This window comes from Paracoccus luteus, from assembly GCF_004522155.1.
GTDB lineage: Bacteria > Pseudomonadota > Alphaproteobacteria > Rhodobacterales > Rhodobacteraceae > Paracoccus > Paracoccus luteus.
Genome location: NZ_SDEA01000019.1, coordinates 1 through 44,216, shown reverse-complemented (window position 1 = coordinate 44,216; position 44,216 = coordinate 1). Strand labels below are relative to the sequence as shown.

48 protein-coding genes are annotated in these 44,216 nt (G+C 67.0%); 11 read left to right on the top strand and 37 right to left on the bottom strand.

Translation table 11 applies throughout. From position 1 onward, the window contains the following. From EPA64_RS15665 to EPA64_RS15640, 6 genes are all read right to left on the bottom strand, one after another. The coding region (locus EPA64_RS15665; protein ID WP_134727229.1) for a DUF2460 domain-containing protein at nucleotides 1–335 on the bottom strand (335 nt) is incomplete at its 3' end. Between the two features lie 49 nt (nucleotides 336–384). Next, on the bottom strand, nucleotides 385–2,808 hold the full coding sequence (locus tag EPA64_RS15660; RefSeq protein WP_134727228.1) for a tape measure protein: 2,424 nt from the start codon (nucleotides 2,806–2,808) through the stop codon (nucleotides 385–387). Nucleotides 2,809–2,852: 44 nt separating this feature from the next. Then, complete coding sequence (locus EPA64_RS15655) at nucleotides 2,853–3,032, bottom strand: DUF7697 family protein (protein WP_052172117.1); 180 nt, start codon at nucleotides 3,030–3,032, stop codon at nucleotides 2,853–2,855. 80 nt (nucleotides 3,033–3,112) lie between these two features. After that, complete coding sequence (locus EPA64_RS15650; protein WP_036705417.1) at nucleotides 3,113–3,568, bottom strand: hypothetical protein; 456 nt, start codon at nucleotides 3,566–3,568, stop codon at nucleotides 3,113–3,115. Between the two features lie 2 nt (nucleotides 3,569–3,570). Continuing rightward, nucleotides 3,571–4,515, bottom strand: coding sequence for a phage tail tube protein (locus EPA64_RS15645; protein WP_043130250.1), 945 nt, complete (start codon nucleotides 4,513–4,515; stop codon nucleotides 3,571–3,573). A 24-nt stretch (nucleotides 4,516–4,539) separates the two neighbouring features. Further along, nucleotides 4,540–4,959, bottom strand: coding sequence for a hypothetical protein (locus EPA64_RS15640; RefSeq protein WP_043130248.1), 420 nt, complete (start codon nucleotides 4,957–4,959; stop codon nucleotides 4,540–4,542). A gap of 149 nt (nucleotides 4,960–5,108) precedes the next feature. On the opposite strand from EPA64_RS15640, the gene EPA64_RS15635 reads away from it, so the two are divergent. Both EPA64_RS15635 and EPA64_RS16850 read left to right on the top strand, forming a co-directional pair. Then, nucleotides 5,109–6,065 carry an arsenic resistance protein gene (locus EPA64_RS15635; RefSeq protein WP_043130246.1) on the top strand — a complete coding sequence of 319 codons (957 nt, stop codon included), beginning with the start codon at nucleotides 5,109–5,111 and terminating at the stop codon, nucleotides 6,063–6,065. A 7-nt stretch (nucleotides 6,066–6,072) separates the two neighbouring features. After that, the gene (locus EPA64_RS16850) at nucleotides 6,073–6,333 is read left to right on the top strand and encodes a GDCCVxC domain-containing (seleno)protein (RefSeq protein ID WP_476704019.1); all 261 of its coding nucleotides are present in this window, start codon (nucleotides 6,073–6,075) and stop codon (nucleotides 6,331–6,333) included. A 21-nt stretch (nucleotides 6,334–6,354) separates the two neighbouring features. On the opposite strand, the gene EPA64_RS15625 is transcribed toward EPA64_RS16850, so the two are convergent. The 9 genes from EPA64_RS15625 to EPA64_RS15585 form a co-directional block, all read right to left on the bottom strand. Next, nucleotides 6,355–6,984: a DUF6441 family protein gene (locus EPA64_RS15625; protein WP_043130244.1), complete on the bottom strand. Its 630-nt coding sequence runs from the start codon at nucleotides 6,982–6,984 to the stop codon at nucleotides 6,355–6,357. Next, nucleotides 6,981–7,292, bottom strand: coding sequence for a head-tail joining protein (locus tag EPA64_RS15620; protein WP_043130242.1), 312 nt, complete (start codon nucleotides 7,290–7,292; stop codon nucleotides 6,981–6,983). Before EPA64_RS15620 ends, EPA64_RS15625 begins: the two co-directional genes overlap by 4 nt. Next, nucleotides 7,292–8,305 carry a major capsid protein gene (locus EPA64_RS15615; RefSeq protein WP_043130239.1) on the bottom strand — a complete coding sequence of 338 codons (1,014 nt, stop codon included), beginning with the start codon at nucleotides 8,303–8,305 and terminating at the stop codon, nucleotides 7,292–7,294. The genes EPA64_RS15620 and EPA64_RS15615 overlap by 1 nt, the downstream gene beginning before the upstream one ends. A gap of 26 nt (nucleotides 8,306–8,331) precedes the next feature. Continuing rightward, nucleotides 8,332–8,697 carry a head decoration protein gene (locus tag EPA64_RS15610; RefSeq protein WP_043130236.1) on the bottom strand — a complete coding sequence of 122 codons (366 nt, stop codon included), beginning with the start codon at nucleotides 8,695–8,697 and terminating at the stop codon, nucleotides 8,332–8,334. Nucleotides 8,698–8,700: 3 nt separating this feature from the next. Next, nucleotides 8,701–9,738, bottom strand: coding sequence for a head maturation protease, ClpP-related (locus EPA64_RS15605; RefSeq protein ID WP_134727227.1), 1,038 nt, complete (start codon nucleotides 9,736–9,738; stop codon nucleotides 8,701–8,703). A 4-nt stretch (nucleotides 9,739–9,742) separates the two neighbouring features. Beyond that, a complete protein-coding gene (locus tag EPA64_RS15600; protein ID WP_134727226.1) occupies nucleotides 9,743–11,272 on the bottom strand; it encodes a phage portal protein in 1,530 nt (509 codons plus the stop codon). A 4-nt stretch (nucleotides 11,273–11,276) separates the two neighbouring features. Continuing rightward, complete coding sequence (locus tag EPA64_RS15595) at nucleotides 11,277–11,492, bottom strand: phage head-tail joining protein (RefSeq protein WP_134727225.1); 216 nt, start codon at nucleotides 11,490–11,492, stop codon at nucleotides 11,277–11,279. 3 nt (nucleotides 11,493–11,495) lie between these two features. Further along, complete coding sequence (locus EPA64_RS15590) at nucleotides 11,496–13,556, bottom strand: phage terminase large subunit family protein (protein WP_134727224.1); 2,061 nt, start codon at nucleotides 13,554–13,556, stop codon at nucleotides 11,496–11,498. Beyond that, nucleotides 13,504–14,100 carry a hypothetical protein gene (locus EPA64_RS15585; protein WP_036706582.1) on the bottom strand — a complete coding sequence of 199 codons (597 nt, stop codon included), beginning with the start codon at nucleotides 14,098–14,100 and terminating at the stop codon, nucleotides 13,504–13,506. Before EPA64_RS15585 ends, EPA64_RS15590 begins: the two co-directional genes overlap by 53 nt. Nucleotides 14,101–14,213: 113 nt before the next feature. On the opposite strand from EPA64_RS15585, the gene EPA64_RS15580 reads away from it, so the two are divergent. Together EPA64_RS15580 and EPA64_RS15575 are read left to right on the top strand one after the other, a co-directional pair. Then, the gene (locus EPA64_RS15580) at nucleotides 14,214–14,474 is read left to right on the top strand and encodes a hypothetical protein (RefSeq protein ID WP_036706585.1); all 261 of its coding nucleotides are present in this window, start codon (nucleotides 14,214–14,216) and stop codon (nucleotides 14,472–14,474) included. 90 nt (nucleotides 14,475–14,564) lie between these two features. Further along, nucleotides 14,565–15,149, top strand: coding sequence for a DUF3489 domain-containing protein (locus EPA64_RS15575; RefSeq protein WP_036706587.1), 585 nt, complete (start codon nucleotides 14,565–14,567; stop codon nucleotides 15,147–15,149). 54 nt (nucleotides 15,150–15,203) lie between these two features. On the opposite strand, the gene EPA64_RS15570 is transcribed toward EPA64_RS15575, so the two are convergent. The 8 genes from EPA64_RS15570 to EPA64_RS15535 all read right to left on the bottom strand — a co-directional run bounded on the left by EPA64_RS15570 (nucleotide 15,204) and on the right by EPA64_RS15535 (nucleotide 21,714). Then, nucleotides 15,204–15,428, bottom strand: a complete 225-nt coding sequence (locus EPA64_RS15570) for a DUF7220 family protein (RefSeq protein ID WP_036706590.1) — start codon at nucleotides 15,426–15,428, stop codon at nucleotides 15,204–15,206. Beyond that, nucleotides 15,425–16,420, bottom strand: a complete 996-nt coding sequence (locus EPA64_RS15565) for a DNA cytosine methyltransferase (RefSeq protein WP_036706592.1) — start codon at nucleotides 16,418–16,420, stop codon at nucleotides 15,425–15,427. The genes EPA64_RS15570 and EPA64_RS15565 overlap by 4 nt, the downstream gene beginning before the upstream one ends. Beyond that, nucleotides 16,420–17,748: a site-specific DNA-methyltransferase gene (locus EPA64_RS15560; RefSeq protein ID WP_036706594.1), complete on the bottom strand. Its 1,329-nt coding sequence runs from the start codon at nucleotides 17,746–17,748 to the stop codon at nucleotides 16,420–16,422. The genes EPA64_RS15565 and EPA64_RS15560 overlap by 1 nt, the downstream gene beginning before the upstream one ends. Nucleotides 17,749–18,213: 465 nt before the next feature. Next, nucleotides 18,214–18,987 (bottom strand): hypothetical protein, encoded by a 774-nt coding sequence (locus EPA64_RS15555; RefSeq protein ID WP_134727223.1) that lies wholly within the window; start codon nucleotides 18,985–18,987, stop codon nucleotides 18,214–18,216. After that, nucleotides 18,971–20,491 (bottom strand): dGTP triphosphohydrolase, encoded by a 1,521-nt coding sequence (dgt, locus tag EPA64_RS15550; protein WP_134727222.1) that lies wholly within the window; start codon nucleotides 20,489–20,491, stop codon nucleotides 18,971–18,973. Before dgt ends, EPA64_RS15555 begins: the two co-directional genes overlap by 17 nt. An 83-nt stretch (nucleotides 20,492–20,574) precedes the next feature. Further along, nucleotides 20,575–21,003 carry a DUF6362 family protein gene (locus EPA64_RS15545; RefSeq protein WP_134727221.1) on the bottom strand — a complete coding sequence of 143 codons (429 nt, stop codon included), beginning with the start codon at nucleotides 21,001–21,003 and terminating at the stop codon, nucleotides 20,575–20,577. Continuing rightward, the gene (locus tag EPA64_RS15540; protein WP_134727220.1) at nucleotides 20,996–21,196 is read right to left on the bottom strand and encodes a hypothetical protein; all 201 of its coding nucleotides are present in this window, start codon (nucleotides 21,194–21,196) and stop codon (nucleotides 20,996–20,998) included. The genes EPA64_RS15545 and EPA64_RS15540 overlap by 8 nt, the downstream gene beginning before the upstream one ends. After that, the gene (locus EPA64_RS15535; protein ID WP_134727219.1) at nucleotides 21,193–21,714 is read right to left on the bottom strand and encodes a crossover junction endodeoxyribonuclease RuvC; all 522 of its coding nucleotides are present in this window, start codon (nucleotides 21,712–21,714) and stop codon (nucleotides 21,193–21,195) included. The genes EPA64_RS15540 and EPA64_RS15535 overlap by 4 nt, the downstream gene beginning before the upstream one ends. A gap of 507 nt (nucleotides 21,715–22,221) precedes the next feature. On the opposite strand from EPA64_RS15535, the gene EPA64_RS15530 reads away from it, so the two are divergent. After that, nucleotides 22,222–22,842 (top strand): hypothetical protein, encoded by a 621-nt coding sequence (locus EPA64_RS15530; RefSeq protein ID WP_134727218.1) that lies wholly within the window; start codon nucleotides 22,222–22,224, stop codon nucleotides 22,840–22,842. 7 nt (nucleotides 22,843–22,849) lie between these two features. Next, nucleotides 22,850–23,920, top strand: coding sequence for a helix-turn-helix domain-containing protein (locus EPA64_RS15525; protein WP_134727217.1), 1,071 nt, complete (start codon nucleotides 22,850–22,852; stop codon nucleotides 23,918–23,920). 34 nt (nucleotides 23,921–23,954) lie between these two features. Here the strand turns inward: EPA64_RS15525 and EPA64_RS15520 are convergent, their stop codons facing one another. The 13 genes from EPA64_RS15520 to EPA64_RS15460 form a co-directional block, all read right to left on the bottom strand. Beyond that, nucleotides 23,955–26,546: a VapE domain-containing protein gene (locus EPA64_RS15520; RefSeq protein ID WP_134727216.1), complete on the bottom strand. Its 2,592-nt coding sequence runs from the start codon at nucleotides 26,544–26,546 to the stop codon at nucleotides 23,955–23,957. Nucleotides 26,547–26,554: 8 nt separating this feature from the next. Next, nucleotides 26,555–27,874, bottom strand: a complete 1,320-nt coding sequence (locus tag EPA64_RS15515; protein WP_134727215.1) for an ATP-dependent DNA helicase — start codon at nucleotides 27,872–27,874, stop codon at nucleotides 26,555–26,557. Further along, a complete protein-coding gene (locus EPA64_RS15510) occupies nucleotides 27,871–28,620 on the bottom strand; it encodes a hypothetical protein (RefSeq protein WP_134727214.1) in 750 nt (249 codons plus the stop codon). The genes EPA64_RS15515 and EPA64_RS15510 overlap by 4 nt, the downstream gene beginning before the upstream one ends. After that, nucleotides 28,617–29,414, bottom strand: a complete 798-nt coding sequence (locus EPA64_RS15505) for a hypothetical protein (RefSeq protein WP_134727213.1) — start codon at nucleotides 29,412–29,414, stop codon at nucleotides 28,617–28,619. The genes EPA64_RS15510 and EPA64_RS15505 overlap by 4 nt, the downstream gene beginning before the upstream one ends. Continuing rightward, a complete protein-coding gene (locus EPA64_RS15500; RefSeq protein WP_134727212.1) occupies nucleotides 29,411–29,626 on the bottom strand; it encodes a hypothetical protein in 216 nt (71 codons plus the stop codon). The genes EPA64_RS15505 and EPA64_RS15500 overlap by 4 nt, the downstream gene beginning before the upstream one ends. Nucleotides 29,627–29,637: 11 nt before the next feature. After that, a complete protein-coding gene (locus EPA64_RS16420; RefSeq protein WP_134727211.1) occupies nucleotides 29,638–29,865 on the bottom strand; it encodes a DUF6511 domain-containing protein in 228 nt (75 codons plus the stop codon). A gap of 140 nt (nucleotides 29,866–30,005) precedes the next feature. Beyond that, nucleotides 30,006–30,236: a hypothetical protein gene (locus EPA64_RS15490; RefSeq protein ID WP_115756407.1), complete on the bottom strand. Its 231-nt coding sequence runs from the start codon at nucleotides 30,234–30,236 to the stop codon at nucleotides 30,006–30,008. 79 nt (nucleotides 30,237–30,315) lie between these two features. Then, complete coding sequence (locus tag EPA64_RS15485) at nucleotides 30,316–31,092, bottom strand: hypothetical protein (protein WP_134727210.1); 777 nt, start codon at nucleotides 31,090–31,092, stop codon at nucleotides 30,316–30,318. Nucleotides 31,093–31,114: 22 nt separating this feature from the next. Then, nucleotides 31,115–31,972: an ATP-binding protein gene (locus tag EPA64_RS15480; RefSeq protein ID WP_134727209.1), complete on the bottom strand. Its 858-nt coding sequence runs from the start codon at nucleotides 31,970–31,972 to the stop codon at nucleotides 31,115–31,117. A gap of 104 nt (nucleotides 31,973–32,076) precedes the next feature. Further along, on the bottom strand, nucleotides 32,077–32,559 hold the full coding sequence (locus tag EPA64_RS15475) for a hypothetical protein (protein ID WP_134727208.1): 483 nt from the start codon (nucleotides 32,557–32,559) through the stop codon (nucleotides 32,077–32,079). A gap of 35 nt (nucleotides 32,560–32,594) precedes the next feature. Continuing rightward, a complete protein-coding gene (locus EPA64_RS15470) occupies nucleotides 32,595–32,948 on the bottom strand; it encodes a hypothetical protein (protein WP_134727207.1) in 354 nt (117 codons plus the stop codon). Beyond that, entirely contained in the window at nucleotides 32,942–33,208 is a 267-nt protein-coding gene (locus EPA64_RS15465) for a helix-turn-helix transcriptional regulator (protein ID WP_134727206.1), read from the bottom strand. Before EPA64_RS15465 ends, EPA64_RS15470 begins: the two co-directional genes overlap by 7 nt. Before the next feature lie 197 nt (nucleotides 33,209–33,405). Continuing rightward, a complete protein-coding gene (locus tag EPA64_RS15460) occupies nucleotides 33,406–34,089 on the bottom strand; it encodes a hypothetical protein (protein WP_167626686.1) in 684 nt (227 codons plus the stop codon). 116 nt (nucleotides 34,090–34,205) lie between these two features. Between EPA64_RS15460 and EPA64_RS15455 the strand changes: the two genes are divergently transcribed. The 5 genes from EPA64_RS15455 (at nucleotide 34,206) to EPA64_RS15430 (ending at nucleotide 38,091) form a co-directional block, all read left to right on the top strand. Next, the gene (locus tag EPA64_RS15455) at nucleotides 34,206–34,883 is read left to right on the top strand and encodes a LexA family transcriptional regulator (protein ID WP_134727204.1); all 678 of its coding nucleotides are present in this window, start codon (nucleotides 34,206–34,208) and stop codon (nucleotides 34,881–34,883) included. Between the two features lies 1 nt (nucleotide 34,884). Next, nucleotides 34,885–35,616: a hypothetical protein gene (locus EPA64_RS15450; protein WP_134727203.1), complete on the top strand. Its 732-nt coding sequence runs from the start codon at nucleotides 34,885–34,887 to the stop codon at nucleotides 35,614–35,616. A 323-nt stretch (nucleotides 35,617–35,939) separates the two neighbouring features. Continuing rightward, the gene (locus tag EPA64_RS15440; protein WP_134727201.1) at nucleotides 35,940–36,395 is read left to right on the top strand and encodes a DUF2924 domain-containing protein; all 456 of its coding nucleotides are present in this window, start codon (nucleotides 35,940–35,942) and stop codon (nucleotides 36,393–36,395) included. Further along, on the top strand, nucleotides 36,392–37,702 hold the full coding sequence (locus EPA64_RS15435) for a recombinase family protein (RefSeq protein ID WP_134727200.1): 1,311 nt from the start codon (nucleotides 36,392–36,394) through the stop codon (nucleotides 37,700–37,702). The genes EPA64_RS15440 and EPA64_RS15435 overlap by 4 nt, the downstream gene beginning before the upstream one ends. 83 nt (nucleotides 37,703–37,785) lie before the next feature. Beyond that, nucleotides 37,786–38,091: a hypothetical protein gene (locus EPA64_RS15430; RefSeq protein ID WP_425467053.1), complete on the top strand. Its 306-nt coding sequence runs from the start codon at nucleotides 37,786–37,788 to the stop codon at nucleotides 38,089–38,091. Nucleotides 38,092–38,225: 134 nt separating this feature from the next. Here the strand turns inward: EPA64_RS15430 and EPA64_RS15425 are convergent, their stop codons facing one another. Further along, nucleotides 38,226–43,751: a DUF4011 domain-containing protein gene (locus tag EPA64_RS15425; RefSeq protein ID WP_134727198.1), complete on the bottom strand. Its 5,526-nt coding sequence runs from the start codon at nucleotides 43,749–43,751 to the stop codon at nucleotides 38,226–38,228. Between the last annotated feature and the right edge of the window lie 465 nt (nucleotides 43,752–44,216).

Below are 44,216 nucleotides of genomic sequence, written 5' to 3'. Positions count from 1 at the left end.
CCCCGATCAGATACACAGACTTTCAGACACTCCCCGATCGCCTGGTCCGTCGGCCCCGGCGTGGCGGACGGCAGGCAGGATTTGTGATCTGCCCAGTCCTTGAAGCGGAAGCCATGAAGCCGCCCGTTGCGGGCTTCGAAGAAGGCGACGACCGCCGCCAGATCGTCAGCACGGCGGATGCCGTAGGCGACATCGTAGCGTCGGCGGGAGTTCGCCCAGCTGGCGTTGCGCTCCTCGTCGCCCGAGGCCAGCTCGACGATTTGGGTGCGCCGCTCCGGTCCGCCGCGCGCACCGCGGCTGATGTCATCCGGAAACCGGACCTCGTGAAACGCCATCAATCCTCTCCGAGATACGTGCCGCGCAGTCCTGTCTGCGGCGTCGGGCTCACATGCCCCTTCGCCCGAGCGAAACTGCGCGGGCGATATCGGCCGCGATCTGTGTGCGGGATTGGCGGAAGCTCTCGGCATCCCGCGCGTTGATCGTGACATTGACCGTAGGCGCGCTTGCGCCGCCGTAACCGGCGGCCTCACGACGGGAGAGCACGCGCTCGCCGCGCTGCAGGATTGCCGGAACCTCGTCGGGCCTGAGGCCTGCCCAACCGCCATTGTGCATGCGCGGCGCCCCGGCGAAGGCCAGCGTCGGGACCATGCGGCCGGGGCCCGGTGCGCCGACCACCCCGCCGGCATGCAGGACGTCGGCAAAAATGCCCTCAGCGCCGCCGAGCGCGCCGGAGAGCGCATTGGCGATCGGTCCGAGGATGAAGCGCCGCGCCGCGAGCTTCGCCAGATCGGCGATCAGCGAGGTGACAAGGTCGCGGAAGCTCAGCTTGCCGGTCTTCACGAACTCGCCGATGGCGTTCTCGGCGCCCTGAAATGCTCCGACCAGCGCAGTGCCGATATCGCCGCCGATGTCGCGCGCCTTGGCGGCGTAATCGGCAAGCGTGGCGCTGACGGCGGCCCAGCCGGTGACGGCCGTTTCCGCCCCCGCAGCCGCTTCCGCCCCGGCCTGGCGCCCGGCGGCGCCGGCGCGACCCGCGGCACCGGTGGCGCCGTCCAACGCATGGCCCAACTCGAGGGCGCCGCCCGCCGCATCATCGAGCGCACCCCCGGCATCATCGTCAACGCCGGTCACCGCATCCTTCAGCGCCTGCCAGCTGGCCATCGGCCGCGACGCGGCATCGGCCAGCATGCCGGCCGCTTCGCGGTAGCCCTCGGCACGTCCGCGCGCGGCCTCGGCCATGGCCCCCAGGCCGGTGTCGGGAGCGGTGACATAGGTCTTGCCCATGGCGGCGTTGAAGGCATCGGCCGCAGCGGTGCCGGCCGCCGTCGCAGCCCCCTCGAAGGGATTCGCGACCCGCCCCAGCGCCACCGGGTCGAGCGTGCCGATCCGCACCCCGCCGTCGCCGACCGCCCAGTCGGGCAGCAGCTCCAACGCGGCATTGAGCCCGCCGATGAAACTGTTGATCCGGGTGACGACGCCGTTCAGCATCGCCTCGACCCCGGAGATCAACCCGTTCGCGGCCTGGAAGGCGAAGTCGCCGATGGCGCCGGGCAGGCTCCCCCAGATCGCCACCGCGCCGTCATAGGCGCCCTGAAACACTGCGATGCTGCGGTCGCCGAAGCTCACCACGCCGCTGACGGTTTCGTCGAGCAGGGTGAAGATGGTCGCCTTCAGCCCCTCCCAGGCGGCGCCGATGCGGGCCATCACCGCGTCGAGGCGCAGTCCCATGCGGTTCCATGCCTCGGCCGCGAACTCGGCAACGAGGCGGAAGGCCTCGGCCAAACCGCCCACCTTCTGCACGACATTCATCAGCTGGTAGATCAGTTCGCCCGCCAGCACGATCAGGGCGCCGATGCCGGTGCGCACGATGGCGCCCCGCAGCACGGTCAATGCGCCGGAAAGCGTCAGCGTGGCGACACGGGCGGCGAGGAACGCCGCGACCCAGCGCCCGGCCATGAAGCCGGCGAAGGCGATGCCGATGGCGGCGAGGCGTTCCATGTTGTCGGCCACCGCGATCAGCGCCGTGGCCACCAGCGACGAGGCCCCGAACACCTGATCCCACGTCCCGACAAGCTGCATCGCGGCATTGCCGATCAGCGTGAAGGCGTCGCCGATGGTGGCGGGCATGCCGTCGGCTTCCTCGCGCAGCCGCTCGAGATTGCCGATCAGGGCGGTCTGGATCACCGCGCCGGTGATGCGGCCCTCGGCGCCCGCCTGGCGCAACCCGGTGACGGTGGTGCCGAGGTCCGCCGCGAGCAGCTGCGCGACGCGGCCACCCTGCGCGATCACGGTGTTGAGGTTGTCGCCCGAAAGCTGCCCCAAAGCCATGGCGCGGGCCAGCGCGGTCTGCACCGAGACGGCACGCTCGCCCTTGGCGCCCGAGACCACCATGGCGTTGTTCAGCGCCTCGGTGAAATCGAGGCTCTCGCGGGTGGAAAGGCCGAGTTCGCGCAGTGCGGTGGCGTTGGCCAGCCAGGACTCGGTCGTCTGCTCGATCCCGGAATAGGTCCGCCGCGCCATGGCGGCGAGGCGCTCCATCACCGCCGCCCCGCGCTCCTGCGAGCCGGTGGCGAGATCGACACGCGAGCGCAGATCGGTCCAGCTGTCGGCATAGGCCACGATCTGCCGAACCGACAGTGCCCCGGCGACGATCCCTGCCAGGCGGCGCAGCACCGCGCCGGTGACGTCGGCCTGCCGCTCGATGCGCCTGAAGCTCGCCTCGCCGGCATCGCCCACGCCCTGGAACTCGGCCTTCACCTGCCTTCCGCCCTCGGCGACGAGGCGGACGGAGACCTTCTTCTGAGCCATGGATCAGTGTTCCTGACGAAGGGAACGAGGCTTGTGGGCCCGGTTCATCGCTCCGGCCCCGGCGAGGACCGGTCGCCTGACGCCCTCTGTTCGTTGAGCTTGCGGACCATCACGGCCTCGATCTCGGGCAGGCATTCGGCAGCGATCAGCGGATCGACCCCGAGCGCCCGCGCCACGGCGAGCGCCGCCGTCATGTCCCAGCCGAGCACCGTGGCGCCGCCCACCCCGGTCGCGATGCGAAGCTGTCCGGTCAGGCGCTGCGCCAGATCCCAGACCTGCCAGCCTTCGAGGGTTTGCGGCCGGTTCAGGCGCGCCGGGCAGTCCGGGCACGAGGCCCCGCCGCCCTCGCAGGGCTCGCAGGCTTTGCAATAGGCGTCGCCCCCGCCGAAGTGCCAGTCTGCGAGGGCGCGGAGGCGTTTTTTTCCTGCTCCAGCATCAGATGCGGTGCGAGGCAGCGGGTTTGGAAGGCCTCGAAGATGGGCCAGATGTCGAGAAGCGCGTCGATGCCTTCGGGGCTGACGGGGACGGGACTGCCGCTTGCATCACCGACGCCCTCCCAGCCGGTGACCACGCGGCGAGCGACGGCCTTCGCCATCACCAGTGCCTGTTCCTCCCTGCTTGCCTCTTCGGGGAGTGCTTCCACTGCCGGATCGTTGCGGGCGGCGACCATGATCGCGGTGGTGATGGGCAGGACGTGCAGACGCAGGCCATGGCCGAGGTCGAGCCATTTCGGCTCGCTGGAAAGATCGAGACGGATCATGGTCAGTATTCCTCGATGTCGTTGATGAGAGTGACGGTGCACATCCGTCCCAGCGTGGCGTCGCGTGCGGCCTGCCAGTCGAAGCTGGCCTGAATGCCCTGCGGCCCGCCGATCTCGATGCGCGGGCGCGGCAGATAGACGGCGTGGACGGTGAGGGTGAGGCTCTCGCCGGAAATGAGCGTCCAGGAGAACTCCAGCTCGCAGGGCGTGCCGCTGATCGCCTGGCTGACGAGCGTGCTGTCGGCGAAGCGCACCTCGGTGCGACCGGTGAGCGCGGCGATCGAGGGATCGGCGCCGTCGATCATGCCGTCCGCGCGGATGGTCTCGATCCGGTCGAGATTGTTGGCATAGGTGATCTCGGTCGAGATCACGTTGCCGAGCGCGCTGCCGTCGCGTTTGATCGAGCCGTTGAAGTGACCGAAACGGGTCAGATCGATCTCGGCCGGCGTTCCCGCGCCGCTGGTCGTGGCGACCGTCTCGCCTTGCGCTACCAGCCGCGCGGTGGCGGTGAGCAATCCCGAGCGCTGCATCTGCCAGCTGAGCTGGTCCAGCACCACGCCGGAATACATCGCATAGCGCGGCACCTCGGGCATGGCGGTCTCGATCGCCAGGCTGGGCAGCGCCCAGCTGCCGGACTGGAAGGTATGGGTATATGGACCGGGCGAGCTTCCGGTGGTGGTCGGCGCACCGAAGGCCGCCTTCAGCCAGAAGCCGAAGGCCTCGGCGTCGATCGGCACCACGACGTCGCCGTCGGCCGTGACCGCGTCTTTGATCGGCGCCAGCGGATCGCGACCGTAGCCGAGCAATTCCGAGTTCAGCAGCGGCTGCTCCGCCCCGAGCGTCGTGCTGGCGAAGGGCATCCGGGTGAAACCGCTGGCCGGCGGCGTGCCGTAGGTCGTCTCGAACGCGAGCGCCATCCGCGCCCGCGCCCCTTGCGCGCGTGCCATGTTCGTCTCCTGTTGTCGGTTGGGTCAGGCCAGTTGGTCGGCCGTCGAATAGTGCAGCACCACCGGGATGACGGCCGCCTTCAGGCTGGCCGCGCCATCGACCGGCAGATCGACCGCCTGCGGGGCTTCGGCCTCGACCCAGTCGCAGAGGCCGCCGAGTGTGCGGTCGGCTGCGAGCGCCGTGCCGATGCTGGCGCAGAGGGCGTCGAAGGTGGCGTCACGATCGGCGCCTTGTACGACCGCCTCGATCTCGGCCCGGTGCTGGTAGTGGTAGCGCAGGGGCGACAGCGTCACCTCGGGCTCGCCGGGATCACCGTCGCGCAGGATCAGCAGCCCTTCGGCCGGGACGCGCTCGGGCAGCACCTCGCCGCGCAGGGCGGTGGGGGGCAACGCCGAGAGCCGCACATGCAGTGCGGCGAGGATGGTCTCGCGGGCGGTAGGCATTCCAATCCCTCTTACGTTCTGACCCCGCCGAGCCAGCCAAGCTGTTGTACTGTCTCGCAGGATCGCCGATCATCACGACAACACCTTCATCTCTCCGTATTCGCGACCCGCCCGACGGTTCAACCGATGCGAACCGACAGGATTTCTGAATGACGCGCCTCGATCTTGAGCGGCAACAGGTCTGGATCTATCTTGCCGCCATCCTGGCAGGGCTGGGCTTGGGTCTGGTGCTGCCGGGGGCCGCCGCACATCTCGAGGCGGCGCTCTGGCCGCTTCTCGGCATCCTGATTTTCGTGACCTTCACGCAGGTGCCGCTGATCCATCTGCCGGAGGCGTTCCGCGACCGGCGCTTCATGGGGGCGATGCTCGCGGGCAACTTCGTGATCGTTCCGCTGATTGTGGCGGGGCTGCTGTTGTTCCTGCCCCAGGATCCGGCGGTCCGGCTGGGTGTTCTCCTCGTGCTGCTCGTCCCCTGCACGGACTGGTACATCACCTTCACTCATCTGGCGGGGGGCGATGCCGGCCGTGCGATCGCCGCCACGCCGGTGAACCTGATCGTGCAGATGGCATTGCTGCCCGTCTACCTGTGGTTGTTCATGGGCACGGCCTTCCTGGAGATCTTCGCGGTCGGACCCATCGTGACCGTTTTCCTGACGCTGATCGTGGCGCCGCTGGTGGCGGCATGGGCCCTCGAGCGATGGGCCGAGGCCCGATCCGGCCGGGACGCGCTGATCGAGCGTCTTGCCTGGTTCCCGGTACCGCTGCTTGCGCTGGTCGTCTTTCTGATCGCAGCAAGCCAGGTGCAATCGGTGACCGCCTCCCTTCCGGTCTTGCCGCAGGTGACGGGCGTGTTCGTCGGCTTCCTCGTGCTCGCCCTGTTCGCAGGACTTGCGATAACACGGGCGCTAGATCTCCCGGCGCGATCAGGACGCGCGCTGGTGTTCAGCCTTGGCACACGCAATTCCTTCGTCGTGCTGCCGCTGGCGCTGGCCCTGCCGCCGGAGTGGCGGCTGGCCATCGTGGTCATCGTGTTTCAGTCACTCGTCGAACTGTTGGGCGTGCTGGTGTACCTCAAGGCGGTGCCGCGTCTTCTGCCCGAAAGATAAGCAAGCTATGTTGGGAAATCGAGCGGAACCCCTCGCCAGAAGCAATGCAATGACCGATCAACAACCGATTCTCATCAGTACCATCGCGTGTCCGGACTGCGGTTACTCGAAAAGCGAGACCATGCCGACAGAGGCATGCCAGTGGTTCTATGAGTGCGCGGGTTGCGGTAAGCTGCTGAAGCCGAAGCCCGGCGATTGCTGTGTCTATTGCTCTTGGGGCACCGTCCCCTGTCCTCCGATCCAGGCAGGCAAGGGATGCTGCGGCTGATGGACTGACTGATCAACTCTCTCAAACGCGCCCCTCCACCCAGTTCGCCACGATCAGTCCCGGCACCGCATCGCGCGCCTGCTCCGCGTCCCGCGCGAGGTCCAGCCGCTTCTTCAGCCTGACCTGCGGGACAAGCAGGAAGACCGGCACGGTGGTGAGCCCCCGGCCGGTCTTCGAGCGCGACGCCACCGCGCGACCCTTGGTGTTCAGCCGCCCCTCGGCAACCAGCAGGCTCGGGCCCCTGCGCCGATAGACGAAGCGCAGGCGCAATCCGGTGCGGCGCTCCCATTCGCCGGGGGTGATCCGGCCGCCGCGGAGGGACTTGCCGGCCGCGGCCGCGGGGATCGCCAGCCAGAAACCGTCCTTCGAGCGGATCAGCGGCCCCGTGTCGTGAGCGCCGACGATGACCGGGGCCTTCGACCAGACCAGCGCGGCGGCGTTCAGGCTGGCCCGGCCTTTCGGGAACTGCTCGGACCGGATGGTGCGGGCGAGCCGCGCCCCCAGCCCCGCGCCGGTGATCTGGGCGCGCCAGGCGGTCTTCAGCCCTGTGCTGGCCTCGCGCATTGCGGCGGTCACCGCCTTCTCCCCGGCCAGCGTTTCCGCCTCCATGATCCGGGCGATATCGCCGACGATGTCGACGCCGAGTTTCATGCAGGCCTCAGTTCGACCGTCCAGACGAGCCGCTCACGGTCGCGGAGGGGCTCGCCCTGGACGAGGAAAGCCTCGCCGTCGATCTCGATGCGGTCGCCGGGGCGCGGGTTCGCCACTTCGGAAACGCGCAGATCGATCCGCGTGGTTTCCGACCAGAGCCGCGCGTCACCGAACTCGGTGACCGCATCGGCACGCCGGGCGACGGCGCGCACCAGAACGGGCGCGCCGCCGTCGGCGATATAGACAGCATCCCGGCCGATGTTCGGATCCGCGAAGAGCGTGTCGACGGCGGCGGCAAAGGCGGACATCAGGTCCGCCGCGCCGAGCGCAGCACCTGCGGCCGCGTGCAGATCGGCAGCGGATTGCTCTCGATCTCGAGCCTGACCCATTCGTCGCGGTCCCGGTCCGGGATGGTGCGGGCGTAGAGCGGCAGACCCAGCGTGTTCACCGTCTCGAAGGTGTCGGCGGGAGCGTGATAGATCTCGAAGAGCCCCTCGACGCCTTCGGGATAGAAGAAGGCTCTGTCGGTCGGCACGCCGAAGCCCGCGCCACCCCGGTAGCGCCGGAAGGTGATGCCGCCGAAGCTGACCTCGTCGGCCACCCGGCCGCGCAGATCGGCCGCCGCGGCGGTGTTGAGGTAGGTCTCGCGCACCTCCTTGTGCGCCACCAGATCGGCGAAGAAGGCCGAGCCGCATTCCGCCCGCACCTGGATCGCGCCTGCAGCCAGGCCGCCCATCGACGCCTCGACGTCTTCGATCAGCGCCTGGCAGCGCTTCCGGAGCGCACCCGAGGCGGGCGAGGCATTGTCGAGGTCGAAGTCGATCTCGGCGGCGGGCGTGATGCCGAACTCGGTGAAGTAGCTGACCACGGTCGCGCCGTCCTTCGGGTCCTTCACGATGCCCTGAATGCCGTTCAGCAGGTGGTACTCGAAGGTGGCCTCGGCATCCTGGCGCAGGCGGCCGAGCTTGCGCGCGACCTCGCTCTGCACCTGCTGGGCCGCAGTTTCCGAGCCGAAGTCGCGGATGCCCTGGATTTCCGAGGCCCAGAGCACGTCCTGCTTCTTGAACTGGCGGCACACGAAGGCGCGCATCTCGCGCCGCTCGGGCACCTGGCTCTCGTAGGCCGAGCCGCGTTCGGAGAACGGGATCAGCGACAGCGTGCCGTCGCGGCTCTCGATCACGACGGTGCGGGACCGCACCCCCCGCGGCGAGAACAGGCCGGCGCCGGACAGGATCGCGGGCCTGAAGGGGATGTTTTCCAGCGCACGGGTCAGTTCGATGATGGTGAAGGCATCGCCTTCGAAGATGTCCATGGTGGCCATGGGAATGCCTCCTGCGGGGGTCGGGCTCAGCGGACGAGGATGCCTGCGCCCAGAAGGGCAGCGTGGGCGGCGGCGATCTCGGCCTCGCTGGGCGTGCCGGCGAAGACGAGATCGTGGCGGTTGACGATCGCGGGTCCGCGGACCACGGCGACGGCGAGCGTATCGCCGCCCGACGCGTCGGCCTTGCCCCAGAGCACCGCGCCGGCGGTCTCGGTGCCGTCGACGGCCGCGGGATCGTGGGCGGCGTATTTGCCGGAGGCGGTGATCCTGCCCAGCACGGTGCCGGGCTCGAGCGTGCCGGTTGCAACCGTGATGGTCTCGCGGGTGTAGTCGCGGAACGCCTCCCAGACGAGGAAGCCGCCCGCGTGCGTGGTCTCGGTGAGCGTGGTCATGGGTCATCCTTTCAGCCTGAAGGTGCGGGCGACGATCTCGCCCCAGGGGCGGGTTCCCGTTGGGCGCCCCGGTTGCGCGTGATGGCCGGCAATCTCGGGCTCAGCCTCGGCTTTCGCTGCGAGCAGTGCGGCGCGGACGTGATCGAGGTCCGCATCGCTTTCCAGAAAACGCCCGGCCATCTGCGGCTGTCCGGCCAGCCGGCAGAGATCGACGACGGCGCGGGCGTGCGTGATGGCCTCGGCGCGGATCGCCGCGGGATCGGGCGGTGCGCCGCCGGACGGTGGCGTCTCGGCCGGCGGGTGTTGGGCGTTCGTCCCGGCGATCTCGTCTTCGCCGGCGCCAGAAGCCTCATCGCTCTCCGCGGCCGCGCCTGTGGCCTCGTCGGCATCGGCGCCGGCGCCGTCGTTGTCGTCACCGTCGTCGCCGCCGCTGTCGGTTGCAGCCGCGACCGCTTCCGCCAGCGCCGGCGGCGCGTTGCGGAAGCGCGCGAAATCGAAGCGCGCAGCGATCCGCACCGGTTCGGCAAGCCGGTCGGCAAAGCCGAGCGCCAGCGCCTCGCGCGCATCCAGCCAGGTCTCGGCGGCCATCAGCGCCGCAATCTCGTCGATCGAGCGGCCGGATTTGGCGGCATAGCCGGCAGCGAGGCTGCCACCCACCTTGTCCAGCGCCTCGGCCATGGCCCGCATGTCGGCGGCCGTGCCCATCACGAGCCCCGCGGGGTCGTGGATCATCAGGAAGGCATTTTCCGGCATGACGATCTCGTCGCCGGCCATCGCGACGTAGGAGGCCGCCGAGGCGGCGATGCCGTCGATCCAGACCGTGACCGTGCCGGCGTGCCGCTTCAGCGCGTTGAAGATCGCCACCGCGTCGAAGACCGAGCCGCCGGGGCTGTTCAGCCGCAGATCAATAGGCGTGCCCTCGGGAAGTGCGCCAAGCTCGGCCAGGAACCCCTTGGCCGACACCCCGTAGGCCCCGATCTCGTCATAGATCGCCACTTCCGCGCCGGTTCCCCGGGCGCGGATCGCATACCAGCTGGCCATGCTCTCACTCCTGTTCAGATGTGCCGCGAGTGCCGGGGCCAGCGCCGGTGCCCCCGTCGCTGCCCGCGTCACCGCCGGCGTCCGGCAACTGCGCCGGGGTCGCCCGCGCTCCCTGCGTCTCGCCCGGGCTCGTGCGGTAGCTGAGGCCGAGACGCTTCGTGCGCTCGGCGTCGGCCGCGTTCTCGCGGTCCACGTCCTCGACGTCGTAGCCGGTGGCCTCGACCACCTTGCGCCGCGAGGTGATGCCGGCTTCCATCGCCAGCACCTGCGCCTGGATGTCCTTCAGCGGATCGACCCAGTCCCAGCGCGGCGGGATCCACTGCACCGGCCGCGCGGCGACCGGATCGGCATCGAGCGCGCCCGACAGCACCGCGGTGTCGAGCCAGCGCGGCCAGACCGCCCGGCAGAGCTGGTGCACCAGGACGCCATGCTGCAGCTGGCCGATGCGCCGTCGGAACTCCACCAGCTCCGCGCGAAGGCTCGAATAGTTCGCCTGCCGGACGTCGCCGGTCACCAGATGATAGGGCAGCCCCAGCGAGGCGGAGACGGCGAGCAGCGTGCGGTACTGGAACGCTTCGTAGCCGCCACCCACGTCGGCGGGCGAGGAGAACTTCACGTCCTCGCCGGGCAGCAGCACCTGCATGGTGCCGGGCTCGAGGCTGGCGATGGCCGTGCCGTCCAGCTCTGCCTCGACCTCGCCCATCATCGGCTCTTCCGGCGCGGTCTTGGTGATAAAGCCCGTGAACATCGCCGCCGTCTTCTTCCGGTCGAGCTCGGCGTCGTCATACTGGTCGAGCAGGAACAGCCGCACCATCGCCGGCGCGATGTGGGGCAACCCCCGGATCTGGCCCGCCTCGATCGGCCGGTAGATGTGCAGCACGTCCGCGGCGGGCACGCGCACCGTCTCCGGGATCACCGCGCCCTGATCGGTGCTGTCGCCCGGATGGCGGCGACGGAAGTGATAGGCCACCCGCCGGCCGATCGCATCGAACTCGATCCCGCAGCGGATGCGGTTGCCGGAGGGCAGCACCTCGGTCTTCTCGAAGGGCAGCATCTCGGACTGGAGAAGCTGCAGTTGCAACGGCACCAGCAGCCCGTCCTCGGCCCGGCGCGGGCGCAGGCGGACGAAGCATTCGCCCGCCACGAACATCTCGCGCGCGACCATGGCCTGCAGGCCATAGAAATCGGTCAGCCCGTCGGCGTCAGCCTCGTCGGTCCAGGCGAGCCAGAGCTGCTGGACCCGGTCCCGCAGGTCTGCGTCCCCGATCAGCGACGAGGGCTTGATGCCGTCGCCGACGAGGTTCGCGGCAAAGGCCTCGCAGGCGTTGGCGGCATAGCCGTTGGTGACCACCAGCTCGCGGGAGCGCGCCAGCAGGCGCGGGCCGCCCGAGGCGACCAGCGTGTTGATGTTCTCGAGCGGCGGGTTCCAGCCGCGCAGGCGGCGCTTCGCCATGGCGCCTTCGAGACGGGCGCGAACCGCCGCTGGTCCAGCGCTGCCCGGCGATGGACGGCGAAAGCGGTCGAAGAGGCCCATGGCGTCAGAGCCCCTTCACCGTCGTCACGCGCACCTGCCGCACGATCCGGCGCCCCTCGGCCGCCGCGATCTCGCGGTCCAGCGCCTCGATGGCCCGGTCGATCTCGGCGACGCTGCGATAGTCCACTGTCTTGCCGTCGTAGCTGACCCGCGCCACGCCCGAGGCGCGCTGCGCGGCCAGTGCCTCGCGGCGGGCGCGGAGGTCTGCGGCCGTGGCCATGGATCACCTCATGTAGCTGGAGCGCACGGTCCGTCGCCGCGGTGCAGGTCGGCTCGCTGTCGTTCCTGTGGTCGCGGTTCCCACATCCGGGTTGCCGCTCGCCGCGACGCCGAGCTGCTCTTCCAGATCGGCCCAGCGTGCCTCGGGCCAGCGATCCGCACCGAGGATCCACGCCGCCGCGCGGGCGTAGACGCGGGTGTCCAGCGCCTCGTTGCGCTCGCGCAGCTTCTGCCATTCCAGCTTCGAGAATCCGCGCCTGCTTTTGACCGTCACCAGCTGTTCGGCGGTCAGTTGCTTCAGCCATTCGCTGTCGGCCCAGTCCGGCAGGTGGATCGTGCCGGGAGGGAAGACCGCGCCCTCGGCCCGTTCCTCTGCCGTCGGCCGCTCCTGCCGCAGGAAGCGGTAGGTCTCGGCCTTGAAGGTCGAGGTGGCGACCGTCCAGAGGCGCGCCCCGCGCCGGAGCCGCTTGCCCGCAACGGTCGCATCGACATAGGTCGGCCCCGTCACCGGGCTGGTCCGGGCGAAGCCCTCGACGCCTTTCACCGGCGCCACCTGCGCGAAGCCGACCTTGCGCGACCAGGCATAGACGGCGCTGGTCTCGAACCCCGAGTCGATCGCGAGCCGCGCCAGCGTCATCGGCTGGCCGGAGGCGTGGTCCCATGTCCGGCCGAGCAGGCCGGTCAGCTGCTGCCAGCAGGCGGGATCGCCGGGACCACCCTCGATCACGAGGTGATCGACAAGCCAGCTTTCGAGGCCACGGCCCCAGGCCCAGACATCGACCTCGATCCGGTCCTTCTGCACGTCCGCCCCGGCCGTCAGGAACAGCCCGCCTGCTGGCACCGTGCCGGATGTCCAGCGCTCGCGCCGGTCGTAGAGCCGCTGCCAGTCCGGCGCTTCCCCGGTCTCGACCCATGTCTCGCCGAGGATCNGCCAGTCCGGCGCTTCCCCGGTCTCGACCCATGTCTCGCCGAGGATCGTGTTGCGGAACGCCTTGATCGCCTCGTCCGACCCTTGGGCCGCGTCCCATGCCCGCACGATCCGCTCCCAGCTCAGCCAGCCGATCGGCGAATAGAGCGCCGAGAGGTGATACCCGACCGTGGTCGGATCGGCGGCCGTGGTAGTCGCCCGCCATTCGCCGGCCTCGAGCATCGCCGTCTTGTGGTGTTCGGCGATCGGCGTCTCGCAGCCCTCGCAGTGATACTCGGCCGTCTCCGGGCGGCCCTTCTGCCAGCGCAGCCGGTCGAACTTCAACCACTGCATCGCACCGCAATACGGACATGGAACGTGGAACCGCCGCTGGTCGCTGGCCTCGAATTCCCGCTCGATCCGGCTCAGCCCCCGGATGGTCGGCGTCGAGACCAGGAACACCTTGCGCCGGTGCGCAAACGTCAACGACCGGGCCTCGGCCAGCGTGACCGGGTCGCCTTCCTCGTCGGCCGAGGCCGGATAGGCGTCGACCTCGTCCAGGAAGATGTAGCGCGCCGGGGTGGACCGCAGCCCGACCGCCGAGTTCGCACCCGTCATGATGAGGATGCCGCCCGCGAACTCCTTCGACAGCATCGTGTTACCCGCGTCCCGCGACCGGGCCGGCTTGATTCGCTCCCGCAGCTCCGGGCTCTCCTCGATCAGCGGGTCAATCCGCTGGCGCGAGTTGCGCTTGGCCAGTTCCACGGTCGGCTGGACCGCGAGCATCGGCCCCGGCGCCTGGTGGATCGCGAACCCGATCCAGTTGTTGCCGGCCTCGGTTGCCCCGACCTGAGCGGCCTTCATGAACACGATCCGCTGCGTGGGATCGCCGGGCGAGAGCCGGTCCATGATCTCGCGCATGTAGGGCGTGCGCACCGTGCGGTATCGCCCGGGCTCGGCCGAGGCGCGGCCCGAGAGCATCCGGTGCCGGTCCGCCCATTCCGAAACGGTCAGGTCCGGGTCGGGCCGCAGCCCGTTGCCCCAGGCGCGCAGGATCTCGCCCGCGCCGTCGAAGTCCGTCAGGCCGCCGAAATCATCACTGTCATCACCGGAAGTCGGGCCGGACCTCGGCGATTTCGTCGAGGTGGGCGCGTACATGTCTCTCCAGCACCTTCTGCATCGCGGCTGGCTCCACGGTGATCTGCTGGCCCGTCGCGTCGCTGGACGAGGCCGAGATCTCGGCCGCCATCAGTGCCGCCGCACGCGCGGGCCAGTTGACCCACGAATCCCGTTCCTCCCGCGCAAGCCGGAACACCAGCGCCAGCGCGCGGGCCCGCTCGATCAACTCCCCCTTCAGCTTCTGGAGCCGGATGCGCCGCTCCTGCGCCTTCAGCACCTCGTTCGCCGTCTTGGCCTGCAGGAAGGTCGTCCCGCCGCCAACCGCCGGGACAGCCAGCCCCTGTTCGCGCAGCGTGTCGCCAACAGCGGCCACCGCCGCCTCGGGGACAGGCTTCAGCTTGGGCGCGGGCGGCTTGCGGGTCTTCGACGGGTCTGTCGTCTCGGCCCGCCGTGCGTCGCTGGCGGCCGCGTTGATGCTGCCGTCCGGATAGAGGACCAGCCGCTCGGCCGTCTTCGCCTTCTGGATCGCGCCCCGCGACAGCCCGACATGGGCGGCGTACTGGCGCTCGCTCATGCCCCGCATCGACGGCTCCGATTATCATTCAAGATCATGTGCTTATCGAGTTGATAAGCGCGGCGGACAGAGGGAACGTGCCTCCAGAAGGACGATGCAACTCGACCCAAGGAGCCAGCCCGATGACCCGCCGCGCGACCGACAGTGAGACCGCTCCCGCCACCGGTTCGAGGGAGCGGTCGAACAAAGCCCTCGACGCCTTCATCGCCGCGAAGACGGAGATCGACGCGATGCTGGAGCGGCTCGCCGCCCTCAGCGCCGACCACTTCGAGACCAGCCCCGACGAGATCAACTGGGGCCATGTCGGCACCCTGAACCACTACCGCGCCAAGCTGCGCGAGATCACCGACATGGCCTTCAGCGAAGGCGAACACGCCGAGTGAGACGACCCGCTCCCGGTCCCGCCCGCCGACTGCCGGGCTCGACCTCGTAGAAGGGCCCGCATTCCGCGCGCCCCGATACGGGAGACGACGATGACCAAGCTTTCCGACACCCAAGCCCTGATCCTGAGCGCTGCCGCGCAGCGCGAGGACCGCAACGTCCTGCCGCTCCCCGGCTCGCTCCGCGGAGGCGCCGCCGCCAAGGTGGTCGGCGCGCTGCTCTCGCGCGGACTGATCGCCGAGACGACGATTGCCAGCGAGACCAAGGCCGACGCCGCGCTCAACCGCATCTGGCGCAACGACGAGGACGGCCGTGCCATCCTCCTGCACATCACCGACGCAGGGCGCGCCGCCATCGGCGTCGAGCCGGAGGGCGGCGACAGCGCGCCCGCGGGCGCCGACGCGGCGCCGAGCGCCGTAGCCGCGCAGGACGCTCCCGGCGAGGCCGACGCCGCGCCCAAGGCGCGCACACCGCGCACGGGCACGAAGCAGGCCAAGCTGATCGAGATGCTCCGCGCCGAGGGCGGCGCCACCATCGACGAGATCGTCACCGCCTTGGACTGGCGGCCGCACACGGTGAGGGGCGCGCTTGCCGGCGCGCTCAAGCAAAAGCTCGGCCTGACCATCACCTCCGAGAAGGTCGACGGAAGGGGCCGCGTCTACTCCATCCGCGACTGACGCTCCGCACCGAAACGGACTGAAGGCCGCCGTCCACCCTCGGGCGGCGGTGTCTCATTCTGCACTCCGGATCCGGATCGCCTCGAACAGTCGCCGCAGCAGGTAGCCGCGCGCCAGCGAGACACCGACGAAGGCGAGGCCGATGGTCAGATGCTCCGCGAGCCCGGTCTCGATGCCGAACCACGGGAACACGATGATCTGCGTGGCGATGGCCAGTACGTAGCCGACCACGACATTCGTCGCTGCCTCGACCATCGACATGGTCCGGGATTGTCTCATCGCAGCCCCTCCGGCAGGGATTCCAGAAAGGCCGTCACGAACTCCGCCGCGAGCGGCGGCACGATCGCATTGCCGTAGCCCCGCAGCAGCCCCATGCGGCCGGATATCCCATCAGCCAGCGGGAATGTTCCGGGCTCAACCGGTCGCCAGCGCCCATCCCGGCAGAAGAGCCAGTCAGGATTTCGCCAGACGCCGTCCGTCGCGCAGGTCCCGGCGGGGTCGGTGACTTCGACCAGACGACCAGCTTCAGCGTCCTGCGGCTCGCATCGGTGTTGCCGGCCGCGTTGTATCTCTCCGTCGCGGGCGAGCCGGCCGTCGGCCAACCCGCCAGCCAGACCTGTCGGCCGAGTAATGCGTTGATCGGGACGTTCGGGCATTCCGATCCGTCCTTGTGATCCCGCGCCGAGGCCGTCGCCCAGCCCGCCTGGTGTTGGGTCCAAGGCGACCGCGCCGAAGAACAGCCGCTGGCGGATGTGCGGGGCGCCGATGCCCGCAGCCGGCAGATCAGCCGCCGAGACGGCGTAAGATGCCGCTTCCAGGTCAGCCGCCAGAGCGTCGAACCACGCCCAGCCAGCCGGGCCCGCAGCCGCTGCGCGAGCCGCGCCGCCAACCGGTCCGAGCACTGCCGCGCTCGCGACCTGCTCGCCGAAGACGAGGTTCGGCCCACAGGCGGCGACGAGCCGCAGAAAAGCCGGGGCGAGATGGCGGTCATCGTTCTGTCCCTTGCGCTGCCCGGCCTGGCTGAACGGCTGGCACGGCGGCGAGCCGGTCCAGACGGAAAGATCCTCGGCCACGCCGGCGAGGCGCAGCGCGTAGGGCCAGCCGCCGATCCCGGCGAAGAAATGGCATTGCGTGAAGCCGCGCAGGTCGGCGGGCTCCACGTCCATGATGGACCGCTCGTCCACCTCACCCGCAGGCAGGAGCCCGGCCGCGATCAGTTCCCGCAGCCAGGCACAGGCCGCGGGGTCGGAATCGTTGTAGTAAACGGCCATCAGGCGGCAGCGTCGGCATCTGCGTTGTCGCTCAGTCGCTCGGCCCTTACGGCCGCGAAGGTCCGGCCATCGCCGTCGAGGATTGCCTCGCGACCGGTGTCCGCCTGCCAGCGTTCCACGGCGACATCGACATAGGCCGGGCTGATCTCCATCGCGAAGACGCGTCGGCCGTTCGCCTCGCCCGCCATGATCTGCGAACCCGAACCCGAGAACGGCTCGTAGCAGAGCCCGCCCCGGGCCACATGCTGGCGCATCGGGATGCCGAACGCATCGAGCGGCTTCGGTGTCGGATGGTCGGGCCGGTCGTCCTTGGCGAAGCTGGGCAGCGCCCACGTCGATGCGAGGGTTTCCTCGGCCACCTTCGGCGGCCGGTTCGGGCGGCGCCAGCCCATGAAGCAGGGCTCGTGCTTCCAGAGGTAATGGGACCGGGTCAGGACACCGCGGTCCTTGACCCAGATGATCTGCTGGTGAACGAACGCGCCGGCCTTGTCCCAGCAGGCTTCCAGCATCGCCTGGCGGCGGGAGGCGTGCCAGCAATACCAGGCGGCATCTTCGGCGATGGCTTCCGCCACCGCGGCGGCAATGAAGCCGTCGTAGAGTTCCGCGCCTTGCGAGGAATCGTCCCAGGTCACGCCGTAGCTCTGACTCCAGTCCTTGTTCCGCGTCGGATGGTTCGAGCCATCGTAGTCGACGAGATACGGCGGGTCCGTTGCGAACAGGATCGCCCGCTCGCCATTCATCAGGCGGCGCACATCGGCAGCGCTGGTGCTGTCGCCGCACAGCAGCCGGTGGTCGCCGAGGATCCAGAGATCACCCGTCCGCGAAGCCGGGTTGCGCGGTGGCTCGGGGATGGTGACCGGCGGCACGGAGCCCCCGGCGCCACCCTCTTCCTCGCCGTCCCCCTCCGGCACGAAGGCCAGTAGCTTGTCGAGTTCGCCGTCCGAGAACCCGACCAGCGACAGGTCGAAGTCTTCGGCCAGCAACTCGTTCAACTCGGCCGAGAGCAGCGCCTCGTCCCATGTCCCGAGTTCGGTCAGCTTGTTGTCCGCGATCCGATAGGCCCGGCGCTGGGCCTCGGTCAGATGGCCGAGCACGATGACCGGTGCCTCGGTCAGCCCCAGTTGGGTCGCGGCCAGAACGCGCCCATGGCCTGCGATCAGCTCCCCGTCCTCGCCGACGAGGCAGGGCACGGTCCAGCCGAACTCGGCCATGCTGGCGGCGATCTTCACGACCTGGTCGGCCCCGTGCACCTTCGCGTTCTTCGCGTAGGGCTGCAGGCGCGACAGCGGCCAGGTCTCGATCCGATCCGGGGCAAAGCTCAGCGTCATCTGCGGGCCGGTCCTTCAGGATCAGGGTGGATACCCTCGGCTCCGGACTCCGGGGGCCAGGCTAGACTCCACGCGGGGTCCAGCGGCCACCAGGGGTGTCCAGCTTCAAGGGTTTGATTTTTCGATGTTTCGATGGGGTTCAGGCGGCGCTGGCTTCTGGGTGGCTTCCCAAAAAATCGGCCCTGTCGCTGGCGATGCGTCGCGCTTCGCCCGCCAGCATACGTTTCGACCCGGAAAGGAACCGAAAAACAAAGGCTTGGCGGCCCGGACCCCGGCCGGACCCCGGAAGCCAGCCCCGGTGTCCACCTCAGGATGAGCGTCGGTTCGCCCGAGCGCACGACCCCGAGTATATCGTCATGGATACCGTCAGAAAGGTGATCCGTCTCGCAGTCCGGTGTCTCGCAAGAAAACGTCTCAACAAAAAAAAGGCCAATTGACAACGGAACAAGTGGCGACCGTTCGGCGCTAGTGAATATAGGGCAGCGTAAGCTGGACGTTTCTTTGAAACGCCGCTGCATCGAAAGGATCGCTCTGATCTCCGGAAACATGGGACCGAAGCGCTCGCTTTAGATGTTCGAAGGAAATACCCTGAAGATACTGCGAACGAAAGGATCGACGTTCGGCCTCGAGTAGGGCGCCCCATCCCTCGCTCTCAAGCACCTCATCGACAAATTCAGAGAGCTGAGGCCCCCACCGGAACCCCTTCATCAAAGCGTACCTGAAAGCGCGGACAGCGTTTCCCTTCGGATTGGGGTTTGGTCTAAGATTAATCTCAAGAACTTTGTTTGTCAGGTCATCAAAATATTCTGGGGCCGCAATCAGCTTCCGATAATCAAGATCATAAAGAATAGCGTCGCACCTGAAGAACGTTGCACTTCGAAGGTCTCCGACAGTGCGCACCCTCGCATGACCAGCTACATGCGCCCACGTTTTCTCCAAGGGCCAAACATCTATCTGCCACTTTCTGGACGGCAAGGCGTAACCACCAAACCGATTTATACGCGCTCCAATTGATCCCATGTGCTTTTCGAAGCTACCGAGATCGTAAGGTGCAATCACAAAGTCCAAGTCGGATCTAAAGCCAGCGTTCCCGAACAATGCGAGGTCGCGCAGCATGCCTCCAACCAATACCAGTCGTCCGTGTCTGCGGAGATCCTTCAGTACAACGTGTACATCTTTACGCCCGCGATAACGCGATCTGAAAAAATAATGGATCCTGCTCTCAAGCTGGCGTTCCATCGACCCGTCTGATTTCCCGATAGTGCTGCTCAAAGTCCCTGTATAGATCAATGCAGAATTGATCCGTCATCCCAGAAACCATGTCCGTGAGAAGCTGCATCTCCTTGTAACGTATGGGTAGTCGAGGATCGGGGTGGTACTTCTCAACCTTGCCCTCAAACATCCGCCGATAGTTCTTCGAGATCCGACTATACACGTATGCTGCAAAAGGCGTCGTTCGATCACTCGCCAAGTCTTGAAAAGATTTGCGCTGACTGATTCCAACCCATAAGAAATCCATTAGCCGATTGAGCACGTTGTAACCATTCAGCTCAATTTCGAGAACGGACTTGTGGCTAAATGCGTTCTCTCGGTCAAACTTCTTCAGCGCGCTGCAGAGTTTCGCTGCCTCAGATTTCTTTATCAGTTCATCGTCGAATGAACCTGAAATAATCGACTCATAGTTTTCCCTGAACGCTTCGGCAACCGCCGATACCATCAAGTGAATCGCATGAACGCGGAACTTCTGGGTCGCAACATCTTGAAGCTCGCTTGGGTGAAGTTGCTGACGTCGCAGAAAATCCAGCTCCCAACGGGCAAGTTCGCAAAGGTGCTTTGTTACCGCATCGAGCTTGTCTTCGCCGTCGGGGTGGTACTCCAACGCCGCGAGCAGATCGTTGAGCGAGACCAGCCCCTTCTTGATCGCGTCCTCTGCATCCAAAACGGAATAAGCGATGTCATCGCAAGCCTCCATGACCAGGGCGAGCGGATGTCGGCTATTGCCGCTGAGACCAGTCTCTTCGCGAATTCGCTCGACAGCATAGCGCTCAGACGTGAAGTACCCAACCTTTTTTCGCGCTTGCTTGGACTTGTCGAGGGTGTCCGATGACGCAACGTATTTCATGACCGCCGCGAGCGTGCCGACGGATAGATTCAGCCCAAGATCATCACCAATAACCTGCAGCTTCGTGAGCACGCGAAGCGTTTGCGCGTTACCCTCGAAGAAAAGGAAGTCGTTCTTGTGCTGGTCTTCGAGCAAATTGACGTCTGCGGCAACCTCGGAGTTCTCTGGTTCAGTGGGTGGGACAAAGAGAACGTCTTTGTTCCTTTTGAACCAAGCCCGAATTGCGAACTCGCCTTGGTGTCCGAATGGAGGATTTCCGATATCATGCGCCAGACCGACCGCAGCAAGTGTCGCGGGCAATACCCTGATGGCGTGCGCAGGCAGCCTATCGGAAAGCGTGTGAGCAATCTCGAGGCCGAGCGAACGCGCTAGGTTTGCCACTTCATATGAGTGGGTTAGGCGTGTTCTGATGCTCTCGATGCTTTCCAGAGGGAAGACCTGCGTCTTGTCGCCCATCCTGCGAAAGGGAGTTGAGAACAAGATACGATCATGGTCGCGCTCTTGCGGCAGGCGAAACTGACCATCCGCAAAAGCTGGTCCGGGTGGCTTGCCCTTCGGCTTCTCGCGCCCCAGCAGGTCCCCGAGGCGCTCACCGCTAAGCAAACGGTCCCAATCCATCATGCGCGGCAACACTCCCCGACTCGCTCTGGCCTCACGCCAAGCCTTACTATGAGTAGTGGTTTAGCAGGTGATTGCGTCTTCATCTAGACTCGATCGGCTCGGCGAACCACGAACTCCATCGACCGCTTCCGCGGCACCTGCCTCCCGTTCAAGCGCCAGACGATGACCGCGATCCCGTACTGCCAGCGCCGGTTCGCGGTGGCGCGGCTGATGCCGAGTTCCCAGCAGATCGGCTTCCACGGCTTTCGGTTCGCCCGGAGCCAGAGCAGGCGCGCATCGGCAGGGTCGAGCCAGCGCAGCCAGAGCAGAGCATCCTCGGCCTGCGTGATGTCACGCGGCCCGGGCTTGGGCCGGCGCATCCGAGGCTCCTGGCCCACTTGGTCCGCGAAACTGTGGAAGTACTCGGGCCAGGCGTTGAAGTAGCCCTGCGGCTTCACCTCGGGCAACGAGCGGAACACGTCGGCGGCGCTCTCGAGCCGGTCCTCGACCATGGTCGGCGTCCACTCAGCCATTCGCGGCCTCCCGGTCGTTCGCCCGAGGCCCATACAGCTTCTCACCGAGCTGACGGACCAGCTCGCGCTCTGGCCAGGTCAGGCGGTGGTCGTCGACGGAGACGGCGAGCACGCCTTCGTCATGCCAGCCATCGCGTTTCACCTGGTCGGGATCCCGGCGCGAGCCGCCGTAGCCTTTCGGATACCACCTCATCCCAGGCCCCCGTTCGTCTCGAGCGCCCAATGGAGGATCGCGATGGCGTCGGCCTCGTTGTCGTCGGCGGGCGAGAACCCTCGTGCTCGCGCCGCGGCGATCATCGCCTCTTTCGGCGCATTGCCCTTGCCGGTGGCGTAGCGCTTGATCGTGCCGACCGGAACGCCCTCGTAGGGGATGCCCCGCAGTTCAGCCCACGAGGTCAGGGTTGCCATCAGCCCGCCGTAGATGTGGGCCGCGTCGGTGCCGGCATGGCGCCGGACTTCCTCGAACCAGATCGCGGCGATGGGCCCGGACAGCCGGTCGAGTTCGGTCAGCCAGTTCGTGAAGCGGAGGTAGCGCATGCCGCCGCCGTCGAAGCGGCCGGGCCGAAAGCTGACCGTGCCGCTGGTGGTCAGTCCGTCGTGGCTGCGGAGCGCCCAGCCGGTCGTGGTGCCGAGGTCGAGGGCGAGGATGCAGAACCGGTTGATCGCGCCCGGTTCGGGGCGGACGTCCTGCGCGGGGATCGGTGTGTTCATCGTGAAGGCTCACAACCTGTGGGCCTTCGGCTTCGGTCACCTAAGGATTTAGCATCCGGCGGTCTTGGGCCAAAGCGAAAACGACCGTCGACGCGGCGACGGACGACGATCGACGCTCTGAACGCCCCGGTCCCAACCTCCGAACGCGTGGTCCCAACCTTCGAGGGGGTTGGGACAGCCCTTTATCGTTTCACTCCAATGGCTTGAATGGATGTGGTCCCAACCTCGGTGTCCCCAACGGGGGTCCTTCTCTTTTCATATAGAAAAACATGTTCCCGACCTTTTCCGTTCTCCCACATGAATGTGTAGCAAAAGGTTGGGACCACGGGGTGAGGTTGGGGACACCGTTGTTTTTGAACGGCTTTTCGTGTCCCCAACCCCCTCGGGAGGTTGGGACAGGGTTGGGACCACCGGGGAGGTTGGGACGGCGCGCGTAAGGTGCACCTTGACCGTGCCCGTTTTTTTAACCTACAAGTAGGGAGAAAAAACGGGCATGAGGAATCGAGCATGGCTGGATGGATTGAGACTAGGCTACTGGATGAGCCTTGGGATGTGGATCGCCGCATCACCGAGCTGGGATTGACCAAGGACGGCCTGGTCAACGCGGTGCAGGCTGCGCGCACTGCGAGCGGCAACGCGACAGCGCTGCATCCCTCAAACGCGGCAGGCACCTTTGGGTATCATGAAGGCGTCGCGGCTCTGCGCCAGGAGTTCATTGGCGAAGAGTGGGTCATCGATCGCAAGGACGGGGTCGAGACCATCCGCAACGACCGAAAAGGTCTGAAGATTGGCTTCTGCAACGTGGACCGTGCTTGCGGTGAAAAGGCGCCGAAGCCGCGATCAGACAAGGGTGCGGCTTCGGAACGCGCCTGCGGTCCGATGCTGTTTGACCCCGAAGAACTTCGCTATTTCGTACGCGATGACGCTGTCGGCCTGGCGTTCTATTATCTCATGGTAGATGAGACTGGGCGGGCAGAGCTTACCCGGCCGAAGATTTCCGGGAAGACATTCGAAGGTGCCGTCGAGCGCATCTTCCTGCTTTCCGAGGGCGACGAGGACGAAACGTTCCTGAATCTCGACGACGATGGTGCCGCGGAAGACTTCGAGCCCAAGATCGTGCGCAAGTAGGCGTCACATGTTCGAAGAAACACGATTGAAATTGGCCCGTGCACGGCGAGGGCTGACGGCGAAGGCACTTGCCGAACAGGCAGGCGTGAGTGTCGATACGATCAAACGGCTCGAGAAGGGTCGCAACGAGCCAGAACCCGATACCGTCGTGAAGCTGGCGGGAGCACTTCGTTATCCGGAAGAATTCTTCTTCGGCTCGAAGGTCGATGCAGTGGATCCCGGCGCTGTCAGCTTCCGCTCGTTCTCGAAGATGACAGCGAGAGAACGCGACGCCTCTCTTGGCGCCGGGTCGGTGGGATTGATGCTGAGCGAGTGGGTCGATGAACGATTCGGGTTGCCTGAGCCTGAGCTCATCGATCTCTCCTACGAGAGCGACCCCGAGGTTGCAGCTGCCCATGTGCGGCAGCACTGGTCGCTCGGGCAGCAGCCCATCGCGGACCTATTGGCGCTCCTGGAGGCAAAGGGCGTCCGGCTGTTTTCGCTCACCGAGAATACCGCGTCGGTCAACGCGTTTTCATTCTGGCGTGGCGGCAAGCCCTACATGTTTCTGAACAACTTCAAGACCGCCGAAAGCAGCCGATTTGATGCGGCCCACGAATTGGCCCACTTGGTGATGCACATGCACGGCGACCCGAAGAAGGGGAGAAACGTGGAGCGCGAAGCAAACGCCTTCGCTTCGGCGTTCCTGATGCCCGCGGAAGACGTGATCGCCCGCATTCCCAGGCGTATCACGACCGATGTCGTCATTCGTGCCAAGGCACGCTGGCGCGTCTCAGCAATGGCGATGGCCTACCGTCTGCACCAGCTGAGGCGGCTGTCTGAGTGGCAATACAAGTCGATCTGCATCGATCTGACCAAGCGCGGTTACCGCACCGGCGAGCCCAACGGCATGAGCCGCGAAAAGTCCAAGGTCTGGCGGCAGGTGCTTACGATGCTCTGGCAGGAGCGCGTGACGAAGGCGGATATCGCGAGAGAACTCGGCCTGCCGCTCGACGAGGTGGAAGGGCTCATCTGGAGTTTGACGGCAGATGAAGTTGCGGCTGAGAGGCAGGCAAAGGGCTCGCTGCGCGCGGTATAACCGGGGCTTCTAGGAAGCGACGCGGCGGGCGGAACTATGTGAGGACCCTCCGATACCGCCACTCCCGCGGCGCCTCGCGCCCGCCCTCGTCGCGCCGCCTGTACCGCTCCCAACCGTTTGCCTTGAGATAGGCTGAGACGCGCATCTGGTCGCCGCGGGTCCATCGGGCCGGTTCGAGCCCGACCGCCTCCTCGAGGATCTCGCCGACCGACACATCTCTCAGCGGTTCCTGGCGCGGAACGCTCTCCGTCCCGGAATTGCCGTAGTCGGGGAAGCCGTCCGAGACGGTGCGGATCTCGTGCGTCAGCCAGTGCTCGATCAGGTCGTCCCAGGCGTCGGACTGGTAGCGGCGGTCCTGTTCCTCGCGGGCTTCCTCCAGCAGCGCCGGGTCGTCGATCCACCAGATCGCACCGCTGCGGAAGCGGTGTACAGCTTCGGCCCAGAGCTGGTCCCGGTCGCGGGCCAGCGCCGCGATGTCGATGGCGCCGCAGCGGAGCGGCCAGAACCGACGGTTGCCGGTCTCGTCGCGCAGATAGGTGTCGGGGTTCACGGTGCCGGCGAAGACGCACTGGCGCGGGACCTCGACGGTGTAGCGGCCATAGGGCGGACGGAAGCGGTCGGTGGTGCGGGTCAGGAACGCCTTGATGCGCGAGACCTCGGCGCGGCCGATGGCGTCGAGCTCGGCGATCTCGACGATCCACACACCCTGCATGTGCAGCGCCGCGTCCTTGGACCCGAGCTCGGGCAGTTCGTCGGTGAACCATTCCTCGCCGGCCAGCACCTTGATCGCGGTGGACTTGCGCGCGCCCTGCGGCCCCTCGAGGATCAGCATGTGATCGGCTTTCACGCCGGGGCGGTAGATGCGAGCGACGGCCGAGATCAGCCAGAGCGCGCCGATGGTGTGGTGGAACGCGGTGGGTTCCGCGCCAAGATAGGCGCTGGTCCAGGTCTCGATCCGGTGCGTGCTGTCCCATGTCAGGGTGTCGAGCCAGTCGCGGACGGGATGGATGCGCAGCTCGCGGGCGACGGCGGCGACGGCGCGGCTCACGACCACCGGCGCCACGTTGATGCCGCGCAGTTGCAGCCACTCGGCGGTGCGGATGTCGTCGGCATCCTCCCAGGGGCGCGGGAGCGAGGCAGTGGCGCCGTCCCACGGGAGTGGCTGACGCACGACGATCTCCTGCCCGAACTCGTCGAAGGCGAGAACGCCGGCGAAGGCCGGATCGGAGGTCAGGGCGACGATGACGTTGGCCTCGTTGCGCTCGGGCGCGCCTGCGAGGTCGAGCCGGAGGCGCCTGAACCAGGCGGGCTTCGGGATAGGCGCGTGCGGATCGCCAGTGGCGTTCACGCGTCGGCGGAGCTCGGCCAGCTGTTGGGTCAGGACCGACATGCCGATACCGGTCGCGGACTTGATCCGCGCGATGACCTGCCGTTCGGGCAGAGGATCGAGCTTTGCAAGCGCGATGCGCCCAAGCAGCGTGGACAGTGCTTCGAACTCGGGCGGGTTGGTCAGGGCCTCGGCCGCGGCGATCAGCGTTGCGGGATCGTCGGCAGAGGCGACGATGGGGGTGGCCGTCTCCGGCTCGACCGGATCTCCGGCCTGCGGCTCGGCTGCGGTATCTGTCTCGCGCGCGTAATCCTCGGCGCGGGTGCCGCGCAGAAGGTCGTCGTTGAAGTCGTCGCCATGCAGCGGTCCGACGATCTCGTTCGGGATGTCGGCCCGGTTGAGGCGATCGGAGAGCGTCGCGGCCGCCTGGCGACCTGCGTCCCCGGCATCGGCGCAGATGGTAACGCGCCGGGTGCCATCGGGCCACTGGAACCGCGCCAGACCGTCGGCCGACAACGCAGCCCAGATCGGTGTGCCGAAGAGCGCGTGGGCGGCGAGCGCCGTCTCGATCCCCTCGGCGATGCCGATATGCCCGTCCTCGGGCATCGGGAACAGCCGGACCACGGCATCCTTCACGCTGCCGAGCATCTTCTTGCCCGGGGGCGCCTTGGCGCTGCCGTCGTCGAGCAGGAAAGTGCGGTGGATGCCCGGCGCGCGCTCCCCGCCCGGCAGCCGCAGGATCGCGATCAGGCCGGGCCAGCCCCGGCAACTGTCGAAGTCCGGAAGGTCGGGATGGAACAGCAGTTCCGACGTTCCGGGATCCGAGAGCCCGCGAGCGCGCAGGTAGGTCTCGCCCAACGTGCCCGCGAGGGGCACGGCCCCGGCGACCAGCCTCGCAATCTCCGCCGAGTGGTCCGGGCGTGCGCGCATGGGCGACGCCAGCGCGGGCCGCGGCGCCGGCAGGTCCATTCCCGCAAGCCGCGCCGCCTCGTCGAAGAGCGCGCCGTCACAGAGGCCGGTCGCCTGCGCAATCAGGTCGATGGGACCGGCCCGCTCGCCGGTGGCGTAGTCGAAGCCCCAGCCGGCATAGGGCCCGTCGAGATGGATGGTGCAGGAGCCCTCCTTGCGCGGCGGACGGCCGGAGAGGTCCGCGCAGCGCAAGGAACGGCGGTCCCGCGCAAGTCGGGCCTCGGGAAAGAGCCCCGGCAGCCAGTCGGCGGCTGTGCAGGCGAGCCGCTCCTTCACCGCCGCGAGATCGTGCCGGGTCTTCTGGACCGCGATGTCGTTGAGGTCGATCATCGCGCCCCTCAGGCCAGCAGCACGAGACCGCGTTCGGCCCGGGTGATCGCAGTGTAGAGCCAGCGGCGCCGGTCGATCTCGGTGCGGCCCAGCCCGTCGTCCCAGACGATCACGTTCTCCCACTGCGACCCTTGCGCCTTGTGCGCGGTGATCGCCCAGCCGAAGGTCGCCTCGGTCAGCAGACGCTTCTCCTTGTAGTCGCGGTCATGGCGCTTGTCGTCGTAGGCGACATGGTCTTCGAAATGCCCCTTGTAGATGCGCAGCCGGCCGGGGCGTCCGTCCTCATAGGGCTCGCCGATGTGGCGCCCGTCCTCGTCATGGACGACGGCGGAGAAGTAGAGGCTGCCCTCGTCGACGATGTCCTCGAGCGTCACGAACATCCCGTTGATCAGCCCCAGATCGTTCTGGTTCTTCAGGCAGATGATCTTCTCGGCCGGCCCCGTGGGCAGCCAGGTCCCGCCGAGGCCGGCGGCCGCGCGCATGGCGTTGTTGATCTGCAGCCGCGTGGCGTTCAGCCCGCAGATCAGCTGGCCGCCGCGCAACGCCTGTTCCGGCGTGATGTCGCCCTTGCGGAGCTTGGCGACATGGTCGTCGTAGACGCCGAAGCCGATGGGCCGACCCTCGCGCGCCATGGTGGCGAGACGGATGATCGCGCTCTCGGCCGCCTGGCGATGGATCTCGGTCAGCATCACGTCGGGCTCGTCACGGGTGAAGGCGCCTTCGCCCCGGATCGGCGGCAACTGACCGGGATCGCCGAGCACGAGGATCGGCTTGCCGAAGCTCATCAGATCGCGCGCCATCTCCTCGCCGACCATCGACACCTCGTCGAGAACGATGAGCCGGGCGTCGGCGGCGTCGCTCTGCGGGTTCAACGCGAAGCGCGGATGTTTCATCGCAGAAAGCCCCTGGCGCATCGCCTCGATCGCGGCGTCGGCCGTGGTGCGCGCAAACCCGGTGAGGCGAAGCGCGTCGCGTTCGGCCATCGCGATCTTGCGGGCAGCCTCCTCGATTTCCTCCTCGGTCGACTCGATCACCGAGTAGATCAGGCTGTGAATGGTGCGCGCGGGCGTGCCCTTGCGGGTCAGCACCAGCGCGGCCTTGCCGGTGAAGGTGGCGGTGACGACGCCCGGCACGCAGCGGCCGTCCTTCGCGCTGCGGTGGGGCGAGAGGCCGAGCTCGTCGAGCGCGAACTTCAGCACGGTGGTCTTGCCGGACCCGGCATAGCCGAACAGGCGGAAGACCTGCTGCTCTTCCGTGCGGGTTTCGAACCACTCCTTGATCTCGCGGATCGCGGCGGCCTGCGTGGCGGATGGGGTGAAATCGGTCATGAATGGCGTGCCTCCACTGCGTAATCCTTGACGATCCCGCCGCGGGTCGGATCGCCCACCTCGCACTGGCGGACGAAGACCCGGCGACCGTCGGCCAGCTGCCGCCAGTGACCGCGGCGGATGTGCCAGCGCGGGCTGGCGTGACTGCCGCCCTGCGGCGGCGTCGCCGCGCGCAGGCGCGCTGGATCGATGGCGACCTGGCGCCAGACCCATCCGCGCACGCCCTCACGGGACAGGCGAGACCGTTTCGCAAGCGACACCTTGCGGTCGCGGATTTCCGGGGACGCACCGAGGATGGTCAGCGCGCGCCAGACGATGCCGGCGGCGACTTCGCCGTGACCGCGCACCGTCTCGTCACTCTGCTCCGCCGGGTTGCCCTCGATCTCCGCCTTGCCGTCCGGATGCATCCAGATCCGCACCAGGCAATCCGTCCAGCCGCGCGGCGCCCGCTTGCGCATGAGGAACGTGGCCTCGACGATGTCGCCGTCGGCGCGGGCGCAGACGATCAGACCCGAGGGAGACGCGCGCTGCTCGCGCACCTCGAAGATCACGGAGGGATGCGGCAGCCGAAGCGGACCGGTAAAGACCCGGGTCATCGCGCGGTCGACGATATCGCCATCGAAAGCGGCCTGATCGCCGAAGAAATAGATCGGCGCGAACTCCGCCGCTCCGAGCAGGTCGGAGCACCAGAACCGTTCGCGATGCGCGCGCACGATCCGCTTGAGCTCATACGCATCGGGGATCATGGCCGCTCACTCCAGCATCGGTTTGCCCAGGCGCACGGGACATGCCACTTGCCAGCCGCCATGCCGCCGCGGCAAAGGACTGCGGTGCGCTCTGCGGCGGCGCGCGGCAGCCATTCCCCGGCCTCGGTGGCCCGCACCACGGCGACGGCGCGGTCCGACATTTCCTGCGCGAGATGAGCGTCGAAGGGCACGAGCTCCGCGTGCAATTCCATCGTGTCGCGGTTCAGCGCGGTGAAGAGCGCCGGCGCTGGCAGCTCCATGTAGGCCTGATAGAGGGCGATCTGCGCCGCATACACGGGGCGCGCGAGGCTGACGCCCCGCTTGACCACGTCCTTCCAGCTGGCCGCGCCGAGCGCCTTGTTCTCCCAGAGCGCGGGATAGTCCATCGCGACGGGGCCCGAGACAAAGCAGCCATCGATATGGCCCTTGAACCGGCCGCCGAGGGCCTCAAACCCGAACTGGCGGCCGTCCGGACGCTCGGTGCGCAGGTCGAACCCGGCGATGCGGAACCAGCCCGCGACGATGTCCTCGGCCCGGTGGCCTGCCTCGAAAATGCGCAGCGTGCGCGGCGCGAATTCCTGGCCCTCGTCCTTGGGAACCGCGAGGAAGTCGTACTGGATCTGGCGCAGGCAGTCGCGGCCGAGACCCGAGGAGCTGACATAGGTGCGCGGACACTCGGCGCGGTGGCGCGCGGACAGCGCCGTATCGATGACGGCGGAAACCGCTTCCGCGATGGGCGGACGCGTCGCGCCGGCGCCGTAGAGACAGCCCGAGCCATGGTTGAGGTCGATCATCGCTCGCGCTCCCAGAACTCGCCGGCCTGCGCGATGCAGCTCAGCTTGTGGAACTGCGCCTCCGTCAGCCGGGCGCTGTCGCCGAACCGCTCGAGCTTCTCGCGGAGGCTGTCGCAGAACTCGATCTCGAAGTCGGTGACGGCGTTCTCGGTGGCCGCCTCGAGCAGGTGCGACCAGCTGCAGGACGCGGTGTCGTCGTTCAGGTCGATCATCGCGCGCCCCCTCAAAACGGAATGGGGTCGTCGAGGCCCGTGCCAGTGCGCTCCTTGCGCGCGGCTTGGTCCTGCATGCTGTCGATGTAGCCGGTGACCGCCGCCTCGATCAGGCGGTCGATGTCCTCGGCGCTGCGGTGGAAAAAGGGCTCCATGAGTCCGAGGTCGGTGAGCGCTTCGGCGAAGTGCGTCCGCGCATCGCGGATCGCTTGGCGCTCGCGCGCGGTCTTGTCGATCATGCCGTTGTTCCTTTGGGCGATGGCGCTGCCCACGTCCTGACAGCGGCGCGAGCAGAAGCGGTGGTAAGGGTGGCGATCCCAGCGGAGGCCGTGGCAGTAGCCGAAGCCGCGCGCCTCGCGGGCGCAGACGGCGCAGAGCGCTACCCGAGCAAGAAGCTCCCGATCGGGTCCTCGGGCGGCCAACCCGCCCTCTGGAGCTTTTCGGACTGGAGCACGATCCAGCGCGAGATCGCGTTGGTGGCCATGGCTTCGAGGTCGCCGAGGCTGAGGCTTGCGATGGGGGCGTGCAGTCTTCCTCGGGCCTCGAGCCATCGTCCGATCTCCAGCGCCGCCTCTCGCGTCACGTGCGCCTGCCATTCATCCGGGGTCATCGGCCCGGCAGGATCGCGCCGGGCCTCGGGCAGAGGCGAAGGCCGGTTTGACCTCCGCCGCCGTGCTGCCGACCGCGCCTCACCCATTGAGCCAGGCGGGCATGCCGGTCGCCGGCGCTCCGCCCGGCGCGGACGGCGAGGACGCGGGCGGCTGCTGGGCGGGCGGTTGCTGCGGGGGCTGCTGCGGAGCCGGCGCCTGCGCGCCCCAGGCCGGGGCCGCGGACGGCGCTTGCGGCTGCGCACCCCATGCCGGCGTGGGCGCCTGCCAACCCGGCGCCGGCGCGCCCGTAGCTTTCCGCGGCGGGGCGTTGACGGGCTCGGGGGGAACGGCTTCGCCGCGCATGATCGGTGCATGCTGCGGCTCGTCGGGCAGAACGACGTTCGCGATCCGGTTCTGGTCGCGGTATTGGGGGTTGGAGGCGGGCTCCACCATGATCCGCGCGGCAAAGACGATGCCGTCGAGATGCTTGAGACCGGGCAGCACCCGCTTGGCCTTGGCGTTGGGGCTCTCATCCCTGGGATCGAGCCCGAGAGCGCTGTCGACCATCGCCCGAAAGGTGGACTTCGAGAGCTTCCAGCCGATCGACTGGCCCTTCTCGTCGACCTTGCCGCCCGCGACGGTGAAGCTCTGCCAGAACTTACGGCGGGCATGCGGCCCCTCGAGGATGGTGAACTCGCAGTCCAGCATCTTCGCGTCGCTCGACTGCGAGGCCTTGAGAAGCTTCGCGTCCATTGGCGTGGCGCCGTCGACACCGCCGGGGCGGACGGTCAGGCGGACCTTGGCGAAAGTGCCATCGGGGATCAGCTCGCCGATGGGGGCCATCTGCGGCTGGGCGTCGTTGAGATCGTAGCTCATGGATCAGTCCTTTGCGTCTGGATCAGGAAGGGGTGGCTGTGTGGGCGGGGGCGCGGCCGTCGATCTTGGCGATCAGCGCGCCGAGATCGGGCGGCTCGGTCGTGTCGAGGCGGCCGGAGCGGTCCTTGGCGGGAAGGCCCCAGGGGTTGCCGGAGCGGCAGACGAGGCGGCGCTCGGCCGAGGTTTCGTCGAGGGTCCAGTTGCCCTTGGCGTCGCGGCCGAAGAGCTGCATAGAGACCACCTGGTCGACGATCCCCGGCAGCTCGCGCCCGGCCTTCGTGCCCTCCATCTGCGGCTGCCAGGTCGTCGCGCCGAACTCGTCGGTGACCTTTTCGAGAACGCCGACGAAGATCACCGTCTTGCCGCGGGCATGCTGGAGATGCTTCAGCGCCTGGATCACCTCGCGACCCAGGAGCCCGTAGGCGCCACGGACATCCGGCTTGCCGGTTCGCTCGGAGAAGGCCTCCGGCTGCTGGCGGGCATAGGCCATGGCCTGCCGCGTCAGATCGGTGATCGAATCGACGAAGACGATCCGCTTTCGCGCGAGGAAATCCTCGATGCCGGTGCCGAGATACTGCTGCTGCAGCCAGGCGTGATACTCGACGCCGTACCAGGACTGCGGATGCTGGGCCGGATCGTGGCCGCCGATCAGCACGGCAAGGTCGCGGAAATCGGTGAAGCTGCGCACCGGGATCGAGTCCCCGCGCCAGTCCTGCACCGACTTCATGCCGGCCTCGAGATCGAGACAGACCGTCTCCTCGGCGGGCAGCGTCTTCAGGAGCGTCGTCTTGCCGACGCCGGGCGGGCCGAAGATGGCGAGGGACGTCTTGTTCTCGGCGGCCGAGAGCCGTTCGTCGGCGGTGATGATGCGGAAGGCCATGGGGTTCTCCGGGAGTTGCGTTCAGGGTGCGCGGCGGCGGGGGTGACCGGGTGCCGAAGGGGAACCTGCCCGGCGTTGCCGCTCGGGCGTCCCGCCGCCGCGCGTCACCGGTCTCGAGCCTCGAGCCGGAAGACGGGTTTGCTGGTGGTCTCGCTGCGCGCGTCCGCGAAGCCCTCGCGCATCGCCGCGGGCCAGGCGCCGAAACGCCGCTCGGGCACGCGGTAGGCGATCTCGAGATATTCGGTCGGGTCGTCGCCGGCGGCGCGGATGCGCTCGGCCATGGCGGCGAGACGGTCCTGATCCCAGGAAACCTTCTTCGGCAGGTCCGCGACGATGACGACGCCCTCGTCCTCGACCCGCACGGTGCCGCTGGTCTTGCCCTGCGCGGCCCGCTCGGCCGCGGCGGCGGCCTCGTAGCGCTGCGCGATGCCGGCCTCGAGCCGGTCCCGCAGCCGCTTCACGCGGGCGGCCTCGGCGAGCGCCGTCGTCTGCAGATCCAGCAGCATCTCGGGCGGCAGCGCCGCGATGTCGCCGAGGGCGAGACCTTCGAGGTCGTCGAAACATGGGGCATTGTCGGGGTGCGGCATGGCGCGAACTCCGATGGAAGGGAATGGCAGGGCCATCACGCGGCGCGCTCTTCGAGGAGCAGCGCCGAGAGCGAGGGAGCGGCGGACTTCGGTCTGGGCCGGGCGACGGCGATGTAGGCGAAGCGGTCGGGGCCCACGCGCTCCTGCACGAGGTGGACGAGGCCCTTCTCGAAGGCGCCCAGCGCGGCCTGACCGAGGTCGGCGAGCTGGCGGCGCTCGGGCTCCGGCAGGGTCGAGATCACCGGCGTGACGTCGATCCCGAGAAAGCCGCGGTGATACTCGATCCGGGCGCCAGCCTCGGCCTGTGCGATCCAGGCGTAGAGCTCGACATCGGTGAGCTTCGGCGTCGCCACGCGGGCGCCGATCGGGGTTGCGGCGACCATCAGCATACCCGTGCGGCCCGCGCGGGGTCAGCGGTCAGCCGACGGGGCGAATGACCGACGCGCGCGACCGCCTCACTGATTTTCAGGGCACGCTGCAGCTGGCTCTGCTCGAAGGCTTCGATATCGGCGAGCCGATAGAGCACGCGCCCGCCGAGCTTGAGGAAGGCCGGCCCCTGGCCGGTGTAGCGCCAGCGCTCCAGCGTCCGGTGGGAGATCCCCCAGCGCCGGGCCAGCTCCTTCTGTTTCAGGCAATGCCTCTGCAGCATCGGTGTCTCCTCTCGTTGTCGAGGAGACCATGCGAAATTCCACTGTGGGATGTCGTGGGGACTGGCGGGGGATGCGGAGGGGGATCAGACGACGCTTGCAGGAGTGGCTCTTGGCTGCTGGTGGGACGCCGTCATCCCCCACCATCCCTCACTCGTCCCCCTCCCGATCCCACAGGGACCGGGCGGAAGGGGATCGCTCAGTCGAGATTCAGACGGTAGCCGCCGCGCCGGTCGGAGCGGATCAGATGCCGCCAGTCCTTCTGCGACTTGAAGACGTCGGCCATGCGCAGGCTTTTCGAACCGGCCCGCGACAGGATCGCCTTGCCGTTCTGCCAGGGCGCGCCAGCCTGCGCGGCCTCGTGCAGCGCGCGCACGACTTCCGCCTGGATCGGGCCCAGCTTGAACCGGCAGCCGTTGCAGCGGACCTCGAGATAGTCGGCCGAGTGGATGAAGGTGGCTTCCTCCATCGGCTGGCCGCCGGGCGAGAACCCGGTCTCGATCTCGAAACGGTCGCGTTCATCGCGCCTTAGAAGGAGGTCGCCGATCATGACGAGGACGGGTTGCGCATCGCCCCAGGTCTCCGCGTAGTCAGCTTTCGACGTCCGAAAGCTTTCAAGATGGACTTCACCACACCGGAAGAGCTGGAACACATCACGGGCATGGAGATCGAGCAGGCCGCTGTAGTAGTTCTGTTCCCACGGCACCCGGCAGGGCTCGCCGTCCGCACCTTCCTCGTAGTCGCCGAACTCCATAGGCACGCCGAACACGCGCACCGACAGCCGGAGCTTGTCGTTTTCCGCGAGGTAGATCAGGTCGGCCTCGGTGATCTGCCACCGCTCGAGGATCTCGGGGAGCGTGAAGTACGATTTATCGATGTGCATTCACTGCTCTCCGCGCCGATTCCCGTGTAAGATGTTTACCTTCTGTTCTTATTCGCTTGACGGGCTTCGATCAATCCGATTTTATCCTATTTCATCCACAGATGGGTGGGGATGACATGACCGAGCACCACACGCTTTCCGACCGCCTCAGAGCCCGGGCCAATCAGCTCGGCATCAGTCCCGCGCACGTCGCCGAAATGGCCGGCGTGAACCGGTCCTTCGTCTACGACATCCTCCGTGGCCGTTCAGCCCGCCCCGGCATAGACCGGCTGGCAGAGGTCGCCCGCGTGCTGAAGGTCGATCGCGACTGGCTGATCCACGGCATTGGCGAGGTGGAGGGGAAGCCTCCCTTCTTGGACAATCCTGACGACGCCTTCGTGGCTATCGCCCACGCCACCCCGCGCCCAGCAATGGGCGGCGGCGCGGTCGTGACCGAGGACGGCGACACGCCCGGCCGCGTCTACCACTTCCGCCGCTCCTGGATCCGCAACAGCCTCAAGGCCAGCCCGTCGCAGCTGCGAATCATGCATGTGGAGGGGGACAGCATGGCGCCGACGCTGCTCAGCGGTGACGCGGTGCTGGTCGACATGACCCGGCGTGCGCCCAACCCGCCCGGCATCTTCGTGCTGGATGACGGGATGGGGCTGGTCGCCAAGCGGCTCGAGCACATCCCCAACAGCGACCCGCCCGCGGTGCGCGTCATCTCCGACAACAAGCACTACCCCGAATACGAAAGAACGGCCGACGAGATCCACATCGTCGGCCGCATCCGTTGGTTCGCGCGGGAGATCTGAGGTGATTGCGTTCCGCGAGGTCGATGATGCCGATCCGGCGCTGGTGTTCTCGCCGCTGGTGCGCGGGATGGAGAAGACCTTCGCCTGGGTAGACGAGCATGGCGGCATTTCCCTGACGCCGTCCAGGGCCTTCAAGCGGGTCTTCGTGCACTGGGCCGCGGCCGAGTTCGACTGGCCCGGCCACACCGAGGCGGACCTCTTCGCCGTCAACAAGGTGCTGAACGAGCCCGACTTCGCCCCGCTGATGGTGCTTCACGACCTGATGATCGCGATGAAGCTCGGGCGGCACTACAAGGGCGAATTCCGGCCAACCAAGGCTGGCCAGGCACTGGCGGGCCATCCCGGTCGGATTTTCGGCACGGTCGTCCCGTTCTTCCTGTTCCGGATCAACCACGCCAGCATGTCGCGGTTCGACGACGCGCCGATCCTGGGCAACTGGGACGTTTTCCTGAACGTGCTCAACGTCGAGTCCGAGAACGGCGCCACCGGCGCCCACCTTCGCCGCGTGCTCTTCGGAGAACCCGAGATGGGGCCGTTGCCGCGCTACGACGAGGTGATGGGCCAGCTCTACATCCAGGTGCTGCGCCCGCTCTGCTGGGCGGGGCTGCTACAGCAGGGACGCGGCACGGCTAGCTATCGCTTCGAGGAGGCGGTGTTCATGAAGACGCCGCTTTGGAGATCGGCGCTGGTTCTCGACACCGATGCCCAGGTCGCGCCGGCGATTCGTCACTGAGGCTCCGCCGGTTCCTATCCTCTGCGCAGGCTTACGCGGGACTCCCATAAGCCTTTGAATCCGATTGTTTTCGGAGGGTGTGCGGGTAGCGTTTCCCCCATGCGAAACGTGCTGACAAATCCACAGCGGGGTTCAAACCCGCTGCCGCCCGACCAGATGACTCCCGCCGAGCGCCGCGGCGAACTGTGCGGCCTGCTGGCGCTCGGGCTGGTCCGCCTGCAGCTGCGGGAACAGGGCGAACCTTCTGACGATACTGGAGAAATTCGCCTACACTCTCCGGCCGACCGATGCCGTCATGCAACTCCAACTCACCGGAGACCCGCATGACGACCCACGATCCAATTCTCGCGCGCCTGGCTGCGCTGAAAACCGCCACGACGCCGGAACTGAAGGCGCAGTGGCGCGATCTGTTCGACAGCGAGCCGCCGCCGTTCAACCGCCGCTACCTGGAAAGCCGCTTGGCCTACCGCATCCAGGAACTTGCCTATGGCGGGCTCAAACCCGAGACGATTCGGCGCCTCGAACGGCTCGGCGAGGAACTGGACGGCGGCGACAGGAAGAAGCGCGGCATCCGCGCCGATCGCGACCGCCCCATCACCGGCACGCGCCTCCTGCGCGAATGGCAGGGCGTCGAACAGATCGTAACCGTCACCGCCGACGGCTTCGAATGGCAGGGTCGGCCGTACAGGTCGCTTTCGGCCATCGCCCGCGCCATCACCGGCACGCGCTGGAACGGCTGGGTCTTCTTCGGGCTCAAGAACCACAGGGGGCGGACATGACGAAACCCGTCGTCCGCAAGCTGCGCTGTGCGGTCTACACCCGGAAATCCTCCGAGGAAGGGCTGGAGCAGGAGTTCAACTCGCTCCACGCCCAGCGCGAGGCCTGCGAGGCCTACATCGCCAGCCAGCGGTCCGAGGGCTGGGTGCTGGTCCGCGATCAATATGACGACGGCGGCATCTCGGGCGGCACCCTGGAACGGCCGGGCCTGAAGCGGCTGCTGGAGGATATCGAGGACGGGCTGGTCGACGTGGTCGTGGTCTACAAGATCGACCGCCTCAGCCGCTCGCTGGCCGACTTCGCCAAGCTGGTCGAGGTGTTCGACCGGAACAGCGTGACCTTCGTCTCCGTGACGCAGTCCTTCAACACGACCACGTCGATGGGTCGGCTGACGCTGAACATCCTGCTCTCGTTCGCCCAGTTCGAACGCGAGGTCACGGCCGAACGCATCCGCGACAAGGTCGCCGCCAGCCGGAAGAAGGGCATGTGGATGGGCGGGGTGCCACCCTACGGCTACCATGTCGAGAACCGGAAGCTGTTGGTCGACGAGGACGCCGCCGAAATCGTCCGCTGGATCTTCGCCCGCTTCCTCGAGATCGGCTCGGGCACCGAACTGGCCCGCGAGGTTGCGAAGCGCGGAATCCGCACGCCGCGCGGCAACCGGATCGACAAGAAGTACCTGTACCGGATGCTGAACAACCGAGCCTATATCGGCGAGGCGGTCCACAAGGGCGAAAGCTATCCCGGCGAGCACGACACCATTATCGACCGCGAAACATGGGATCGTGTCCACGCCATCCTGCAGGAAAGCCCGCGAAAGCGGGCCGCACGCACCCGCGCCGAGACGCCCGCGCTGCTAAAGGGGCTGCTGTTCGGTCCGGATGGCGCGGCCTTTTCGCCGACCCATACCCGCAAGGGAGACCGGCTCTACCGCTACTACGTCAGCCAGGCCGTGCTGAAGCATGGTGCTGGTGCGTGTCCGGTCGGCCGCGTGCCTGCTGGCGAGATAGAGGCCGCGGTCATCGATCAGTTGCGGGCCGTGTTCCGCCAGCCCGAGATCGTGGCGGGGACCTTGAAGGCGGCGCGCGCCCACGCCGCCGACATCACTGAGGCCGACGCCCGTGCGGCCCTCCAGCAGCTCGACCCGTTGTGGGACGAGCTGTTCCCTGCCGAACAGGCGCGCATCGTGGCGCTGCTGGTCGAACGCGTCGACATCAGCACGGACGGGCTCAACGTGCGCCTGCGCGTCGACGGGCTGGGCAGCCTCGCGCGCGAGATGCTGGCCGGCGGCATCGAGGCGGCAGCATGACCCGCTGTGCTCCTATCCCCGAGACGGTAACACTCCACGTCCCGTTCCGCATCGTGAAGCGTGGCGGCCGGAGGGAGATGCAGATGCCCGAGGGCGCCACGCAACCGCGGCGGACAGACAACACGCTGGTCAAGGCGTTGGCCCGCGCGTTCCGCTGGAAGCACATGCTGGAATCGGGCGAATTCGCCACCGTCGCCGAACTGGCCGAGCGAGAGGCGATCGCACCTTCCTACATGACACGTGTCCTCCGCCTGACGTTGCTGGCGCCGGACGTCATAGAGGCGATCCTCGACGGGCAGCCGGGGTCGGAAGTGACGCTGGCGCGCGTGCTGGAGCCGTTTCCGATGCATTGGGCGGAACAGCCGGTTCATTTCTCTTGGACCGGTTGAACAGCAGTTCGCGACCGGTGCGGCGATCGGCCGGATCGAGGCCGATCTTCCCGTTTGTCCGGGTGCAAGGAATGTCCAATCCGGACGCACATGGATTTCACACGTCATGCTGCTTCCGGCTGTCCGCCGGAGCCTCAACGGATTTCGAGCACCCGAACTTCCTTGATGTGCGAGCCGACCTGATATTCGACCTCGTCGCCTACCTGTGCGTCGAGGAGGGCCTGCCCAAGCGGGGTGTGAACGCCGATCTTGCCGTTGTCCGGGGCGTTCTCGCCCTCGACCAGGGTAAAGGCGAGCTTCTTGCCATCGGTGATATTCTCGACCTTGATCTTCGAGCCAAGCGCCACGGTCGGCTCGGCCGCGACCCGGCTCGCCGCAGTGAAAAGGTCGCTGCCGGCAGAAGGCTCGAACCGCAGGCTCGCCTGTTCGGGTTTCGGTGGCGCCGCCGATGAATTCGGCGCAGCAGACCCAGGCCTTGGCTCCACTAGGGTTTGCGATGGCCCCTCTTCGACACCAGAGGTCGTGTCTTCCGCCAGGCGGGTCAGCAAGGCCATCGCGTCGAGACGTTCGGAATGTTTCACGCCGCGCGTTTTGGCATCGGCGAGCGCGGCGTCGATCGCGTCCTTGAGGACTTCAATCTCGGCGCGCGGATTGCGGAACCAGTCGGTTGACCAGATCCGGTGCAGTCGCCAGCCAAGCCCTTCGAGCACCTCTTGGCGCAGCCGATCGCGGTCGCGGCTCGACTTCGAGCTGTGATAGGCGGCGCCGTCGCATTCGACGCCGAGGATGTAGCCGTAGGGCCAGTCCGGGTGCCGGATACCGAGGTCTATACGGAAGCCGGCGACGCCCACCTGCGGCACGGCCTCGCAGCCCAGGCGCTCGATCTGAGCCGCGACATAGTCCTCGAATGGACTCTCGGTGCCGCCCTGCGGGCCTGCCGCGTCTGGGATATGCCCGGTCTTCGAGTATTCGAGCCAGGCCCGGAACATTCGCACGCCGAGCGCCTTGTTGCCGTCGACGAGGATGTCGGTTGGCTTCATCGAGGTAAAGGTCATGATTTTCCGCTTGGCGCGGGTGAAGAGCACGTTCAGGCGGCGATGGCCATGGGCCGAGTTGATCGGTCCGAACCGCTGGAGCACCTTGGCGCCGGCCGCCTCCGGCCCGTAGAGCGTAGAGATCATCATCACGTCACGCTCGTCACCCTGGATCGTCTCGATGTTCTTGACGAAGAACTCCTCGAGCGCGTCGTTCTCCTCCTCCCATTTCTCGACAAAGGCCTGGACCTTGGGGTTGCGGTCGCGCTCCCGCTCGAACTCCTCGAGGATCAGCTCCTTCTGGTCTGAGTTCATCGTACAAATACCGAGCGACAGCTCCGGCCGGTGCGTCATGTGGTGGACCGCGGCGGCAACGATGGCGCGGGCTTCTGTCTCGTTGCGGCGCCCCTTGTAGATGCCGGGCACCTCGATCAGCTCGACGCCGAGATCGGGGTGGTCTTCCTGCGCCGAGGGAAAGATCGTCAGCTCGCCCTTGTACATCCACTGGTTGGAGAACTGGATCAGCGCCGAATGCCGCGAGCGGTAATGCCAGCGGAGCTGGCGTACCGGCATGAAAGCAACGTTGGCCATGTCGAGGATGCTTTCACTGTCCTCGCGCAGGTCCTCGTCGGTGTCGCTCTCGTCGAGCACCTTCTGGAAGAAGCTCGTCGGCGGCAGTTGCTTGGTGTCACCGACGATCACCGACTGGTTAGCCCGGCTGATCGCGCCGATGGCGTTCTCGGGCGTCATCTGCGAGGCCTCGTCGATCACCACCAGGTCGAACCGCATGCCGTGCCGGAGGTACTGTGCCACAGCGAGCGGCGACATCATCCAGCAGGGCTTCAGCTCGACGAGGGCGCGGCCGGCGCGGCTCGTCAGCTCGCGGACACTGATGCGGCGCTTCTTCTTGTAGAGCTCGTTGTAAATCAGGCTCATCTCGGAGAAAGTCGACTTCCGTCCGATATTGTTGCCGGCCGGCGGCCGCGCCGACTCCAACAGTTCCTGCACCACCGCGGCGCGGGAGAGCTCGATCATCTCGCGGTCCTTGGAGCGGATTTCGCCTCGGATGCGGTCGAAGTCTTGGCCGTCGTAGCCTTGCAGCGCGGGGCCCCATTCCTTGTAGGCGAGATCCGCCATCGAGCGCGCGATCAGAGCGCGGACGATCGGTGCGAGCCGTGCCGGATCGAAAGCCTCGCCTTCGGCCACCGCCCAGTCGATCAGTTCGCCCAGCCCCTGCCCGCGCAGGCTGTCCTCGGCGCGCTTCAGTTGCGCCCGGTCGAGCAGTGATTGCGGATCGGCGGCGGCCTCCCGCAGGTCGGCCGTCCGCCGGGCCAGCGCCATCGGCGTCGAGAAATCCTCGGGAAGACCGAGATCGGCCGCGAAGGTGCCGACTTGCGACTCGAGCTTTGCGCGGCGGGCAGCAAAAATCTCGAATTCCTTCGCCATCGCGTCCGCCCGGTCCGACCGGATCGCGTCGAGCGCAATATCCGCGTCCTCGGTGTTGGCGATCGCTTCGGCGAGGTCGCACTCGACATTGAGCAGGTCGGTTCGAGTCGTGAGGCCGGAGAAACGCGCCCCGAGCACCTCGCGCGCCGGACTCTCCTCGATCTTGCGGGCGAGGTCTGTTTCCATCGTCTTGCTGACCAGGATCTCCTCGATCTCCGGGAGACGCAGGCTTTTCTTGTCGCGGAAGAGCTCGAGGTGGCTCTCGGCCTCTGTGATGTAGCGCCGTTCCCTGTCGGCGAGATCCTCGAGTTCGCGCAGCTTCGCCTCGGTCTCGGAGAGGGTCAGAGGAGGCACCTCCTCCAGTTCCGCAAAAGCGAGTACAGGATCGAGCTCGCCGGTTTCGAGGTAGGTCTTGAGGTCCACGCTGGAGCCGGCAATGTCCTTGCAGATCCCGTGGAAGGCCACCACACGGCCGATCGCCGTTCTGTCGGTGTTGAAGCCCTGGAAGTGAGGCCCGAAACACTCCTTGTAGCGGGTGCCATTGTCGAAGTCGCGGCGGCTGTCGTGCCAGTCGGCATATTCCTTCAGGCGCCGCGCCATGTCGGCCTGCGTGTCCTCTCGCCGACCTCCGAGAACATTCATGTAGGTGTTGCGCGCCGCCTTGTAGGCAGAAGCCATCTTGCCGAAAAAGCCGGCGCCTTCGATGGCGGCCGCGGCATTCCTGAGTTCGCCCGGGTTGTGGGAACCGCCGGCTGATGGCAGCGCTTGCCGGATACGACCAATCTCGGTCGAGAGACGCGAGATCGTGTTATCGATCTCGATTGCCACGGACTCGATCGAGGCCATCGGGTCGCCACGGCGGAGGGAGAGGATATCCGGGGACTGCTCGGCGATGCGCTTTGCCCCATCGCGGATTTCCGTCAGGGTCCGGCCGGAAGATGTCCAGCTTAGGGGAAGCCGGGACGCGACGACAATTACCTCGTGAGCATCGGCGACCGCTGCTTCGATTTCGGCGAGCCTGACGAGATGTTGCTCGGGATCGAGCCGCCCGCCCCGTGCCCGGGCGAAGTCTGCGGCCGCTGCGAGGCGCTTCCCGACATTCCAGCCCTCGGCATCGCGTAGGCTGTGGCCGACCTGAGCCAGGAGTGTCTGTCTTTCGCTGAGCTGGCCGCAGAGATCCCGGGCTGCCCGGCGCGCGACTGGATCGGTGAGTCGTTCGAGTAGCTCCGGGTCGACCCGTCCACCTTCGCGTGCGGCGGCCGAGAACAGATCGCAAATCGCCTTCATGTCGATCACGAAGGGGTTCGCCGTCATGAAGACGGCGACGGAGGAGGCCGCGACGTTCCTCTCGAAGATCTCCAGAGACTCTGCCAAGCTGGCGGCAGTCTCAGCGTGATCCGCGGCCAGGTCATGCGACGTGATCGGTGCGGTCGAGGCGCGCCAGAGGACTGGCATGCGGGCGATCCGCCCGAGCCGGGTGCCGAAGGATGCGGCTTCCGAAACCAATGCCTCGACCTCGATCGCCCCCATTGCCCCGGCGTTCGGAATCGCCAGCCGGCGGATCTCCCGCGGCAAGGCGTCGCGGGTCTCGGCCGTGGCTATGGCATGGCCAATGACCTGGTGCACCGTCAACCCTGTAGAGCCAAGCATCGCGCCCAGCGCATCAAGGTAGCCCTGGAGAATGGCGCGGTCGCGCTCGAGGGCGCGCTGGCGCGAATCGAAGCTGTGCCGACCGGGCCCCGGGGACCGGCTCATCTCGAGGCGGGCTTCTATGCTCTCGTAGACGGTCTCGGCAGTGCCACGGCCAGCCTGAAGCGGCAGGATGAAGTTGCCGAGGCCAGCGGCATCGAGGCGATTCTTCACCACGTCGAGGGCGGTCAGCTTCTCGGCGACGAAGAGCACCTTCTTTCCGTCTGCGAGCGCCGATGCGATAAGGTTGACGATGGTCTGCGACTTGCCAGAGCCCGGCGGGCCTTCGATCGCCAGGTTCTTCTGGTCGGCGACATCGACGAGGGCGGAGTACTGCGACGCATCCGCATCCATCACCACGTATGGCACCTTCCTGGCGACCTCGGGATCGTCGGTACCGTAGGTCTCGGCATAGGCACCATCCCCGACGCCGGTCGTGGCGAGGAGGCGCACCACCGTCTCTTCCTCGGCCAGCGGGCGTTTTTCCGGGTCGAGGTCGTGGTACATTGCGATTTTCGAAGACGGAAAGATACCGACGCAGGCCTCGCGGCGGACCTTCCAGAGCCAGCCCGAGGGCGCCGTTTCTTCGATCGTCTTGAAGTAGTCCTCGACGCTCCCGCCCTCGTAGTCCGGCAGGGCAAGCTTCTTCTCGTTCTGGAGCTTCAGTGCGAGGTTGGTGTTGACCATGACCTGATCGACGCCGTGAAGGTAGAATTCGGCGCCCTGAGGGGACTGCTTCCGCTCGATCCGGATCTCGAGAAGCAGGAGCGGAGAGACGAACCGATCGTTTTCGTCGGGGCTCTTCCACTCGAGGAGGCCGAAGGCGGCATGGAGCACGTTGACGCCGGTCTCGCGCTCGAAGGACCGCCCTTTCTCGAGGATGGACTTTGCTGAGCGTTGCAGACGGTCCGGCAGAAGCAGCGTCTGAATGTCGTCGTCGCTGTGCCGGCCGTCGTGGTGTTCGTCTCCGGGGAGCGGCAGGATATAGCTCGGCTCGACACCGTGGAGACGAGCGTGGTCGGCCAGCGACGGCGCGTCCTTGGTCTGGCGCGGTGGCAATCCAAGGTCTTCGCGTAATCGGTCCTTCAGGGATCGCTCGGCCTTCATCAGCCTTTCTTCGGCCTTGGCCCCGTCGGGATCGATTTTCGCGATGTCGGCGAGGTAGCCCTCGTCCTCCTGCCGGGCGACGAAGAGTGCATCCCGGAATTCGTCCGTCTGCTCACCCGGAAGCTCGTCCTCGAGAGCGGGCAAGGCCGCCAGCCGCATCTGGCGCTTCTGGGAAAGGTTGTGGCGCAAGACGTCCGGTAGCTCGTCCACGACGCGGATGAACGACGTCGACGCAGGGGTGAAGCGGATGTTGATCAGCGGGTTGCGGCGGGTCGAGTCGAGAAGTCGGAGCCGGAGTTCCTGTAGCTTGGCCGCGACAAGCTCGATGTTTTCGTCGGTCAGCAGGGCGCTGGAAGCCTCTTGATCAGGCTGTGAAACGCTCATGGAAACTCCTGGCCCGTGACAGATGGACTTCACGCGCGGTTCGTCCACGGCTGAGCCTAAGCTATCAATTTATATGTGACAACAATGCCAAAGGTGAGACGAACCGGCGGTCTAGTCTACTTTCTTTTTGGGCTTCTTGCGATGCCGCAGTCTATGACCGGGAATGCCTCGACTGGAACGAACGCAATGGCGGACGTTCGATTTCTGTTCCATCTCGGCGAACGCCACCGGCGTCGAAGTGGTTAAGTGGGCATTCAAGAAAACATCAGCAAACCAATGACTTACAAGCCCTGCACCAAATCGGCGCAGTCATCAGGTCCGGAGAACATCGACCCTGAGAGACCGCTGTCGGGCATCCTGGCGCTGGGACCAGTGCTCAGTCCGCCCCGCATAACCCTCTAAAACAACGGAAAAATCATGCCGCAGCCGGATCGGGAGAACGCTTTCGCAGGGGCAAGTGGCGGA

Coding starts and splice junctions, on each gene's coding strand:
- EPA64_RS15645 (WP_043130250.1), bottom strand. CDS start 4,515: ATGGCACGCGCGCAAGGGGCGCGGGCGCGGATGGCGCTCGCGTTCGAG.
- EPA64_RS15620 (WP_043130242.1), bottom strand. CDS start 7,292: ATGTCCGCCTTTGCCGCCGCCGTCGACACGCTCTTCGCGGATCCGAAC.
- EPA64_RS15505 (WP_134727213.1), bottom strand. CDS start 29,414: ATGATCGACCTCAACCATGGCTCGGGCTGTCTCTACGGCGCCGGCGCG.
- EPA64_RS15585 (WP_036706582.1), bottom strand. CDS start 14,100: ATGCGGGGCATGAGCGAGCGCCAGTACGCCGCCCATGTCGGGCTGTCG.
- EPA64_RS15650 (WP_036705417.1), bottom strand. CDS start 3,568: ATGATCCGTCTCGATCTTTCCAGCGAGCCGAAATGGCTCGACCTCGGC.
- EPA64_RS15460 (WP_167626686.1), bottom strand. CDS start 34,089: ATGCACATCGATAAATCGTACTTCACGCTCCCCGAGATCCTCGAGCGG.
- EPA64_RS15480 (WP_134727209.1), bottom strand. CDS start 31,972: ATGGCCTTCCGCATCATCACCGCCGACGAACGGCTCTCGGCCGCCGAG.
- EPA64_RS15430 (WP_425467053.1), top strand. CDS start 37,786: ATGCCCGAGGGCGCCACGCAACCGCGGCGGACAGACAACACGCTGGTC.
- dgt (WP_134727222.1), bottom strand. CDS start 20,491: ATGATGGATTGGGACCGTTTGCTTAGCGGTGAGCGCCTCGGGGACCTG.
- EPA64_RS15610 (WP_043130236.1), bottom strand. CDS start 8,697: ATGACCACGCTCACCGAGACCACGCACGCGGGCGGCTTCCTCGTCTGG.
- EPA64_RS16420 (WP_134727211.1), bottom strand. CDS start 29,865: ATGATCGACAAGACCGCGCGCGAGCGCCAAGCGATCCGCGATGCGCGG.
- EPA64_RS15570 (WP_036706590.1), bottom strand. CDS start 15,428: ATGAGACAATCCCGGACCATGTCGATGGTCGAGGCAGCGACGAATGTC.
- EPA64_RS15615 (WP_043130239.1), bottom strand. CDS start 8,305: ATGGCCACCATGGACATCTTCGAAGGCGATGCCTTCACCATCATCGAA.
- EPA64_RS15600 (WP_134727226.1), bottom strand. CDS start 11,272: ATGGGCCTCTTCGACCGCTTTCGCCGTCCATCGCCGGGCAGCGCTGGA.
- EPA64_RS15440 (WP_134727201.1), top strand. CDS start 35,940: ATGACGACCCACGATCCAATTCTCGCGCGCCTGGCTGCGCTGAAAACC.
- EPA64_RS15425 (WP_134727198.1), bottom strand. CDS start 43,751: ATGAGCGTTTCACAGCCTGATCAAGAGGCTTCCAGCGCCCTGCTGACC.
- EPA64_RS15565 (WP_036706592.1), bottom strand. CDS start 16,420: ATGGCCGTTTACTACAACGATTCCGACCCCGCGGCCTGTGCCTGGCTG.
- EPA64_RS15530 (WP_134727218.1), top strand. CDS start 22,222: ATGGCTGGATGGATTGAGACTAGGCTACTGGATGAGCCTTGGGATGTG.
- EPA64_RS15535 (WP_134727219.1), bottom strand. CDS start 21,714: ATGAACACACCGATCCCCGCGCAGGACGTCCGCCCCGAACCGGGCGCG.
- EPA64_RS15525 (WP_134727217.1), top strand. CDS start 22,850: ATGTTCGAAGAAACACGATTGAAATTGGCCCGTGCACGGCGAGGGCTG.
- EPA64_RS15555 (WP_134727223.1), bottom strand. CDS start 18,987: ATGGAACGCCAGCTTGAGAGCAGGATCCATTATTTTTTCAGATCGCGT.
- EPA64_RS15660 (WP_134727228.1), bottom strand. CDS start 2,808: ATGGCTCAGAAGAAGGTCTCCGTCCGCCTCGTCGCCGAGGGCGGAAGG.
- EPA64_RS15545 (WP_134727221.1), bottom strand. CDS start 21,003: ATGGCTGAGTGGACGCCGACCATGGTCGAGGACCGGCTCGAGAGCGCC.
- EPA64_RS15500 (WP_134727212.1), bottom strand. CDS start 29,626: ATGATCGACCTGAACGACGACACCGCGTCCTGCAGCTGGTCGCACCTG.
- EPA64_RS16850 (WP_476704019.1), top strand. CDS start 6,073: ATGTTGGGAAATCGAGCGGAACCCCTCGCCAGAAGCAATGCAATGACC.
- EPA64_RS15635 (WP_043130246.1), top strand. CDS start 5,109: ATGACGCGCCTCGATCTTGAGCGGCAACAGGTCTGGATCTATCTTGCC.
- EPA64_RS15640 (WP_043130248.1), bottom strand. CDS start 4,959: ATGCCTACCGCCCGCGAGACCATCCTCGCCGCACTGCATGTGCGGCTC.
- EPA64_RS15510 (WP_134727214.1), bottom strand. CDS start 28,620: ATGATCCCCGATGCGTATGAGCTCAAGCGGATCGTGCGCGCGCATCGC.
- EPA64_RS15540 (WP_134727220.1), bottom strand. CDS start 21,196: ATGAGGTGGTATCCGAAAGGCTACGGCGGCTCGCGCCGGGATCCCGAC.
- EPA64_RS15485 (WP_134727210.1), bottom strand. CDS start 31,092: ATGAGCTACGATCTCAACGACGCCCAGCCGCAGATGGCCCCCATCGGC.
- EPA64_RS15520 (WP_134727216.1), bottom strand. CDS start 26,546: ATGATCGACCTCAACGACATCGCGGTCCAGAAGACCCGGCACGATCTC.
- EPA64_RS15465 (WP_134727206.1), bottom strand. CDS start 33,208: ATGCTGCAGAGGCATTGCCTGAAACAGAAGGAGCTGGCCCGGCGCTGG.
- EPA64_RS15515 (WP_134727215.1), bottom strand. CDS start 27,874: ATGACCGATTTCACCCCATCCGCCACGCAGGCCGCCGCGATCCGCGAG.
- EPA64_RS15560 (WP_036706594.1), bottom strand. CDS start 17,748: ATGACGCTGAGCTTTGCCCCGGATCGGATCGAGACCTGGCCGCTGTCG.
- EPA64_RS15490 (WP_115756407.1), bottom strand. CDS start 30,236: ATGACCCCGGATGAATGGCAGGCGCACGTGACGCGAGAGGCGGCGCTG.
- EPA64_RS15475 (WP_134727208.1), bottom strand. CDS start 32,559: ATGCCGCACCCCGACAATGCCCCATGTTTCGACGACCTCGAAGGTCTC.
- EPA64_RS15455 (WP_134727204.1), top strand. CDS start 34,206: ATGACCGAGCACCACACGCTTTCCGACCGCCTCAGAGCCCGGGCCAAT.
- EPA64_RS15470 (WP_134727207.1), bottom strand. CDS start 32,948: ATGCTGATGGTCGCCGCAACCCCGATCGGCGCCCGCGTGGCGACGCCG.
- EPA64_RS15435 (WP_134727200.1), top strand. CDS start 36,392: ATGACGAAACCCGTCGTCCGCAAGCTGCGCTGTGCGGTCTACACCCGG.
- EPA64_RS15580 (WP_036706585.1), top strand. CDS start 14,214: ATGACCCGCCGCGCGACCGACAGTGAGACCGCTCCCGCCACCGGTTCG.
- EPA64_RS15575 (WP_036706587.1), top strand. CDS start 14,565: ATGACCAAGCTTTCCGACACCCAAGCCCTGATCCTGAGCGCTGCCGCG.
- EPA64_RS15605 (WP_134727227.1), bottom strand. CDS start 9,738: ATGGCCAGCTGGTATGCGATCCGCGCCCGGGGAACCGGCGCGGAAGTG.
- EPA64_RS15625 (WP_043130244.1), bottom strand. CDS start 6,984: ATGAAACTCGGCGTCGACATCGTCGGCGATATCGCCCGGATCATGGAG.
- EPA64_RS15595 (WP_134727225.1), bottom strand. CDS start 11,492: ATGGCCACGGCCGCAGACCTCCGCGCCCGCCGCGAGGCACTGGCCGCG.